Origin of the sequence: Sphingobium sp., assembly GCF_033795625.1 — a bacterium.
Taxonomy (GTDB): domain Bacteria; phylum Pseudomonadota; class Alphaproteobacteria; order Sphingomonadales; family Sphingomonadaceae; genus Sphingobium.
In genome coordinates this window covers 111519-163492 of record NZ_JARYGI010000003.1, presented here as the reverse complement: position 1 = coordinate 163492, position 51974 = coordinate 111519, and the positions used below count along the sequence as shown (strand labels likewise).

46 protein-coding genes, 1 tRNA gene and 1 pseudogene (1 of these 48 only partly in view) are annotated in these 51974 nt (G+C 62.4%); 18 read left to right on the top strand and 30 right to left on the bottom strand.

The genetic code is table 11. The annotated features are described in order from the left end of the window. Positions 1-298 precede the first annotated feature (298 nt). A complete protein-coding gene (locus tag QHC67_RS02910; protein WP_319290725.1) occupies positions 299-1366 on the top strand; it encodes a bile acid:sodium symporter family protein in 1068 nt (355 codons plus the stop codon). Between the two features lie 84 nt (positions 1367-1450). Here QHC67_RS02910 and QHC67_RS02905 read toward each other — a convergent pair whose 3' ends face one another. Continuing rightward, positions 1451-1627 (bottom strand): hypothetical protein, encoded by a 177-nt coding sequence (locus tag QHC67_RS02905; RefSeq protein WP_319290723.1) that lies wholly within the window; start codon positions 1625-1627, stop codon positions 1451-1453. Between the two features lie 268 nt (positions 1628-1895). On the opposite strand from QHC67_RS02905, the gene QHC67_RS02900 reads away from it, so the two are divergent. Then, entirely contained in the window at positions 1896-2462 is a 567-nt protein-coding gene (locus tag QHC67_RS02900) for a CC0125/CC1285 family lipoprotein (RefSeq protein WP_319290720.1), read from the top strand. A 229-nt stretch (positions 2463-2691) separates the two neighbouring features. Further along, complete coding sequence (locus QHC67_RS02895) at positions 2692-2913, top strand: hypothetical protein (protein ID WP_319290717.1); 222 nt, start codon at positions 2692-2694, stop codon at positions 2911-2913. A 189-nt stretch (positions 2914-3102) separates the two neighbouring features. On the opposite strand, the gene QHC67_RS02890 is transcribed toward QHC67_RS02895, so the two are convergent. Further along, a tRNA-Gln gene (locus QHC67_RS02890) sits at positions 3103-3176 on the bottom strand. Between the two features lie 240 nt (positions 3177-3416). Between QHC67_RS02890 and QHC67_RS02885 the strand changes: the two genes are divergently transcribed. Beyond that, the gene (locus tag QHC67_RS02885) at positions 3417-4550 is read left to right on the top strand and encodes a Ppx/GppA phosphatase family protein (RefSeq protein ID WP_319290715.1); all 1134 of its coding nucleotides are present in this window, start codon (positions 3417-3419) and stop codon (positions 4548-4550) included. Further along, positions 4547-5224 (top strand): RlmE family RNA methyltransferase, encoded by a 678-nt coding sequence (locus tag QHC67_RS02880; RefSeq protein WP_319290712.1) that lies wholly within the window; start codon positions 4547-4549, stop codon positions 5222-5224. The genes QHC67_RS02885 and QHC67_RS02880 overlap by 4 nt, the downstream gene beginning before the upstream one ends. Here the strand turns inward: QHC67_RS02880 and QHC67_RS02875 are convergent, their stop codons facing one another. The 4 genes from QHC67_RS02875 to QHC67_RS02860 all read right to left on the bottom strand — a co-directional run bounded on the left by QHC67_RS02875 (position 5225) and on the right by QHC67_RS02860 (position 11046). Beyond that, positions 5225-6019, bottom strand: coding sequence for a transporter (locus QHC67_RS02875; protein ID WP_319290710.1), 795 nt, complete (start codon positions 6017-6019; stop codon positions 5225-5227). A 4-nt stretch (positions 6020-6023) separates the two neighbouring features. Next, entirely contained in the window at positions 6024-6797 is a 774-nt protein-coding gene (locus tag QHC67_RS02870; RefSeq protein ID WP_319290708.1) for a DsbA family protein, read from the bottom strand. Beyond that, complete coding sequence (locus QHC67_RS02865; protein ID WP_319290705.1) at positions 6794-8167, bottom strand: M48 family metalloprotease; 1374 nt, start codon at positions 8165-8167, stop codon at positions 6794-6796. The genes QHC67_RS02870 and QHC67_RS02865 overlap by 4 nt, the downstream gene beginning before the upstream one ends. Positions 8168-8289: 122 nt before the next feature. Next, positions 8290-11046: an Rne/Rng family ribonuclease gene (locus tag QHC67_RS02860; RefSeq protein ID WP_319290703.1), complete on the bottom strand. Its 2757-nt coding sequence runs from the start codon at positions 11044-11046 to the stop codon at positions 8290-8292. Positions 11047-11491: 445 nt separating this feature from the next. Here QHC67_RS02860 and QHC67_RS02855 point away from each other — a divergent pair, with 445 nt between their 5' ends. Genes QHC67_RS02855 through QHC67_RS02830 form a run of 6 tightly spaced genes read left to right on the top strand, consistent with a single transcriptional unit; the run spans position 11492 to position 19039 of the window. Further along, positions 11492-12451, top strand: a complete 960-nt coding sequence (locus tag QHC67_RS02855; protein ID WP_413818476.1) for an N-acetylmuramoyl-L-alanine amidase family protein — start codon at positions 11492-11494, stop codon at positions 12449-12451. Positions 12452-12507: 56 nt separating this feature from the next. Beyond that, complete coding sequence (locus tag QHC67_RS02850; protein WP_319290701.1) at positions 12508-15057, top strand: penicillin-binding protein 1A; 2550 nt, start codon at positions 12508-12510, stop codon at positions 15055-15057. A 56-nt stretch (positions 15058-15113) separates the two neighbouring features. Then, on the top strand, positions 15114-16241 hold the full coding sequence (gene prfB / locus QHC67_RS02845) for a peptide chain release factor 2 (protein ID WP_319290699.1): 1128 nt from the start codon (positions 15114-15116) through the stop codon (positions 16239-16241). Continuing rightward, on the top strand, positions 16241-16951 hold the full coding sequence (locus QHC67_RS02840; protein WP_319290697.1) for a class I SAM-dependent methyltransferase: 711 nt from the start codon (positions 16241-16243) through the stop codon (positions 16949-16951). The genes prfB and QHC67_RS02840 overlap by 1 nt, the downstream gene beginning before the upstream one ends. A gap of 58 nt (positions 16952-17009) precedes the next feature. Beyond that, entirely contained in the window at positions 17010-18155 is a 1146-nt protein-coding gene (locus tag QHC67_RS02835) for a GNAT family N-acetyltransferase (protein ID WP_413818475.1), read from the top strand. Positions 18156-18160: 5 nt separating this feature from the next. Continuing rightward, positions 18161-19039, top strand: a complete 879-nt coding sequence (locus QHC67_RS02830) for a cupin-like domain-containing protein (RefSeq protein WP_319290695.1) — start codon at positions 18161-18163, stop codon at positions 19037-19039. On the opposite strand, the gene QHC67_RS02825 is transcribed toward QHC67_RS02830, so the two are convergent. After that, positions 19017-20090, bottom strand: a complete 1074-nt coding sequence (locus QHC67_RS02825) for a GNAT family N-acetyltransferase (protein WP_319290693.1) — start codon at positions 20088-20090, stop codon at positions 19017-19019. The two genes, QHC67_RS02830 and QHC67_RS02825, sit on opposite strands and share 23 nt — an antisense overlap. A gap of 114 nt (positions 20091-20204) precedes the next feature. Between QHC67_RS02825 and ung the strand changes: the two genes are divergently transcribed. Both ung and QHC67_RS02815 read left to right on the top strand, forming a co-directional pair. Continuing rightward, positions 20205-20927 carry a uracil-DNA glycosylase gene (gene ung, locus QHC67_RS02820; RefSeq protein WP_319290691.1) on the top strand — a complete coding sequence of 241 codons (723 nt, stop codon included), beginning with the start codon at positions 20205-20207 and terminating at the stop codon, positions 20925-20927. Positions 20928-21205: 278 nt separating this feature from the next. Further along, positions 21206-21754, top strand: coding sequence for an opacity protein (locus QHC67_RS02815; RefSeq protein ID WP_319290689.1), 549 nt, complete (start codon positions 21206-21208; stop codon positions 21752-21754). Between the two features lie 54 nt (positions 21755-21808). Here the strand turns inward: QHC67_RS02815 and QHC67_RS02810 are convergent, their stop codons facing one another. The 3 genes from QHC67_RS02810 to QHC67_RS02800 form a co-directional block, all read right to left on the bottom strand. Beyond that, positions 21809-21958: a hypothetical protein gene (locus QHC67_RS02810; protein ID WP_319290686.1), complete on the bottom strand. Its 150-nt coding sequence runs from the start codon at positions 21956-21958 to the stop codon at positions 21809-21811. A gap of 37 nt (positions 21959-21995) precedes the next feature. Continuing rightward, entirely contained in the window at positions 21996-22736 is a 741-nt protein-coding gene (locus QHC67_RS02805) for a hypothetical protein (RefSeq protein WP_319290684.1), read from the bottom strand. Positions 22737-22911: 175 nt separating this feature from the next. Beyond that, positions 22912-24120: a toxic anion resistance protein gene (locus QHC67_RS02800; protein ID WP_319290682.1), complete on the bottom strand. Its 1209-nt coding sequence runs from the start codon at positions 24118-24120 to the stop codon at positions 22912-22914. Positions 24121-24343: 223 nt separating this feature from the next. Here QHC67_RS02800 and typA point away from each other — a divergent pair, with 223 nt between their 5' ends. Then, positions 24344-26161 (top strand): translational GTPase TypA, encoded by a 1818-nt coding sequence (gene typA / locus QHC67_RS02795; RefSeq protein WP_319290681.1) that lies wholly within the window; start codon positions 24344-24346, stop codon positions 26159-26161. A gap of 191 nt (positions 26162-26352) precedes the next feature. Here the strand turns inward: typA and QHC67_RS02790 are convergent, their stop codons facing one another. The 6 genes from QHC67_RS02790 to QHC67_RS02765 all read right to left on the bottom strand — a co-directional run bounded on the left by QHC67_RS02790 (position 26353) and on the right by QHC67_RS02765 (position 31727). Then, positions 26353-27588, bottom strand: a complete 1236-nt coding sequence (locus QHC67_RS02790) for a cyclopropane-fatty-acyl-phospholipid synthase family protein (protein ID WP_319290679.1) — start codon at positions 27586-27588, stop codon at positions 26353-26355. Positions 27589-27619: 31 nt separating this feature from the next. Next, positions 27620-28381 carry a molybdopterin-binding protein gene (locus QHC67_RS02785; protein ID WP_319290677.1) on the bottom strand — a complete coding sequence of 254 codons (762 nt, stop codon included), beginning with the start codon at positions 28379-28381 and terminating at the stop codon, positions 27620-27622. Further along, positions 28378-29127 (bottom strand): cytochrome b/b6 domain-containing protein, encoded by a 750-nt coding sequence (locus tag QHC67_RS02780; RefSeq protein WP_319290675.1) that lies wholly within the window; start codon positions 29125-29127, stop codon positions 28378-28380. The genes QHC67_RS02785 and QHC67_RS02780 overlap by 4 nt, the downstream gene beginning before the upstream one ends. A gap of 387 nt (positions 29128-29514) precedes the next feature. Then, positions 29515-29955 (bottom strand): hypothetical protein, encoded by a 441-nt coding sequence (locus QHC67_RS02775; protein ID WP_413818474.1) that lies wholly within the window; start codon positions 29953-29955, stop codon positions 29515-29517. Beyond that, positions 29948-31198, bottom strand: a complete 1251-nt coding sequence (gene rlmN / locus QHC67_RS02770) for a 23S rRNA (adenine(2503)-C(2))-methyltransferase RlmN (RefSeq protein WP_319290673.1) — start codon at positions 31196-31198, stop codon at positions 29948-29950. Before rlmN ends, QHC67_RS02775 begins: the two co-directional genes overlap by 8 nt. A 37-nt stretch (positions 31199-31235) precedes the next feature. Next, a complete protein-coding gene (locus tag QHC67_RS02765; protein ID WP_319290754.1) occupies positions 31236-31727 on the bottom strand; it encodes an invasion associated locus B family protein in 492 nt (163 codons plus the stop codon). A gap of 161 nt (positions 31728-31888) precedes the next feature. Here QHC67_RS02765 and dnaN point away from each other — a divergent pair, with 161 nt between their 5' ends. Next, entirely contained in the window at positions 31889-33001 is a 1113-nt protein-coding gene (gene dnaN / locus QHC67_RS02760) for a DNA polymerase III subunit beta (protein ID WP_319290671.1), read from the top strand. 274 nt (positions 33002-33275) lie between these two features. Here dnaN and QHC67_RS02755 read toward each other — a convergent pair whose 3' ends face one another. The 9 genes from QHC67_RS02755 to QHC67_RS02715 all read right to left on the bottom strand — a co-directional run bounded on the left by QHC67_RS02755 (position 33276) and on the right by QHC67_RS02715 (position 43282). Next, a complete protein-coding gene (locus QHC67_RS02755; protein ID WP_319290669.1) occupies positions 33276-34607 on the bottom strand; it encodes a dicarboxylate/amino acid:cation symporter in 1332 nt (443 codons plus the stop codon). Positions 34608-35193: 586 nt separating this feature from the next. Further along, the gene (gene phoB, locus QHC67_RS02750; protein ID WP_319290667.1) at positions 35194-35892 is read right to left on the bottom strand and encodes a phosphate regulon transcriptional regulator PhoB; all 699 of its coding nucleotides are present in this window, start codon (positions 35890-35892) and stop codon (positions 35194-35196) included. A 12-nt stretch (positions 35893-35904) separates the two neighbouring features. Further along, the gene (gene phoU / locus QHC67_RS02745) at positions 35905-36603 is read right to left on the bottom strand and encodes a phosphate signaling complex protein PhoU (RefSeq protein ID WP_319290665.1); all 699 of its coding nucleotides are present in this window, start codon (positions 36601-36603) and stop codon (positions 35905-35907) included. A 17-nt stretch (positions 36604-36620) separates the two neighbouring features. Further along, positions 36621-37412 (bottom strand): phosphate ABC transporter ATP-binding protein PstB, encoded by a 792-nt coding sequence (pstB, locus tag QHC67_RS02740; protein ID WP_319290663.1) that lies wholly within the window; start codon positions 37410-37412, stop codon positions 36621-36623. A gap of 9 nt (positions 37413-37421) precedes the next feature. Further along, the gene (gene pstA / locus QHC67_RS02735; protein WP_319290751.1) at positions 37422-38624 is read right to left on the bottom strand and encodes a phosphate ABC transporter permease PstA; all 1203 of its coding nucleotides are present in this window, start codon (positions 38622-38624) and stop codon (positions 37422-37424) included. 160 nt (positions 38625-38784) lie between these two features. Continuing rightward, on the bottom strand, positions 38785-40179 hold the full coding sequence (gene pstC, locus QHC67_RS02730; RefSeq protein WP_319290661.1) for a phosphate ABC transporter permease subunit PstC: 1395 nt from the start codon (positions 40177-40179) through the stop codon (positions 38785-38787). Positions 40180-40183: 4 nt separating this feature from the next. After that, complete coding sequence (locus QHC67_RS02725; protein WP_413818478.1) at positions 40184-41230, bottom strand: substrate-binding domain-containing protein; 1047 nt, start codon at positions 41228-41230, stop codon at positions 40184-40186. A 183-nt stretch (positions 41231-41413) separates the two neighbouring features. Then, positions 41414-42151, bottom strand: a complete 738-nt coding sequence (locus tag QHC67_RS02720) for a LytTR family DNA-binding domain-containing protein (RefSeq protein ID WP_319290657.1) — start codon at positions 42149-42151, stop codon at positions 41414-41416. 18 nt (positions 42152-42169) lie between these two features. Continuing rightward, entirely contained in the window at positions 42170-43282 is a 1113-nt protein-coding gene (locus QHC67_RS02715) for a sensor histidine kinase (protein ID WP_319290655.1), read from the bottom strand. Between the two features lie 290 nt (positions 43283-43572). Here QHC67_RS02715 and QHC67_RS02710 point away from each other — a divergent pair, with 290 nt between their 5' ends. Beyond that, positions 43573-44124, top strand: coding sequence for a hypothetical protein (locus QHC67_RS02710; protein ID WP_319290653.1), 552 nt, complete (start codon positions 43573-43575; stop codon positions 44122-44124). A 56-nt stretch (positions 44125-44180) separates the two neighbouring features. Here QHC67_RS02710 and trmB read toward each other — a convergent pair whose 3' ends face one another. The 3 genes from trmB to lnt form a co-directional block, all read right to left on the bottom strand. Continuing rightward, positions 44181-44861 carry a tRNA (guanine(46)-N(7))-methyltransferase TrmB gene (trmB, locus tag QHC67_RS02705; RefSeq protein ID WP_319290651.1) on the bottom strand — a complete coding sequence of 227 codons (681 nt, stop codon included), beginning with the start codon at positions 44859-44861 and terminating at the stop codon, positions 44181-44183. A 126-nt stretch (positions 44862-44987) separates the two neighbouring features. Then, entirely contained in the window at positions 44988-46187 is a 1200-nt protein-coding gene (gene metK / locus QHC67_RS02700) for a methionine adenosyltransferase (protein ID WP_319290649.1), read from the bottom strand. Between the two features lie 44 nt (positions 46188-46231). Further along, a complete protein-coding gene (lnt, locus tag QHC67_RS02695; protein ID WP_319290748.1) occupies positions 46232-47857 on the bottom strand; it encodes an apolipoprotein N-acyltransferase in 1626 nt (541 codons plus the stop codon). 91 nt (positions 47858-47948) lie between these two features. Between lnt and QHC67_RS02690 the strand changes: the two genes are divergently transcribed. Next, positions 47949-48581, top strand: a complete 633-nt coding sequence (locus QHC67_RS02690) for a glutathione S-transferase family protein (protein WP_319290647.1) — start codon at positions 47949-47951, stop codon at positions 48579-48581. Between the two features lie 200 nt (positions 48582-48781). Further along, positions 48782-48970, top strand: a complete 189-nt coding sequence (locus QHC67_RS02685; protein WP_319290645.1) for a hypothetical protein — start codon at positions 48782-48784, stop codon at positions 48968-48970. Between the two features lie 13 nt (positions 48971-48983). Here QHC67_RS02685 and QHC67_RS02680 read toward each other — a convergent pair whose 3' ends face one another. Together QHC67_RS02680 and QHC67_RS02675 are read right to left on the bottom strand one after the other, a co-directional pair. Beyond that, positions 48984-49655, bottom strand: a complete 672-nt coding sequence (locus QHC67_RS02680) for a glutathione S-transferase family protein (RefSeq protein WP_319290643.1) — start codon at positions 49653-49655, stop codon at positions 48984-48986. 179 nt (positions 49656-49834) lie between these two features. Then, positions 49835-51974 (bottom strand): annotated as a pseudogene (locus tag QHC67_RS02675) (error-prone DNA polymerase) (it continues 1127 nt past the right edge of the window).

Sequence of the window (51974 nt, the reverse complement as noted above, 5' to 3'; positions counted from 1 at the left end):
CGCAATCCCCTCAAATCTCGCTTAGGGCATTGAATCATGCCAACACGGTCAGGTGAAGAGCCTTTTTCCGCGACCTGTTAAATCTTCCGCGGCGGATGCGCGATCCTTGTAACTGATCCACTCTCCTGCATTGTTCCCCATCCGACGAACGGATAGAGCTGCAAGAGTGCCACTCCATGCTTGTCGCTGCGAACTCGATCGGCGTATCGACCAGCTTGTCGGGCCTTACCGCACGATGGATATGCTGGCCAAGATGCCGCGTGACAACGCCAATCATTGCCTCGCTTAGACAGGAGTTTTGCTTGAAGGGAGCCATTTTGACAGAGATCGGCACAGGATGAGTCGAATGGCTAAACTGCTTGATCCCTATATTGGGCTGATGCTGGTCACGGTGGCAATTGCCGCGGTCGTGCCGGCGCAGGGCACGGCCGCCGTCTTCGTCAAATATGCATCAATGGCCAGCATCGTCTTTCTTTTCTTCCTTTACGGTACACGCCTTTCACCTCAGGCTGCAATCGATGGCCTGCTGCAGTGGAAACTTCACATCGTGGTGCTGCTGTGTACCTTCGCGATGTTCCCGCTGCTCGGTCTTGCCCTGAGACCACTTTTCCCCAGTGGGACGCCAGTCGCGCTGGTAACCGGCTTTCTCTTCCTGTGTGTGCTGCCATCCACTGTTCAATCCTCGATTGCATTCACCTCGATAGCACGCGGCAATGTTGCTGCGGCACTTTGTGCCGCCTCCGCGTCAAACCTCCTGGGTGTGTTCATCAGCCCGATCCTCGCCGGATGGCTGTTGCAGGCGCAAGGCGCGGCGCTGTCTTTCGCGGTGTTTCGCGATATCACCTTGCAACTGCTGCTGCCTTTCGTCGCTGGCCAGCTGGTGCGGCCAGTGATCGGCGGATGGGTTCAGCACAACAGGACGGTGCTAGGCTATGCAGACCGGGGATCGATTCTGCTGATCATATACATGGCGTTCTCACAAGGCATGATCGATGGGATCTGGACACAGATAAGGGCCAAGGATCTCGTGGTGCTCATTCTGCTCCTATGCGCGCTGTTGACGATTGCCCTGTTGGCGACCGCGTATATCGGCCGCCGCATTCTGCGCTTCTCCGTTGAAAATGAGATTGTTCTGCAATTCTGCGGGTCCAAGAAGTCGCTCGCCAGTGGGCTCCCCATGGCTACCGTGATGTTCGCCGGACCGACCGTGGGAATGATCATATTGCCGCTGATGATGTTCCATCAGATCCAGCTCATGGTGTGCGCGATCCTCGCACGCCAGTACGCCCATCGGGAGGATGGGGTCGATCACGATACAGGCAAGCCAGCGCTGCCGGCAGCTATAGGCCGTCGAGGCAGGAAATAAACACCTTCCAGAAGCGGAAGGGGATTGTCGCCAGACGGCTAGCCAAGCCGGGCTCGGGGCGTGCTCTAACGGTCGAGCCCGATCTTAGTCGCTACCGCCCTTGCTCCCGGCACCGCTGCGTTTCTTGTCCTTGGTCGCGGTCTTGTTTTCGCGGCTGCCAGTGTTCCCGCCACCGCGCCCGGTTCCAGTGCTGCCCTTGGCGCCGTCTCCGCCTTTCTTGGTTATCGCTCCGGGATTTCCACCTGCGCCTTTCTGAGCCATCGTCATCTCCATCATTGATAAAGGCGCAAACTCGCACCCGCGCCAGCCGTTCCTTGGTTAAGCCAGGTGCGACCTGCCGTATCACGCCACAGCATCACGATCTTTCACAAGGGTTGGCAGCCGCATCTGGCAACCTGTGCCGATGACGATACTATCCACCGCCCGACTTCGCCCTGTAGCCTAATCCAGTATAGCTACTGCCGAGGCAAGGGCCGAACCCATCGGCTGCCGTGCGAGTTCATCATCAGCAATCCCACTGGAGCACGTGATGCGCACTGCCTTCCCTGCCACTGCATTAGCGCTTGCCCTGGCCGTCACGCTAACCGCGTGTACGACAGCCACCCCTTACCAGCCACTCGATCCCAGGAGCGCGACAGCCGGCGGCTATAGCGACCTGCAGATCGAAGACAGCCGTTACCGCGTCAGCTTTGCCGGCAACAGCATGACCTCGCGCGAAACGGTCGAGACCTATCTGCTGTTTCGCGCTGCGGAACTTACGGTCAGCCGTGGATATGACTGGTTCGTCATGGCGGATCGTGACACGGAAAAACGCAGCCAGGTTTATGCAGACCGGCCCTTCGGCCCTGGACCCTACGGCTACTGGGGGCCGCGCTGGCACTACTGGGGGCGCGGGGGTCTGGGCTGGCGAAGCTGGGATCCCTTCTGGGGCGATCCTTTCTGGGACCGCTCGATAGATATCCGCACAGTCGACCGCTATGAGGCGACGGCAGAAATCGTGATGGGCAAGGGACCCAAACCCGCCGACAACGTCCGGGCATTCGATGCACGTTGGGTCATTTCCAATCTGCGAACGAGGATCGTGCAGCCAAAGTGAAGCATAGCTTGAAGCGCCACACGGATCTCCGCGCAGGCTGGCTGCACAGTCAGGAGATCAAAGCTGCGCCGCGCTAATACCTTGGCAGGCTGAATGCCCTCGACATCCCAAGAGAAGAGCCGCGCCACCTTGCGCCATGAAAGCTAAACCTTTGTATAACATGGCTTAATGCGGTCTGATTTAGTGGCCTGTAAGTGGATGGAGTTCGGCTGGCAAAGAAAGAGGAGCAATGGGCAAGAACGACACGACCTACTTCCTGCGCAGAGCGTCGGAAGAGCATCTGCGAGCGGCAGAAGCGGCATGTGCCGACGCTCGCAAAGCGCACAGCGATTTGGCGAAGGCTTATGAAGCGCGCCTTCTGGTTGGCACAAAGGGCTCCAAGCAGGTGGGTTCGCGGACACTCACGGGTTCTGCCGCCGACCAGAGCGGACTTCCCTTTGAGGACCGATGAACCCGGGTAAGTCAGGCCGAGGCGCAGCCGCATTGGCGAGCGCATGACCTTTGATGACGCGGTAGATACCTGAACCCGGCATTGCTCTGCTTGGGCACCGGATCGGCCCAGGCTTGTGCGCCGTGTGCGTACTGAAACGTCTTCGACGAAGAGACGCCAGCGCAATCCTTGATGGCAATCGAAGAAAATTGGATGCCCCGCGTGGATTCGAACCACGATTGGCGGAGTCAGAATCCGCTGTCTTACCATTAGACGACGGGGCATCAGCCCGGAGGCGCTTCGCTTTTCAGCTAGCCGCCGGAGAGGCGCAGATAAGCAGGGGGCTCCTGCCTGTCAATGCCATAGCAGGATGATGCAAGCCGATCGAGATGTACGTGCTCGTCGGCGCGCGGCAAGATAGCCGGTGCGCCTAACTTGCGCTTTTGCACATCTGACCCTACTCTCTTCTCCAAGTACCAACGCCTGACGCGGCGTATGGAAAATATAAAAGTGAGTTATCGGCCATGGTGCAGCGCAGCCGCCCGTTGCCGCAGCCTTCGCCAAACCCCGGCCAGAGGGGCAATGGCGCCCCTGCGGCTTCACTCCCAGCAGCCCCGCCGACGCCTTTGATGCGTGCAGCGGCAGATGCCCTGCGCTCGGCCACAGGGGGTCGCTGGCCAAGCCGGAAATCCTACGCCGCCATTGATCTGGGCACCAACAACTGCCGCCTGTTGATAGCAAAGCCATCGGCGGACGGATTTATCGTAGTGGACGCCTTTTCCCGGATAGTGCGCTTGGGTGAAGGTCTCGCCGCGAGCGGGCGCATCAGTGATGTGGCCATCGAGCGCGCCATCGCGGCACTCTCGATCTGTGCGGACAAGTTGCGTCGCCGCCATGTCACGCTCGCCCGATCCGTAGCCACCGAAGCCTGTCGGCGCGCCAGCAACGGGCCGGCCTTCATCGACCGCGTCTACCGAGAAACGGGCATAGCGCTGGACATCATCACGGCGGAAGAGGAAGCGCGGCTGGCCGTGCTCGGCTGTCATGCGTTGCTCGAGCCGGGTGAGGGCCCCGCTCTCATATTCGACATCGGTGGCGGATCGACCGAACTGGTGCTGGTGGATACGGAAGGACCGGCTCCGCGCATCCTGGACTGGCAGAGCGCGCCGTGGGGTGTGGTGTCGCTGACCGAATCCGAAGTCTTCGACCCCGAAGATTCGGAGGCACGCCTCGCCGCCTATGCGGGGATGCGCGCGCGCGTGACCGATGCGTTCCGCAGCTTTGCGGCGCGGCTGCCAAAGCCCGAGGGATCGGTCCGGTTGCTTGGGACATCCGGAACCGTCACAACATTGGCGAGCCTGCACCTTGAGTTGCCCCGCTACGATCGTGCCGCGATAGACGGACTGATCGTGCCATCGGCTTCCATGCGCGCCATATCCGGGCGGCTGGCGGCCATGGCTATTTCCGACCGGCGGCTGCTGCCGTGCATCGGGACGGAACGCGCCGATCTGGTGGTGGCGGGCTGTGCGATCCTGGAGAGCATCCTCGATATCTGGCCGGCCGAGCGGCTGGGCGTGGCCGATCGCGGCATACGCGAAGGCATATTGCGCGGGTTGATGGATCGCGACGGCGTACCGAGACACAGGGCTGCATCATGACCAGAGGAACCGGCGTCGGGCATATCCGGGTAAAGACCGCCAAGAAGCGCACGGCGCAGTCGACGCGTTGGCTGGAGCGGCAACTGAATGATCCCTATGTGCACATGGCGCGCGCGCAGGGGTGGCGCAGCCGCGCCGCTTTCAAGCTGATCGAGCTGGACGAGAAGTTCCACTTCGTGAAGCAGTCGCGGCACGTCATCGACCTTGGCGTCGCGCCCGGCGGCTGGGCACAGGTCGTGCGGAAATTGTCACCCAAGGCGCGGGTCGTCGGCATCGACCTGTTGCCCACTGACGCGATCGAAGGCGTCACACTGCTCCAGATGGACTTCATGGACGACAAGGCTCCGGAGGTTCTTACGGCTGAACTGGGCGATGCGCCGGACCTGGTAATGTCGGACATGGCCGCGAATACGGTCGGCCACACCCAGACCGACCATCTGCGCACCATGGGGCTGGTCGAGGCGGCTGCGCATTTCGCCATCGAGACATTGAAACCCGGCGGGGTTTTCGTCTCCAAGGTGTTCGCCGGGGGCACCGATCGCGAATTGCTGACGATCCTGAAAAAGCACTTCACGACGGTCAAACATGCCAAGCCACCTGCCAGCCGCAAGGGATCGAGCGAATGGTATGTCGTGGCGCAAGGGTTCAAGGGCCGCAGCCAAGCGGCGGGCTGATCAGAAGCGCCGCGCCAGGCCGAGGTAAAGGCGGGCGTCGGGGCTGCTCGCATTGATGCCGAAGGCGCTGCCGACATCCAGTTGCCACGCATCGCTGGGCTGCCAGCCAAGCGATGCGGCAAGCAGCACTTCTGTGCTGTGACCGGAAGGATCCTCGTCACGAAAGGCGGAGATTTCCAACGCCGCGTTGACGCTTTCCGACAGGTCCAGCCCTATGCCTGCGACAGTGCCGTAGGAGAGATGGCGGCCATGGCGATCTTCGTCGACGGCCGCATCCGCTTCGGGCGAAAATTGCAGCGATACACCTTTGGCAAGTTCCGCGCTGAATGGCACGATCAAGCCCGCCGACCAGTCGCCCGCGCCGATCGTATCGCCGCCAGTCGGTATGGTCGCAAAGGGCTGAACGGCAATGGAGAAGCCAGAACCGTCGGGCTGGGCGAGGCTGCGCTTGAAGGCGAGCGTGACATCGCCTGTGCCACCCGATTCCTCGACGTTGCCGGTCAGCCGATCCCTCTCACGTTGGTGCCCATAGGCGGTCCAGCCGAATTGCACTTCACTCTGCGCGTCGATCCCGTATCGCAAAAGCAAATCACCCGCGCTCAGCGTATCGGATCGCGTTGCATCGTCCTGATCGCGGGTCCAGTCGGCGAGCGCGGCTTCAGCGAGAACATGGCCCTTGTCGACGATGCAGGGGGGCGTTCCGAGACCCGGTCGGGTGGGGCAAAGATCGCGTAAATCCTGCGCGGCGGCAGGGGTGGCGGCCGCCAGCAGGCATATCAGGAGCGATCGCCGCACCGGCTCATTTGCCTCGCGCCGCCGCAACGGCAGCCTTGAGGGCATCGAAGCCAACCGCACCGTTCAGAACCTGATTGCCGACGACGAACGTAGGCGTGCCGGTCGCCTGCAAGGTTTGGGCAATCCGGATATTGGACTCCACTTCGGCATTATATTTGGACGAAACTATCGCCGCCTCTGCAGCCTTGCGGTCGATGCCGACCTTGGCTGCGGCCGCGAAGATCGTATCCCGCGAAACTTGGCCAGCGCCATAGAGCGCCTTGTGGAACGGCATGTACTGGCCCTTTTCGGCAGCAAGAAGCGAGACTTTGGCTGCGTCGGCGCTCTGTTCCGAAAGGATCGGCAACTCGCGATAGACGACCTTCAAATTCTTGTCCTGTGCCACCAGCTTGGCGATTTCCGGGAGAGTTGCGCGGCAGTAGCCGCAGGCATAATCGAAATATTCGACGAGGGTCACGTCGCCCTTTTCCGCGCCTTCCCACGCGCCGGCAAAAGGCGTTTCGATGGCTGCGCGGTTCTGGTCGATGACCGCTCCCGTGCGCTTCGACGCCAGGCGCTCCATGGCTTGCGGCAGTATCTCCGGATGCTCCAATATATAGTCGCGCACGATCGCTTCGATCGCGGCCCGATCCGTCTTGTCCACTTGAGCGGCGGGAGCCGCGCTTTGCATGAAGAAGGCCACAACCGCAGCCGCCGCGACAAAAGCCGATCCGCCCAACATCATCTGTATCTTTCCATTTTTCAGGGCCGCGCGCAGGCTTGCCGGAGTTTCGTTCATCGTTTCTTCCTGCCCTGCGCCTCGATGGCGGCGCGCGAGACCATCGAAATGTCCTGAGCGCGCAGCCAATCGGTCGTGCCTTCCTTCAGGCCCTGCATGGCCGCATCGGCACTGCGCAGGGCAAGCGCATCCTGCCCCTGCATCGAATAACGCTCAGCGGTCGCCAGCGCCGCATGAGGAATGTCGCCGCGTTGCTCATAGACGACGCCCAGTTGATACCAGGCGAAGGGGTTTTCCCGGTCACGCGCCACGGCATTGCGGAGGACGCGTTCCGCCTCGGCAAAATTCGCGCTGTCCTCGGTCGCGATCAGCGCATGGCCAAGCAGGACCGCGATCAGCGGCTGATTGTTCGAACCCGTAACGGCCTGCCGAAGCGGGGCAACGGCTTCGCCAGGGCGTCCGCTTTCCAGCAGGACCTGTCCTTTGAGTTCCAGAAAATAGGGGTCGTTCGGCTCCGCCGCCAGCAGGGCGGCGACTTCCGACAAAGCTTTCTCCGGATACGCGCTTTTATGCCAGGCATAGGCGCGTGCGTAATGCGCGGGGAGCGACTGGTCCTTTTCGGGATAAGTACGCAGGGTCTGCGCGGGGTCAGATACGAAGCCGATGAGTTTCGCCTTCACGCGCTCGAATTTACGTTCGAGTACCGGATCGACGGGCTTTTGCCACGCCGGGTCCTTCTCATACACGTCGGTGAGCACGGCGATGCGTTCGCCGGAAAGAGGATGGGTACGCCCATAGCTATCGTCCTGCGGTATCGCCAGCCGATATTCCTGGTTCTGCAGCTTCTTGAAGAACTGGAGGCTGCCTTGTCCGCTTACGCCAGCACCGCTCAGATAGCGTGCGCCCGCAAGATCGGCGGAGCTTTCCTGCGTCCGGGAGAAGGCGAGATATTTACCCATCGCGGCCTGCTGCCCGGCCGCCATGATGCCCATGCCGGCTTCACCACCGCCAGCCGCCATCGCCGCGGCGCCCAGGACGAGGCTGAGCAACGTGATGTTGGTCGCGGCTCTCGCGCCTTCCGATGAATTTATCACATGCCCGCCGTCGATATGGCCAAGCTCATGGGCAACGACGCCCTGTACCTGATTGACGTTGTCGGCCGCGGCGATCAGGCCACTATGAATCCAGATATATTGCCCGCCCGCGACGAAGGCGTTGATTTCCTTGTCGTTGATCAGGAGCACCTGAACATTGCGCGGCTCCATCTTGGCGGCGCGCACGAGCGGGCCGGAAATCGCATCGAGAAGTGCCTCGGTTTCTGCGTCGCGCAAGACCTGTTGCGCAGCGGCTGGGCGGACCAGCAACGCGAAAGACAGCAAGAGTGCGGCAAAGAGGCGTAGCATCAAGCGGACTGCGGGGGCGAAAGCCATGGCGCAGCTATGGGCGAAGTCGCTGCCGGGTTCAATGGCTGGGCGATCAACGGCGTGCCAGTGACATGAAAAAAGGGCCCTGTCCGGCTGGACAAGGCCCTTTGATCAAGTCAGGCGAGGGGTCAGGCTCCGAAGGTGCGCTGCCACCAGCCGCGACGCGGCGAGCCGTCGCTTTCTTCGCCTTCTGCATCATCGGCCGCCGCGGAAGCGGTTTCCGGGGCAGGCGCAGGCGGCGTATCGACTACCGGCGCCGCTTCCGGCGCCGGGTCAGATGATGCCGCCTCTGCTGGCGAAGATTCGACAGTCGGCTCGGCAGCAGGAGCGGCCACGGCCTTGCGGCGCGTACGCTTCGGCTTTTCCGCTACTGGCGCTTCAACAGCAGGTTCAGCCACTGCTTCGGCTTCAGGTGCGGCGTCGGCCTTCTTCTTGCGGGTCCGCTTGGGCTTTGGTGCTTCTTCGGGCGCAGCAGGCTCAGCGGCATCAACCTCGGCAACGTCTGCGACGGGCTCCGCGGCAGGTGCTTCTGCAACCTCCGCTTCTACCGATGCCTTGCGGGCGCGGGGACGACGGCGCGTCTTGGGTGCTTCTGCCACGACCTCAGCAGGTCCAGCTTCGGCAGCAGCCGCTTCTTCGCCTGTTGCCTCCACTTCACCTTCCGCTGCCACAGGGCTTTCCTCGCCATCAGCTGCCTGCGCTTCGCCTTCGCCATTCTCGCCACGGCGGCGGCGACCGCCACGACGACCGCGACGTCCACGGCGGCGGGCTTCGGCCTGCTCATCGCTGACGATCAGCGACGCGTTTTCGCCACCATCTGTGAGTTCAGCCTGATCGGCATCCTCTGTCTGATCACCGGCCTCCGTGCCGCTTTCGGTGCTTTCGGCGCCTTCGGACTGATCGGCAGCGATCTCATTGCCTTCTTCGTCACGACGACCGCCACGACGGCGACGGCGACGGCGACGGCGACGGCCGCCTTCGCCTTCCTCGCCGTTACGCTCGGCACGTTCGCGATTGTCGCTGCGGCCTTCGCGGGGGCCACGTTCCTCGGCTTCTTCGAGTTCGGCTTCTTCTTCGAACTCTTCCTCTTCCTCGGGAAGATCATCGTCATCATCCTCGACGATGGGCGAGAAAGTGACGACATGCGTCGGCTTCGGCCCACTGGCCTCCACCGACATGCGTGCGCCTTCCACTTCGCCGTCCGGAAGAATGCAGATCGTCACGCCATAACGGGTCTCGATCTCGTCCAGCTCGCGGCGCTTGTTGTTGAGCACGTAGAAAGCTGCTTCCTGGCTGGCGCGAAGCGTAATGAGCGTGCCGCGACCCTGCGCCGCTTCCTCTTCCAGCATACGTAGCGCCGAGAGACCCGCAGACGACGCCGTACGGACGAGGCCAGTGCCTTCGCAATGCGGACATTCGCGCGTCGATGCTTCGAGCACGCCCGTGCGCAAGCGCTGACGGCTCATCTCCATCAGGCCGAAGCCGGAGATGCGGCCGACCTGTATGCGGGCGCGGTCGTCCCTCAATGCGTCCTTCATGGCCTTCTCGACCTTGCGAACATTGCTGTTCACTTCCATGTCGATGAAGTCGATGACGACTAGCCCGGCCATATCGCGCAGGCGCAGCTGTCGCGCGATTTCGCGGGCAGCCTCAAGATTGGTGGCGACGGCGGTCTGCTCGATGCCATGTTCGCGCGTCGAACGGCCCGAGTTGATGTCGATCGACACAAGCGCTTCGGTCGGGTTGATGACCAGATAGCCGCCCGACTTCAACTGCACGACCGGATTGTACATCGCTGCCAGCTGGTCCTCGACGCCGAAGCGCTGGAACAGCGACACCGTGTCGGCATAGGACTTCACGCGCCGCGCATGGCTCGGCATCAGCAGCTTCATGAAGTCCTTCGCTGCGCGATAGCCTTCCTCGCCCTCGACGATCACTTCCTCGATATCCTTGTTGTAGATATCGCGGATCGCCCGCTTGATGAGGTCGCTGTCGTTGTGGATCAGCTCGGGCGCGGACGCCTTCAGGGTTTTCTCCCGGATCTCGTCCCAGAGGCGGGCGAGATAGTCGAAGTCGCGGCGAATTTCCGGCTTGGTGCGGGCAAGACCCGCCGTGCGGACGATGCAGCCCATGGTCGATGGCAGGCGCATTTCGGCGATGATAGATTTCAAACGCTTGCGGTCGGCCGCATTGCTGATCTTCCGGCTGATGCCGCCGCCATGCGACGTGTTGGGCATCAGGACGCAATAGCGGCCCGCTAGCGAGAGATAGGTGGTGAGCGCCGCGCCCTTGTTGCCGCGTTCTTCCTTGACGACCTGCACCAGCAGCACCTGACGGCGGCGGATGACGTCCTGGATCTTGTAGCGACGGCGGAGCGCCATGCGCTTGCGGCGCAGGTCTTCGGCCGCGTCATCGCCGCCCTTGCGACGATTGTTCGCGCGCGGCTGTTCGCCGCCTTCGGCGCTTTCGCCTTCCACTTCATCGTCGTGATGCGCGTCATCATGGTCGTGCTCGGAAGGGGCGTCCAGTTCCTCGACATCCCCACTTAGTGCAGCTTCGTCGTCTTCCTCGGCGCGCAATGCCGCTTCTTCGGCCGCATGTTCGCGTTCCTCGCGGAGCAGCGCTTCGCGATCTTCCTTCGGAATCTGGTAATAATCGGGGTGGATTTCGGCAAAAGCCAGGAAGCCGTGCCGATTGCCGCCGTAATCGACGAACGCCGCCTGCAGCGACGGCTCGACTCGTGTTACCTTGGCGAGATAGATATTGCCCTTGAGCTGCTTGTGCTCGGCGGACTCGAAATCAAATTCCTCGATCCGGTTTCCCTTGACGATGGCGACACGGGTTTCTTCCCGGTGGCGCGCATCGATCATCATACGCAGTGTCATTCATTATACTCCGGGCGTGGCGGCTGGCGGGTAAGGACCTGGCGACCACGCTAAAGGTGAGGGACGGCCGGAGCCTGCGCGCCATGATTGGCGCGAGCTGGATCATCGTCCGGGGTTTATCGATGGTAAGCGTGTCTGCTGCAGCGGCAGGGCCGGGAATATTTCCGGGCCGGGCAAGAGCCGTCCACGCCCCAAGACCCCTTTCGGGCCTGTTCGGGAACGTGGAAAAATGCCTCATGCAGCGTCAACCTGTTGGATCGCCTTCACGATTGGCGGCGATTCGTAAGCATCTCGTGCGTATGCCGCAGATGTGCGGACTTCACGGGATACGTGAGGGGTAGCAGTCAAGAAACGATGGGGCAACGGCGACCCAGAACTTTTTGTTACAAACGCTTCTCAAGTCCGCTTTGCAGCAACATGGTAAACAGATGGTTAATGTCCCGGCATGAGCCATCACCCCGCCTGCGATCATTTCGTCTGGACTGCGACGCGAAGAAATGGGCAGAAGCAGGCGATGTTCGCCTCTCTTGCCCTCAATATTGCGCTAAGCATCGCGATGCCCGCTTCGGCTGGTTTGCCCGCTGCCCGCTTGGATTTGGCAAAGACGGCCTTCAACGCACGACCGCCGCGCAAGATGCACAGCATCACCGTTCCCATACCTCCAGCCGCGCGCGGCATAAAGCTGCCTGCGGTAGAAGGGCCGCGAGACGCCACTCGCCCGCTGGTCGTCATCGATGCAGGGCATGGCGGCCATGATCCCGGCGCCATCAATGCGCAGGCCAATGTGCGGGAGAAAGACCTCACTTTAGCCGTGGCGCAGGCGATCCGCGACCGTTTGTTGGCGACGGGAAAAGTGCGCGTAGCGCTGACACGCGATGACGATCGCTTTCTTGTTCTGCAGGAACGGTACGGCATAGCGCGGCGGCTGAGTGCCGACCTCTTCATTTCCATCCATGCCGATGCGGCTGAGAACATTCAAGCGCGGGGCGCTACCGTCTATACGCTTTCAGAAACGGCGTCCGATCAGGAAGCGGCACGATTGGCGGCACGGGAAAACAAGGCCGATATCATCAACGGCGTCGATCTCGGCGCGCAGGACGCAGGCGTTTCGTCCATTCTCATCGACCTGACGCAAAGGGAGACGATGGCGCAGTCGACCAGTTTCGCACGATTGTTGCAGCGGGAGGCAGCGCCGATGGTGCCCTTCCGCAGCACGGCGCATCGCTTTGCCTCGCTGATTGTGTTGAAGGCGCCTGATACGCCCTCGGTATTGTTCGAGACCGGATATATCAGCAACACCATCGACGCAGCCTTCCTGACCTCTCCGGCCGGGCAGCGGCGAATCGCCGACGGCGTAGGAAAAGCGATCGAGATCTATTTCGCTCGCCGCGCCGCAACGCCGTGACACTGAGCGCGCATGCCCTTGTCCTGTAAGGGATAGCGCCCTAAAGCCTCTTCCCGATGGATGAGGCTGCTCCTACCCCCCCGGACAATGATGACTACAGTTATCGCGCACGTCGCGATGCAGGCGGCGCTCGTGCGCGCCTGAAGCAGCAGTTCGGCGAACGCTGGGCGCAGCGCTGGTTCCGCTTTGTCAGCTATGGTCTGCTGGGTATCTTTATCGCCATGGGATTGTTCTGGCTGATCTTTGCCCGCGGCTTGCCTGACGCGGCCACGCTGCTGGAATATGAGCCGCCGCTCCCCACGATCGTGCGCGACGTGAATGGACAACCTGTCCACAGCTATGCTCGCGAGCGGCGCGTGCAATTGCAATATGCCGATTATCCCCCGCTCCTGATCAAGGCCTATCTGGCGGCGGAGGACAAGACCTTCTTCTCCCACCACGGTGTCGACTTTCCCGGATTTGCGGGAGCCGTGTTCGATTACGTCAGCAAGCTCGGATCAGGACAGCGTGCGCGCGGAGGATCGACCATAACGCAGCAAGTCGCCAAGAATTTGCTGATTGGCGACGAATATTCGCCCACGCGCAAAGTGAAGGAGATGATCCTCGCCTGGCGTATCGAAAATGTGCTGACCAAGCAGCAGATCCTCGAACTGTATCTCAACCAGATATTTCTCGGGCGGAACGCTTATGGCGTGCAGGCCGCGTCGCGGGCCTATTTCGAAAAAGATGTAGCGGACCTGAAACTGCCTGAAATGGCCTATCTTGCCATCCTGCCAAAGGGGCCCGCAAACTACCGCCCGGAAAGCGAGACCGGATTGGCGCGGGCGCTGGAACGCCGCAACTGGGCGCTCGGCGAGATGCGCAGCAACGGCTTCATCAACGACGCGCAGTTCAACGAGGCCGTGGCGCAGCCGCTCGGCACAGTCGCCCCGCACGGTTCGCCTTATGGCAACGCGGGCGGCTATTATATCGAGGAAGTGCGACGCCGCCTTATCCAGCTTTTCGGCGAAAAGGCGCAGGATGGTCCGAACAGCGTCTATTCCGGGGGCCTGTGGGTCCGCACGCCGATGGACACCGAAATGCAGGACCTGGCGACGGCTGCGTTGCGCACCGGGTTGCAGCGTTATGCGGCGGGGAAGGGCTGGTCCGGACCGGTCGGCAAGATCAACCCGGACAATGGCTGGCAGCGTGAGATGGCTGCAAGCGCCGTGGGCATAGATTACGAAGGCTGGCGGATCGCAGCCGTGCTGTCCAGGGATGGCAGCAGCGCGCAGATCGGCCTCAGCGGTGGTGAAACCGGAACACTGCCCGAAGGTGCAGCGCAGATTCTTTACCGCAGGACTGGCCGGCCGGCCTTCGAGGCGCTGAAGCCGGGCGACTTGATTGCAGTCGTGCGCAATGGCTCAACTTGGGCCTTGCGCAACGTGCCTGAAGTGTCCGGTGGAATGGTGATCGAGGAAACGCGGAGCGGCCGTATCCACGCGATGCAGGGCGGGTTCGATGCGCGACTGTCCGCATATAACCGCGCTACTCAGGCGTTGCGGCAGCCTGGCTCCACGATCAAACCGTTCGTTTATGCCTCCGCACTGGACAGCGGCATGACCCCGGCATCGATCATCGTCGATGGGCCGTTCTGCGTCTATCAGGGCGGCAATCTGGGGCAGAAATGCTTCAAGAACTTCTCCGGAAAGAATGCTGGGCCGCAGACGATGCGGTGGGGCGTAGAGCAATCGCGCAACCTGATGACCGTTCGCGCAGCGTCGCAGACGGGCATGGAGCGTGTGGTCCGGACCATCAAGACGATGGGCATCGGCGACTATCAGCCCTATCTCTCGTTCGCTTTGGGCGCAGGCGAGACGACTGTGGAGAAGCTCACCAATGCCTATGCAATGCTGGTCAACCACGGCCGGTCCCTGACGCCAAAAGTCATGGATTATGTTCAGGACCGGCGCGGGAAGGTCATCTGGCCAACCCGGTGGCGGGCCTGCCAGGGCTGCAACATGCCGAATTGGGATGGCAAGGCTATGCCGCGCTTCACGCCCGAGGGGCGGCAGTTGATGAATCCGATGACAGCCTTCCAGGTGGTCCATATCACCGAAGGCGTGATCCAGCGTGGTACGGCAACGGTATTGCGCGACCTCGAAAGGCCGCTGTTCGGAAAGACCGGCACTACCAATGGACCGACCAACGTGTGGTTCGTCGGCGGCTCACCCGATCTGGTTGCAGGCGTCTATCTGGGCTATGACCAGCCGCGCAGCCTTGGCGGGTACGCGCAGGGCGGCCGGATCGCCGCGCCGATCTGGAAACAAGCGATGGCGCCTATCCTGACCAAGACGCCGAAAACGCCGTTCGTTGCGCCGGCGGGCATTCGCATGGTGAGGATCGATCGCCGCTCGGGCAAGCGCGTCTATGGTGCGTGGCCGACCGATGACCCCAAGGCAGCGGTGATATGGGAAGCGTTCAAGCCCGAATCGGAACCGCGCCGCAGCATCCGCAAGGATGAAGTGGAAGCGCAGGAGAAGGTCGCCGCAGCACGTGCCGCCCGTGCGGCATCGCGGCCCAGCACCGACAGTGACTTTATGCAGCAGCAAGGCGGCATATATTGAATTTGCCCGCTATGCGCTGAGAGCGAACGAGCGGACATACATATTGGAGACCTGACATGCGCGCCGAAGCGCAGCAACATATCGATCGTATCGACGCCGCCCTCGACCTTTTGCGGCGATTCCTCGACTGGGATCGTGCCCTGCGCCGGCTCGATGAGCTTAACGCGCGCGTCGAGGACCCGACGCTGTGGGACGACCCCAAAAAAGCGCAGGAGGTCATGCGCGAACGCACGCGCCTGGACAGTGCGCTCAACGCCACGCGTGCGATCGACAGCGAGAAGAACGATACGGCTGAGCTCATCGAAATGGCGGAAGCCGAGGGCGACGAGGCAATGGTCACGGAGGCGATCCAGTCGCTCAAGGACCTCGCCGAGCGCGCCGATCAGGACAAGGTGAAGGCGCTGCTCGCCGGAGAAGCCGATGCGAACGACACCTATCTGGAAATCCATGCGGGCGCAGGCGGCACCGAAAGCCAGGACTGGGCCGAGATGCTGCAGCGCATGTACGTGCGCTGGGCCGAGCGGCGCGGATACAAGGTCGAGATCGTCGATTATCATGGCGGCGAACAGGCGGGCATCAAGTCCGCTACCCTACTGATCAAGGGCGAGAACGCCTATGGCTACGCCAAGACCGAAAGCGGCGTGCATCGGCTGGTCCGCATCAGCCCCTATGACAGCTCCGCCCGGCGGCACACCAGCTTCTCGTCGGTATGGGTCTATCCGGTGATCGACGACAATATCGATATAGAGGTCAACGAAGGCGATCTGAAGATCGACACCTATCGCGCATCGGGCGCCGGCGGACAGCACATCAACACCACAGACTCCGCCGTCCGAATCACGCACATTCCGACCGGCATCATCGTCGCGTGCCAGAACCAGCGCAGCCAGCACAAGAACAAGGCGGAAGCCATGAACATGCTGAAAGCGCGAATGTACGAGGCGGAACTCCAGCGGCGCGAAGCGGCCGCGAGCGCGGAACATGCGTCGAAGTCCGATATCGGCTGGGGCCATCAGATCCGATCCTATGTACTGCAGCCATACCAGATGGTGAAGGACCTGCGCACCGGGGTCGTATCGACTGCGCCGGATGATGTGCTGGACGGCGCGCTCGACCCCTATATGGCCGCGGCGCTGTCGCAGAAAGTGACGGGCGAGAAGGTCGTTGTCGAGGATGTGGACTGATGACGCGCTCCGGCCTGCTCGCCTTGATGGTGCTGCTGGCCGGGTGCGGCACTTCGGGCGATCCCCATCGTCCCGCTTCGGCGCAGGCCTTTCCGAAGGCCGACCGCCCCGTCGCCCCGATCGTGTCGACGCGCTGGTCGACCGAGGAAGCGCGTGACCGCCTGAACGAAGCGGATGACATCATGAATCTGGCCGGCATCCGCCGTGGCATGACGGTCGCGGATATTGGCGCGGGCGAAGGATATTACACTGTCCGGCTGGCGAAGCGGGTAGGGCCAAGGGGTCGCGTGCTGGCGGAGGACGTTCTGCCCGAAGTCATCGACGCGCTCGGCCAGCGAGTAACCCGCGAGGACTGGAAGAATGTCAGCGTGAAACTTGGCACGGCTGACGATCCCAAATTGCCTGCCGACAGCTTCGATCGCGTGCTGATGGTTCATATGTACCATGAAATTACGGAGCCCTATGCCTTCCTGTGGAACCTTCATCCTGCGTTGAAGAAGGATGGTGAAGTCATTGTCGTGGATGCCAATCGTCCGACCCAGCAGCATGGGACGCCGCCGCGCCTGCTCGCATGTGAATTCGCCGCGGTCGGATACCGGCTGGAGCAGGTCATCGCCCGGCCCGATGCGGGCGGTTATCTCGCGCGGTTCCGCAAAGCCGTCGCCCGGCCGAAACCTGAAAGCATCGTTGCATGCGCTTTGCGAGGATGAGGCTCCGGATCCGGCTGCCTTAGTCATTCCCTAATCATTCTCCGATAGAGGCGGCAGGATGGACATGGCGCCCGATCCTGCCCTTAAGCCCGGTTTGGGCCTACCCGTGCACACCCGGCCGGGTGAGGCACAGGATGCGCGCTGGGCAGCGTTGGCCGAAGATGCAGCAGAGGCGAACGTCTTCTATGCCCCCGACATGCTCCGCCCGGCGCTCGATCACCTGCGCGGCGAGCGGAATGTGCGTCTGATCGAAGTGTTCGACGGCCCGCTGCTGATCGGCCTCATGCCTGTCACAGTCGAGCCGCGCCATGGACGCCTGCCTGTCTCGAACGTCGCCAACTGGATGCACGACCACTGTTTCTACGGCGCGCCGCTTATCCGGCAGGGCGCGGAAGAAGTTGCATGGGCTGGTATTCTCGCGCAACTGGACGCAGCAGACTGGGCGCCCAATTTCCTGCACCTCCGCAGTATCGACGCAGCGGGCGCCAATGCCGCCGCCTTGGAAGCCGTCTGCACTGCGCAGGCGCGGCCTTTTTCCGAACTCGGGCGCCATGATCGGGCGTTGCTTCGCTCTCACCTGTCGGCGGAGGAGTACTGGGACGCGAATGTCAGGCCCAAGAAACGCAAGGAAATCCGTCGCCTGCAAAAGCGGCTAGGGGAGGTCGGCACCGTCGAAAGCCGAAGCTTGGGCGATGACGCCGACCTGCCACGCTGGTGCAGTGACTTCCTGGCACTCGAAGCATCGGGCTGGAAGGGCGATCAAGGCACCGCGCTTTCCTGCTCGCCGCAGGACTCGGCGTTCTTCCGCGCCGCGACCGCCGCAGCGCAGGCGCGGGGCCATTTGAGTTTTCTCCGTCTCGATCTGGATGGACGCCCGATCGCCATGCTTGTCGGCTTCCGCCATGGCCGTGGCGCCTTCTCCTTCAAGATCGCGATCGATGAGACACTGGGCCGCTTTTCGCCAGGCGTGCTGATCGAGATCGATAATCTGCATGCGGTGCAGGGCGACGCTGCTGTGGACTGGGTGGACAGTTGCGCTGCGGCCGATCATCCCATGATTGACAGCCTTTGGGGTGAGCGGCGGAGCATTGCGCAGTACCGGGTGGCGCTGCGTGGCCATGGAGCGACGCGTGTTCGACGCGCCTGCGCCTATGCCCTTGCCGGTGGTGCCGAACGCGCGGCTGCCTTCCTGAAGGGACGATGACAAGCATGACCATCCAACGCCGCATCGACCCTTCCTCGGCCGCGATCCAGAGCGCTTTTGGAGAAGCGGCGCGCGTTGCGTTTGCCATGGCTTATCCGGATCAGTCTACGAAGCTCGACCATCAGCTTGCCGGGCATCGGCTATTTTCGCGGGAGGCGCTCGCGCAATTGGCGGAACGGATGCCAGAAGAGCAAGTGGAGTATAATCTTGGCAAGCTCCCACTGGGGGTCCGACCCGAAGATACGCCTGCCAATGGACTGAGCCTCAGCGAGACTATCCGCACCATCGACAGCAACGGCAGTTGGGTTGTGATCAAGAATGTGGAGTGCGATCTGGAGTACGGGGCGATGCTCGATGCGGCGCTTGCCGAACTTGCGCCGATGGTCGAGCGTAAGACCGGACCGATGCTGCATCGCGAAGTCTTCATCTTCCTGTCCTCGCCGGAGAGCGTAACGCCTTTCCACATGGACCCGGAGCACAACATCCTCCTCCAGATCGAAGGCGAGAAGACCATGACGGTTTTCCCGGCAGGCGACACGGCCCTGGTGCCGCCACAGCAGAGCGAAGGCTTTCATGGCGGTGCGCATCGCAACCTGCATTGGGACGAACAGTTCCTGGCCAAGGGAACGGCCGTGAAACTGCTCGCGGGCGATGGAATAGTCGTGCCAGTGAAGGCTCCGCATTTCGTTCGCAACGGGCCCGCGGTCTCGGTCAGCTTCTCCATCACTTGGCGGTCGCGCCGGAGCATTGCGGAGGGCGAGTTGCACAGCCTGAACGCGCGCCTACGCCGCCGCGGTTTGCCCACTGTAAGCGTGAGCGCCGCACCTGAAGCGCAGAGCTTTCATCGCCTGCTTTATCGGCTCATGCGGAAGCTGGGCGCCTGAGGATCTTTCGCAGGAAAGCTTCGGCTTCAAGCCGGAGCGAGAAGCGTTCGAGCGTCCACCATTCCAGTTCTTCCTGCCCGGTGGCGAGGCTTTGCTTGTAACGGTCCTTGCCGGCGAGGAGAGAGTAGAGCATCAGGCCAGCATCTGCATAGCGCCCGACCGCTGCCGCATGGCACATGAGGCCGGGCTTCGCTTTGCCCGAGATCGGTGCCGTGAAAGCCGACTGATAGTTCATGGCGTGTCCGCCGTAGATGAAATTCAACAAGTAGCCGAGCAGATGATCGCCCGCCGTTACGCGAAGCAATTCGACTTCCCCCGTTTCCAGGCCTCGCAAAGTCAGGGCGCGCGCAAAGGCGCGAAATCCCGCATCGTCCCAGGCATTGTCGGCATGGCGACCGGCGTTCAACTCCTGCATCTCGGCAAGCCATGCCTCCGCTGCTTCCACCGTCGATGCGATACAGATGGCAACTGCTGCTCCATGATCCTTGATGGAGCGCTTGATCTGGCTACGGCTGTTGGCGCTGAGCAGGGAAAGATAGTCGCCCGAGGCGGCCCGCACGGCTGCAAGATCGACGAAGTAAGCTGGCGAGACATCCGCCCGTATGCGCCTGCGAAATCTGCCATATCCGGCCAGTTGCGAGCCAGATGAAACCCCTGCAAGTTGAAGCGCGCGCCAGTCGTTTCGACCCTCGAGCGCCGTCATTGCCGTTGCCTCTACGCCGTCCGGTGCATCAGCCGCCTTGAGCAGGCCATTATATTCGATGAAGCCGCGATCATGCGCGGCAATGCCGGACTGGTTCAGCGCCAGCGTCGCAACCGGGCCCAACCGGCGCGGCACCATTGCTCGCCCAATCAGTGCGAGAGCGACGTCGATCCCATGCGATTGCACGGTCAGCAATTCCGGGGCCGCGCCGCTTGTCGAAAGCCAGCTTTCGATCCAGGTCCAGCCGAGGAAAAAGCTGCTTCGATCGGAGCGTGCTTCCAGCGCCTGCCATCGCGGTGCCAGCGCGCCAAGCTCTGGCAGAGGCGCAAAGGCGACGGTGAGTGTCATGAGCTAGGCTTCTACATAGACGTGATGATGATCAAGTTAATGGCCGCCGCGAGGCAAGCCCTCCTTGTACGCTGCGGCTGACTCGTGCTTTGAAGTATCCTCAACAGGTGAGCCATGACCGACAACATCAAACTGCACGAAAGCTGGAAGGCACCTCTCAAGGGCGAGTTCGCGGAACCCTATATGGAGGCGCTCCGATCGTTCCTGCTGGAGCAGAAAGCCGCTGGAAAACGGATTTTCCCGCGGGGCAGCGAATATTTTCGCGCCCTCGATCTGACGCCGCTCGAGGCCGTACGCGTGGTGATCCTGGGGCAAGATCCCTATCACGGGCCGGGACAGGCGCATGGCCTCGCCTTCAGCGTACAGCCCGGCGTCCGTACTCCGCCGTCCTTGGTCAACATCTACAAGGAGCTTCAAAGCGACCTCGGCATCGCGCCGCCGCGGCATGGCTTTCTTGAACATTGGGCACGGCAGGGCGTGTTATTGCTCAACAACGTGTTGAGCGTCGAGATGGCGCAAGCTGCTTCCCACAAGGGCCAGGGATGGGAACGGTTCACTGACGCCGTCATCCGACTGGTGAACCAGAAGCCGGAGCCTGTCGTATTCATCTTATGGGGTGCCCACGCCCAGCGAAAAGCGGCCTTCGTCGACAGCATCGACAAAGGCGGGCGGCATCTGGCCCTGAAGTCCGTGCACCCCTCGCCACTTTCGGCGCATAATGGTTTCTTCGGCAGTCGGCCTTTCTCTCGAACCAATGAATTTCTGAAGTCGCAAGGGTCAAAACCGATCGATTGGGCGCTGCCTCCTCTTGGGGAGTCACAACGCGAAAGCGGTTAACCGACGCCGTTGCGGCCCTCCGGTGCTGCGCTGCACCATGGCAATTGGGCACGTCGTCATGCAGCTACGAAGGCCGGGGACCAGTTCCTCAGCAAAGATCAGCTTCTACATCTATGACAATGGCTGATAAATAGAAGCGGCGCATCTGCAGGCGCTTCCCGAGTGATGCCCGATTGCAACAGTTCCGTAATATCTCCGCTGCGGTGCAACGCTAATCGCCGACAGCAGTTTAGTCGGCGACCGCACAACAAAGCGCGTTGCAAGTCTGGAGTTAGTACATGAAGAAGTATCTGTTGGCCGCTGCGGCCCTCGCAATTCTGCCCACCGCCGCTATGGCGCAGGAAACCGCACCCGACGGCACTCCCGCTTTCGGGATCGAGCCTTATGCAGGCGTCCTTGGCGGATATCACACGTTCGATCGCGACAGCGAGTTTGGTTCGCCCCGTGGCGGCCGCTTGAATGGTGCGCTGGTCAGCGGTGTCGCCGGTGTGAACATCCCACTTGGGCCAGTGTTCGTCGGTGCCGAAGGTAACGCGACCAAGGGCTTCAATGACATCGACTGGGAATATGGCGTTCGTGGCCGCGTCGGTGCCCGCGCTGGCGACAGCGGCATGATCTTCGTGTCGGCTGGCTATCAGTGGGTCAATGGCCGTCGCGCCTATAGCGACCAGAAGGACTGGATCTATGGCGTTGGCGTCGAAGTCGGCCCGAAGGACATCGGTCTTGGTGGTCTGACCGGCAACAGCGGCGTGCGTCTGCGCCTGCAGGCCGAGACCTACGACCTCGACAGCATCCGTCCGATGGCCGGTGTGATCTTCCACTTCTGATCTTTATCTGGGAGGGGCGGGCCATGGCTTGCCCCTTTTCCCTGAGCTATCTTTTCAGCTTCTGCGGCGTCGGAATACGGCCGCTGCTGCCCATCCAAGGCCCAATATCCCCGTGATCGCGCTGCCGACGATCAGCAGTGCCCAGCCGCCGGCCTCGATCAGCCCTGTAAACAGGTCGACCAGTATCAACGTCAGGTGGATCATGTTTCAGCCCTGACGTGGGCCAGCAAATGCAAGCGTCCTACTGCCTCGACCCCGTTTGGTCAGGCTCCGGCGCGCCAAGTTGCTTGGCTTCCTGATATTTGAGTTCCAGAAAGCGGCTGTGCGTCGCCAGGCTATCGAGATTTCCCGCTGCTAGCTGCTCCGTCACGCGATCGATTTCACTGTCGATCACGCTTAGTCCCTCTATCAGCTGCTTTTCCGGAACACGTCCGTTGCGCTCCTGCCGTCGCATGGGTTCGGGAATGCTTTGATAGCCGGTGACGAGTTCGGGCAGATGATCCGACAACAGCCGCCGCACTTCCAACGCCGCAGGTTCCTGCGGATTGAGCGTCGCCAGCTGGGGCGCCAGCGTTTCGAGCCGCACGCCGATGCTGTCGATCAACTGCACGGCGGGCGCGGGCAGAGCCTTGCGCTGTTTGTCCAGCCAGATCTCTGTCTGCAGGGGCAGGGCCTTCAAGTCGGTTTCCGCGAGCTTCTCCGGCTTTATTTGCCGTTCAGTCGGGATCATCCCAAACAACAGGATGGCGGCAAGGATCAGCGCGAAGACGATCATGACGCCGCTGGCGCCCAGAGGCACGAACCAGCCCACCACGGCCGCGCCGATGACGATGGCCAGCACAGCGGCGATGATCTGCTTGAACTTGCGGATAGCCGCCGCGTTGCGCCGCTGCCGTGCGCGCGTGGAAAGGCTGCGATAGCGGACGCTGGTGCGGTTCAGCACGGCTTCGGCATCGGCGATTATGTCGTCGGAGCGTCTCATAAGAACGGCATCCTCCTTCCGTTCGCCCTGAGCTTGTCGAACCCCGTCCTGAGCGCCTGCCGCAGGCGTGCAGTCGAAGGGACGCCAGCCGAGCCGCAGGCGAAGCCTACTTCGCAGTGCTCAGTAGAAGGCTTCGACAAGCTCAGGCCGAACGGGGGTAGGGGTGACATAATGGCTAAGCCTCGATCGCACTCAACAACGGGTTCGCCGCGCCACCACTGGCCTGCGCCTGTGCCTGTCCCTCGGCCCGTGCGATATAGCCTTTCGACTTCTCCACTTCGTTCGACAGCGTGTTGACGGTCGTCTTCATCGACTCCAGCGCCTTGGCCTTGAAGGTGTCGATGCTGTCCATCGTATCGTAGATATTCTGGAACGCGCGTTGCAGCGTCTCGATGGGAATCGTGCTGGACGCCGCCTGCTCATGAATCGCGGCGGTCTGGGTCTTCAGCAGATTGCCGGTGGAATCGATCATGTTGGCGGTCGTGGTGTTGAGCGCGGTGATCTGCTCCAGCACCAGCCTTTGCCCGACCAGCGCCTGCGCCACCGTCACCGCCGTGCGCAAAGCCGCAACCGTGGTCGTGCTGGCGCGATCCACGCCCTTCACCAGTTCGACATTGTTCTTCTTGACGAGATCCAGCGCCAGATAGCCCTGCACCGTAACTGCCATTTGCGTGAGCAGGTCCTGGGTCCGCTGGCGGACATAGAACAACGCCGTGTCGCGGATCGCCTTGGCCTTGGCCGGGTCGGTGGCGTCCAGTTCCAGCGCTCTTGATTCCAGCCGCGCATCCATGGTCTTGCTGATGTGGATCATCTGCTCCAGCTTGCCCATGGTCGCCCACATGTTCTGGCGCTCGACGTCGATCGCGGCATTGTCCTTGATCAGCGTGTCCTTGCCGCTGGCGAGGCTGCCGAGAATGCCATTGATATGACTCTGCGCGCTTTTGTAGCTGTCGAAATAGTTGCGCATCTTGTTGCCAAACGGGATGATGCCGAACAGCTTGCGCGGTGCGGTGAGGTTCCCGCGCTTGCCAGGGTCGAGATCCTCGACTGTGCGGCGCAATTGAGCGAGGTCCGCGCCGACCTGATTATCGGAATCCATAGCTCGAACTGGACGGTCGAGGAAGCGGTTGCTGTGGCCGGCGGCCTCTGCGATTTCCTTGCGGCCCATGTTCGTAAGCTGATCGACACGCATTCCGAACTCAGGACTGTTCGCGTCCTGCGCCACTAAGTCGTCGACGAATGCGTCTACCTTCTCCTCCAGCTTCGACTTCTTCTCTTCGTCGATAGGTACCAGCCCCACGGCCTTTTCCGGCGCGACGGCGGGCACCGGCTCGGGCGGGGTAAGCGTCAGCGGATCGGCAGTGGTGGTCGCAGTGGAAGCCATGTCATCTCCTTTGGTGTCATATTAGAATAAAACACCTGCGCCGCAAGAGCGGTCGTTCAGAGTATAGGGTCCAACAGCGCCAAAGCCAGTCGAAGATGCGTTCGATGCTCCACTTCACGCTCCGAATTGCCGCAACGGTTGCGGGATTGGCAAGTTTCCGTTATGGGGCCGCGAACCCGAAACGGCTTCATGCCGGCGGAACCCTAAATCCCAAAGGCATCTCATGTCCCTGCGTAATATCGCCATCATCGCGCACGTCGATCATGGCAAGACCACTCTCGTTGACCAGTTGTTCCGTCAGTCGGGCACTTTCCGCGACAATCAGCGCGTCGAAGAGCGCGCCATGGACAGCAACGACCTGGAAAAAGAACGCGGGATCACCATCCTTGCCAAGCCGACTTCGATCGAGTGGGAAGGCACGCGCATCAACATCGTCGATACGCCGGGCCACGCCGACTTCGGCGGCGAAGTGGAGCGTATCCTTTCGATGGTGGACGGCGTCATCCTGCTGGTCGACTCCTCGGAAGGCGCGATGCCGCAGACGAAGTTCGTGACCGGCAAGGCGCTGGCGCTGGGCCTGCGCCCGATCGTCGTCGTCAACAAGGTCGACCGTCCCGACGAGCGTATCCAGGAAGTGCTTGACGAAGTGTTCGACCTCTTCGTCAGCCTGGAAGCCAGCGACGAGCAACTCGATTTCCCGGTGCTCTACGCTTCGGGCCGCAATGGTTATGCCAGCGAAGATCCGCAGGCCCGCTCCGGCACGCTGACCCCGATGTTCCAGAAGATCGTCGATCACGTTCCGGCCCCCTCGGCAGATCCCGATGGTCCGTTCAAGTTCCTGGTGACGCTCCTCGACCGCGACAATTTTCTTGGTCGCGTGCTGACTGGTCTGGTCTTCTCCGGGTCGGTAAAGACCAATCAGGCTATCCACGCGCTCGACAATGATGGCAAGATCATCGAAACGGGCCGAGCGTCGAAGATCATGTCGTTCCGCGGCCTTGAGCGCGTACCCGTCGATGAAGCCAAGGCTGGCGACATCATCTCGCTGGCTGGCCTCACCGTCGCCACTGTGTCGAACACGATCTGCGATCCGCAGGTGACCGAGCCGCTGCACGCGCAGCCGATCGATCCGCCAACGCTTTCGATGCGCTTTGCCGTTAACGATTCGCCGATGGCGGGCCGCGAAGGCACCAAGGTGACGAGCCGCATGATCCGCGACCGTCTGGCCCGCGAAGCCGAATCCAACGTCGCGATCAAGGTCACGGAAAGCGCCGACAAGGACAGCTTCGAAGTGGCCGGTCGTGGCGAATTGCAGCTTGGCGTGCTTATCGAGACGATGCGCCGCGAAGGCTTCGAACTCGGCATCAGCCGTCCGCGTGTGCTGTTCCGCGATGGGCCCGATGGCCTGGAAGAACCTTATGAAACCGTCGTGATCGACGTGGACGAGGAATATTCCGGCACCGTTGTCGACAAGATGGCGATCCGCAAGGCGGAGCTGACGGACATGCGTCCCTCGGGCGGCGGCAAGACCCGCATCACCTTCTCGGCACCGTCGCGCGGCCTGATCGGCTACCATGGCGAATTCCTGTCCGACACCCGCGGCACCGGCATCATGAACCGCCTGTTCGAAAAATATGGCCCGCATAAGGGCAAGATCGAAGGCCGCAAGAACGGTGTGCTGATCTCCAACGGCGCGGGCGAAGCGAATGCCTATGCTCTGGGTCCGCTCGAAGAACGCGGCATCCTGATGGTCGGCGTGGGGGAAGCGCTCTACGAAGGCATGATCATCGGCGAGAATGCGAAGCCCGACGATCTCGAAGTCAATCCGATGAAGAGCAAGGCGCTCACCAACTTCCGCGCCAGCGGCAAGGACGACGCCGTTCGCCTGACGCCGCCGAAGAAGCTGACGTTGGAGCAGGCGATTGCCTACATCGACGACGATGAAATGGTCGAGGTCACGCCCAAGTCGATCCGCTTGCGCAAGCGCTGGCTCGATCCCAACGAGCGCAAGAGGCAGTCGCGCTCGAAGGCTGCGGCATAAGATTTCAGAAGGCCCGGAGAGTAGTCGCCGGGCCTTTTTTTGTTTGGGGTGTCGCTCATGAAGAACCGTTCGGGCTGAGCGAAGCCGAAACCTTCAGCCGAGCTTGGCGAGGCCAGTGGCTTCGCTGCGCTCAGGCGAACCCTTCGACAAGCTCAGGGCGAACGGGAATTGGTGTTGCGTTCCCAACACGCTCACCCCTTCGCTCGCAACGCCTTTTCCGCATCCGCAATATAGTCTCGCGTAATCGGCAAAGTGCGCCGATCCCGGCAGTATTGCAGCTGGAAATTCACCATCCCGCCGCTCTCGAACGCCGCCGTCGCCCCCGCCAGATAAAAACTCCACATACGGAAGAACCGCGCATCGTACAGCGCCTCGATCTCGGCGCGTTTGTCCTGCACTCGCTTGTACCATTCGCGCAGCGTATAGGCGTAGTGCAGCCGCAGCACTTCGACGTCGGTGATCATCAGCTTGTTGCGCTCGCTCGCCCTCATCACTTCGCTAAGCGATGGGCTGTAGCCGCCTGGGAAGATATATTTACGGGTCCATGCATCGGTCGTCCCCGGCTTGTTGATCCGGCCGATCGTGTGGAGCAGCATCACGCCCTGCGGTGTCAGGCGATTATGGCAAGTGCGGAAGAACTCGCGATAATGCGCCGGTCCGACATGCTCGAACATGCCGACCGAGACGATCCGGTCGAACTGCCCCTGCACATCGCGATAGTCGAGAAGATCGAACTTCACGCGATCCGACACGCCTGCTGCCGCCGCTCGCTCGCGCGCGACTTTCAACTGCTCTTCGGACAGCGTGATGCCCAGCACATCGACGTCGCATGTGCGGTTGAGATAGAGCGCCATGCCGCCCCAGCCGCAGCCGATGTCGAGCACTTTCTGCCCTGGCGACAGATGCAGCTTCGCGGCGATGTGCGCCAGCTTCTCGGTTTGCGCCTGCTCCAGAGTGTTGGAAAGGTCGCTCCAATAAGCGCAGCTATATTGCCGGTCGCGGTCCAGGAACAGGTCGTACAACCGGTCCGACAAATCGTAATGGTGTGAAACGTTGGCCTTCGACGTCCGGCGTTGGTTGATGCGATTGACGCGCCCGACGATCGCGGCGCCCGCGCGCGCCGGAATGCCTTTCCGCGCGAGGTCCGAATCTCCGCGCTCCCATGGCTTGTTCGCGCGCACGAAGGTTACGAAATCCAGAATGTCGCCGCCTTCTATCGTATAGCGACCATCCATATAGGCTTCTCCCGCGCCCAGCCGGGGATCGCGAACGATGTCGCGCGCGACCTTCGCATCATGCAGACGCATCGTAAGGTCGGGCCACGCGGCGTCACCATCGCCATAAGTGAAGGACTGGCCATCATGCGTGATGACGGTGAGACGGCCCTTGCGTATCAGCCTGGGAAGCAGGCGCTTGAACAACCACATGGCACCGATCTAGGGCGCGTGTCGGGTGAGGTCAAATACCTGCATACCATTCGTAGCCCGCTACATCTTCCCAATAGCCGCCTTTGCCGCCATGGATCGACTTGAGGCTGTCCACTGCCTCAATCCCCATCAGATATTTTGCATGCTTGTATCCAAGATGCCTCTCGACGCGCAGGCGGAGGGGCGCTCCGTTCGCGACCATCAGAGGTTTGTCGTTCAGCGCGTAAGCGAGGATCGTCTGGGGATGAAAGGCGTCGATCAGGTCAATGCTTTCGTAGTAGGGACGCGCTCCACCATTGGTATCGGCGCAATGGAAGACCAGATATTTGGCGTTGGTCTTCAGATCCGCGGCGTTCAAAATCGTTCGCAAAGGCACGCCGCGCCACTTGCCGATCGCGCTCCATCCCTCGACGCAGTCATGCCGGGTGATCTGATCCCGGTGGGGCAGGCTATGGATCTGCGGCAGGGAAAAAGACAGCGGACGGTTGACGAGGCCAGTGATCTTCAGCCGCCAATCGGCAAAGTTGTTCGCCGATATCGTGGCATATTGCGCCGTTCCCGGATTACGCGTTCCGTTAGGGCGGAAGTAGGGCGACATCTGGTCCGGGGAAAACTCCTGCGCCAGCGCATTGCGATCCGTCAGCGCTCTTTGGGTCCAGCGATGCACATTCTCGGCGCTGAACAGCACATCGCGGAAGCTCTCGTTCTTTGCTAGGCGGTCGCATCCAGTGAGCATAGCCCCCGCACTCAAAGCCAGGCCCGAGATCAGCGAACGGCGTGTCATCAGGGTCATCGGCCCGTCTCCTCCACGTTTCGGTCGCGTGGCAGGCGATACCAGCCGGTGACCATGGAGCGGACTTCGTTAAATGGTCCGGCCAGTAGCACCATAAGGACATGCACCAGAAAGAAGGCGACGATAGCGAACGCAAGGAGGAAGTGGATCGACCGCGCCGACTGCCGCCCGCCGAACAACTCGACGAGCCAGGGCCATGCGGCATTCATGCCCGGCGACATGGTGAGGCCCGTAAGGATCAGGCCGGGAATCAGGACGAAGATCACTCCGACATAGCTTGCCTTTTGCAGGACGCTGTACCGCAAAGCCGCTACTCCAGTGGGGAAGCGCAGCCGGGCGTGATCCTTCACATCCTGCCAGACATGGCTGGGGGACAGCTCCTCGCGCCGGAAAGCCAGATCGCGGCTGATGTGGCGGTTGATCAGGCTCCAGATCATGTAGAACAGCAGCGCGAAGGCGAAGATCAGCGCGAAGGCCAGATGCCATTGCCGTGACATGGCAAGGCTGTAGCTGCCGGGCAGGGTGATCCATCCGGGGAAGCGATCAAGCTCCAGCCATGGCTTATCGAAGTTCGCGCCATATTGCCCCCAATAGAGCCGCGGATGTGCGTTGAAGATGCCGAGGCCGCTCATGAACAGGGTGGCGACGGCTATGGCGTTTACCCAATGCCAAAGCCGCGTTGAAAAACGATGCCGCTTGACGAGAGTGCCCGGCGCTGGATCGGGCTCTGCCACTGCCGTTGTCATAATGGGTGCCCCGCTCACGCGATCCTCAAGGAGGGTGATCCTACTCCACCTCAGCTACGAAGAAAATGCGCACTAAGTTGCAGCGGATGACGCAAGAAAGGATGGGGGAGAGCCTTAGCCCTACTAGCTCGATCCCCCATGCCACAGCCTCGCCCTGCCGGTCTTACCGGCGGCACCGCTCCAAATTATGTTATTCGGCGCGACAGCAGCGGCGTAGTCTTAGATGAAGATGAAGCGAAAAAAAAGGGCTGATCCGAAGACCAGCCCGAAAAGTTTTAGGAGAGGATGCCTGAAAGGCGAGTTCCTTATGAGAGACTTTGTTTTTTGCTGCAAGTGCGAACGGCGGTAACACGATTGCAAAGATTGCAACAACCCATGTTACGGCCGTTAAAAAGGCAAGGGCGCCCGATCAGGATCGACCCATTCCCTTCGCGCAGGCCTGCTCATCAGATTTGCCCGCGACCAGTAGTCGAGTAGCCAGTCCTTCCGACCGCACGGCCCTTTCATCAGCCCCGCATGGATTTGCTGGAGCGTCATTGGCTGCGGCGCGCTTGTAAGATGCGCTCGCGTCGCCCGGATCGAGGCTTGCGTAATCGTCTCGTGATAACCGGCATCATCGCTGTTCACGCCGCCGGTCGCTTCATTGTAGCGGCGGATCATGCCCGGCATGTCGCGTTCCGCATGCAGGTCCGTGCGGCAGTGCAGCAACCAGATGCAGGCGGCAAAATGCGCGGCATGCGTCCACTCCGCTTTTGGCAGGCTGAGGTCGGCAAACCGCTCGCCGATGCTGATGATCGCGGCGTCGTCAGCATAGATCGGCTCAGCCAAGCGCCGCCTGCTTTTCCTCCGCCAGCCGATCCAGTTCGGCGCGGCTCTTCTTTTCCGAAGCCGATTTCAACTGGCCGCAAGCCGCCATGATATCGCGCCCCCGCGGCGTGCGAATCGGTGCCGAGATACCGGCGGCGAACACCAGATTACTGAACGCGCGAATCCGCTCCGGCGTGGAGCATTCGTAAGCCGCGCCTGGCCAGGGATTGAACGGGATGAGGTTGACCTTCGCCGGCAGCTTGTAATGCTTGATCAGGCGGACCAGCTCGCGGGCGTCGTCGTCGCTGTCGTTCTTGTCCTTCAGCATCACATATTCGAACGTGATGCGGCGGGCATTGTTCGCCTTGGGATAGTCGGCGCAGGCCTGAAGCAACTCTTCGATGCCGTATTTACGGTTGATCGGCACGATCTCGTCGCGCACTTCTTTGGTGACGGCATGCAGCGATACGGCGAGGTTCACGCCGATCTCCTCCGCCGCCCGCGCCATCAGAGGGACCACGCCGCTGGTGGAGAGCGTGATCCGGCGCTTCGACAGGGCCAGGCCATCGCCGTCCATCACGACTTTCAGGGCGTCGCGGACATTCTCGAAATTGTAGAGGGGTTCGCCCATGCCCATCATCACGATGTTCGTCAGCATCCGCCCATCGGTCGTGTAGAGCGGCGCGTCGTCGTCCTCGTCCTCGTCGTCGACTGCCGCCGCCATATTGCCTTTCGGCCATTCACCGAGCGAGTCGCGCGCCAGCATGACCTGTCCCACGATTTCGCCGGGCGTCAGGTTGCGCACCAGCCGCATCGTGCCGGTGTAGCAGAAGCGGCAGTTCAGAGTGCAGCCGACTTGGCTGGAAATGCAGAGCGTGCCGCGGTCCGCATCCGGGATGAACACCATCTCATAATCCTGCCCATCGTCGGATCGCAGGAGCCACTTGCGCGTGCCATCGCTGGACACTTGCGCCTCCACGACTTCGGGGCGGCCGATGATGAACCGCTCCGCCATCCACAGCCGCATCGGCTTGGCGAGGTCGGTCATCACGTCGAAGTCCGTTTCGCCGCGGTGATAGAGCCAGTGGAACAATTGCTTCGCGCGCAGCTTCGCCTGCTTCAGGTCGAGGCCCGCTTCCTGCAAGGCGCCTTGGATCTGCGCCTTGTTCAGGCCCAAAAGATCCACGCGCCCATCGGCACGGGGAGTCACGGTGCGCGGAACCGGCACCGGATCGATATGTCCGGGAATTTGCATGGACGCCATATAGGGCGAAAGGCCCCGAAATGCCAGCGTTGCGAGGCTATAGCCGCGAGCAGCCCAGCGCCGCCGCGTCGATGGCAGTGGCCGCTCCGCGCAAGGCGTAGACATCGGCAAAGGCGCGGCCGTTGGCGCTGACCGTCTCGACGCTCATGCTGGTGCCCGACCGCATCGTCGCAACGATGGCGGCGTCGGTCTGCTTGTCGGGCGCCCAGGCGTCGGCATTGCCCGCTACCAGCGCGAAGCGGCGGCCGCCGATGCTGAGCGTGACGCGGCTGCCGACGCGGCGCGGCTGGCTGAGGCGGATGTGAAGCTGGCCGCGCACAGCTTGTCGCGGCCAGGTGGCGATGGAGGCGAATGGCTTCCAGCCAGCCTTGCGTCCGCGGCGGACGGGCTCGCTGATGGCGTAGCAGCGCGGCACCGCAGGATCGCGAAATGCGCCCCAACTCTCGAACACGCCGAGCGAATCCTTCGCCTCCGCTGTATGGGGCAGCGCGATGGCCGATGCTGCCGCCAGTGCGCAGAGGAAGATCATGCGGTTCATTACCTATGGGCAAAGCGTAACCCACAGCTTTTTGCAAGCGCGAGCGCTTGCCCCCCGTTGCATTGTTGTTAATGAAGGAGGGGCATCTTGCCCGTCCGGCCGGACTCGGGCGGGCATCCGTACAGGCAAGCAGAACAGAGCGGGACCAGGGAATGAAGGCCACTATCGAACGTGCAACGCTGCTCAAGAGCCTGGGCCATGTCCAGTCTGTCGTCGAGCGGCGCAATACCATTCCCATCTTGTCCAACGTGCTGATCGAAGCGACGTCCGATGGCGCGATCAAGCTGATGGCCACCGACCTCGATCTCCAGATCGTCGAGAGCGTGCAGGCGCAGGTCGAGACGGCAGGCGCGACGACGATATCGGCGCACACGCTGTTCGACATCGCCCGCAAGCTGCCCGAGGGGAGCCAGGTTTCGCTGCACGCCTCGGAAGGCAAGATGCTGATCCAGGCGGGGCGGGCGAAGTTCAACCTGTCGACACTGCCGCGCGACGACTTCCCGATCATCGCCGAGGGCGAACTGCCGACCAGCTTCGAGCTGCCCGCCGCGACGCTGATCCAGATCATCGACAAGACGCGCTTTGCGATCTCCACGGAAGAGACGCGTTATTACCTCAATGGCATTTTCCTGCATGTGTCGGACGATCCGCAGCCAGTGCTGAAGGCGGCGGCGACCGACGGGCACCGGCTGGCGCGCGTCACCGTGGCGCGGCCCGATGGCGCGGAGGGGATGCCCGACATCATCGTGCCGCGCAAGTGCATCGCGGAGTTGCGCAAGCTGCTCGACGAGGTGGATGGCAGCGTGTCTGTGTCGCTCTCGGCGGGCAAGATCCGCTTCGGCATCGGCAGCGCGATCCTGACGAGCAAGCTGATCGACGGGACCTTCCCCGACTATAGCCGCGTCATTCCGACCGGGAACGACAAGCTGCTGCGGATCGATCCGCGCGGGTTCGAGGAAGGGGTGGACCGCGTCGCGACCATTGCGACCGAGAAGACGCGGGCCGTGAAGATGGCGCTCGACAAGGACAAGATCACCCTGTCGGTGACGAGCCCCGAGAATGGCACGGCGGCGGAAGAAGTGTCGGGCGATTATGCCGGGGACAACTTCGAGATCGGGTTTAATGCGCGCTATTTGCTCGATATTCTGGGGCAGGTCGATGGCGATGTGGTTGAACTGCATCTGGCCGATGCGGCGGCGCCTACGTTGATCCGCGAGAACGACAAGAGTGCGGCCCTGTACGTGCTTATGCCGATGCGGGTCTGAGGCGCGTCCTTTATAACACCGTTCGTCCTGAGCTTGTCGAAGGGCTAGCCTGAACGAAGTGAAGGTGCTTCGCCTGCGGCTCAGCGGAACCCTTCGACAAGCTCAGGGCGAGCGGGTGGTATGTTAGTTTGCTCATCTCCGTTCGTCCTGAGTAGCTGCTGAGCGCAGTCGAAGCGGCGTATCGAAGGACCTGCGCGGGATGCTTCGATATGGGCCTTCGACAAGCTCAGTCCTTACTCAGCATGAACGGTTGGTGGGTGATGAAGGGTTCTCCTCACCCCTTCCGTTCATCCCTCAGCATATCGGGCGCGAGGTCCAGTCCCGCCGCCCCCGCCGCGGCCGTGTGCGAGGGGGCGTGAGGGGGTTCGATATATTCGGGTTCCTCGACTTCCAGCATCCCCTCCCACTTCGTCACCACGGAGGTCGCGATGGCGTTGCCGACGACGTTGGTGGCGGTGCGGCCCATGTCGAGGAACTGGTCGATGGCGAGGATGAAGGCCACGCCCTCGACCGGCAGATTGAACTGCGCCAGCGTCGCCGCGACCACCACCAGTGACGCGCGGGGGACTGCGGCGATGCCCTTGCTGGTGATCATCAGCACCAGCAGGATCGTGATCTGCGTCGCCAGCGGCAAGTGGATGCCGTAAGCCTGCGCGATGAAGATCGTCGCGAAGGACGCGTACATCATCGAACCGTCCAGATTGAAGCTGTAGCCCAAAGGCAGCACGAAGCTGGAGATGCGGCGGGGGACGCCGAAGCGGTCGAGCTGTTCCAGCAGCTTGGGGTAGGCAGCCTCCGATGATGCCGTGGAATAGGCGATCAGCAGCGGTTCGCGGACATAGCGGGCGAGGGTGAAGACGCGGCTGCCGAGGACGAGGAAACCCGCAAAGCCGAGGATGATCCAGAGGGTCAGCAGCGCCAGGTAGAACTCGCCGATCAGCTGCCCGAAGGTAATGAGCACGCTAAGGCCCTGCACCGTCACGACCGATGCAATGGCGCCGAAGACCGCGAGCGGGGCGACCTTCATCACATAGCTTGTGACTTGCAGCATCAGGTCGACCAGGGCTTCGACCACGTGGAGGATCGGCTTGCCGCGCTCGCCTATGGCGGTCAGCGCGATGCCGATGAAGAGCGAGAAGACGACGATCTGGAGGATGGCGTTGGTCGCCATCGCGTCCACCATCGACGTCGGGAAGACGTGCAGCACGAAGTCGCGGAAATTGAGCGCCTTGGTATCGACGCCGGCATCCGCGCCGCTCTGGACGAGGTTGAGGCCGACGCCGGGCTCGAAGAAATTGACGAAGACGAGGCCGAGGCTGAGCGAGATCAGGCTGGCGGTGATGAACCACAACAGCGCCCGCCCGCCGATCCGCCCCAGCGCGGCGCTGTCGCCCATGTTGGCGATGCCGGACACCAGCGTGGCGAACACAAGGGGCGCGATGATCATCTTTATGAGGTGCAGGAAGATGTCGGCGAGCAAGTGAAAATAGCCCGCGACGTCCTTCGCCTGATCCTTGTCCGCGCCGATCCACTGGTTCGTGATGAAGCCGACGATCACGCCCAGAACCATGGCGATCAGGATGATGGAAGTAAGGCGCTTGGCCATGCGGTCCCCCGGAAGATATGTTCGAGGGATCGACCCCGATGCTGTTGAATGTGCCTATCAAGGCAGAACGGTTGCCGCAACGCAAGCCGCCAGTGCCGTGCGGTGGGTCGAGCAAGAGGCGCGTGTTGGGCCGGAAGGTGACAAAGGTGGCACTACGTCACCCCCCGGTTGGCCCTCCCCGGTTCCCACCCACAGCGTTGGTTGCCAATGCGTCGAGGGCGTCATGTGCCGTTCGGCTGGTCGCCCGGGTGAGGATCGGAAGGGTTGCGGCGTTCACGTGCTTGCAGGGCTCGGGCTCGGGTTTGGGGTAGGAGCAGAGCGTAGCGGAGGACGGGAGGTGTAGGACAGGGAATTACGTCCGACGGCAATGGCGGGGAAGGCGTGCGCTCCCTATTGCGCGGGCCGATCGGTCCCTGCCCGACAGCCTCAGTTCGACCGGCCCGCGCGACGCACTTCGAAGGCGACGGCATCCGCGTCGTGATCCAGACGATAGATCGCCTGCGCGCAGTCCTGTCCTTCGAAACGCCGCGACTGGTGGCCGCGCACGTAAAAGACGCGCGAACCGCTGCTTCGTTCCGCTCGCGGATCAATAGGCTCCGTCGGTATCCAGCGCGTAGCCCGCCGACCGAACCGTGCGGATGATGTCGCGATGGCTCTCGCCGTTGATCGCCTTGCGCAGCCGCCGGATGTGCACGTCGACGGTGCGAAGCTCGATGTCGCTGTCCTGCCCCCACACGCTGTCGAGCAGCCGTTCGCGCGAGAAGACCCAGCCGGGATGCTCCAGAAAGTGCTTGAGCAGCCGGAATTCCGTGGGTCCGAGCGATACCGTCTGTCCGGCGCGACGGACCTTGTGCCCGACCGTGTCCATCTCGATGTCCGCGAAGGAGAGCGTTTCGCCCGCCAGCGCAGGCCGCACCCGGCGCAGCACCGCACCCACGCGCGCCACCAGTTCGCGAGGCGAAAAGGGCTTGGTCACATAATCGTCCGCGCCAGTCTCAAGGCCGCGTACCCGATCCTCTTCCTCGCCGCGCGCGGTCAGCATGATGATCGGCACGTTGGCGGTGCCGGTCATCCGGCGCAGGCGGCGGCATACTTCGATGCCGGACAGGCTCTCCACCATCCAGTCGAGCAGCACGATGTCCGGCGCGTCTTCCTGCGCCAGGATCAGCGCTTCCTCGCCGTCGACGGTATGCGCGACTTCGAAATCCTCGCGCTTGAAATGCCAGATCAGAAGCTCGGCCAGCGCCGCATCGTCTTCCACCAGCAACATCTTGGCTCGCGCCATCGCCTGTCGTCCTTATTTGCCGGAGATATCCTCGGGCGTTTCACCGCGTTCGCGATCGGGGAGATATTGGCCAGTGGCCGCGTAGAACACCATCTCGGCAACGTTGGTCGCATGGTCGCCGATCCGCTCGATATTCTTGGCGACGAACAGCAGGTGCGCGCTTTCCGAGATCATCTTCGGATTTTCGGCCATGTAGGTCAGCAGCGTGCGGAAGATGCTGTTGTAGAAATCGTCGACTACCTTGTCGCGCTCGATCACGGCGACCGCCAGATCGGCGTCGCGCGCCGCGAAGGCGTTGAGCGCATCGTGCACCATCTCGCCCGCGATCTGCCCCATGGAGGGGAGCAGCGACATGAGTTCAAGCTGCCGGTTCGCGACGATCAGCGGCACGCGCTTGGCGATGTTCTTGCCGTAATCGCCGATCCGCTCGACCACACCAGCAATCTTCAACGCCGCGACGACTTCGCGCAGGTCGTTCGCCATCGGCGCACGCAGGGCGATGGTCTGCACCACCAGCCGCTCGACCTGTTCTTCCAGCGCGTCGATCTTCGGATCGTCGGCCACGACCTGCCGCGCTAAATCGCGATCGCGGCGGATCAGCGCCATCATCGCGTTTTCGAGGCTTGCTTCGGCGCGTCCGCCCATCTCCGCAATCAACCCGCGTAGCGCGTTGATGTCCTGATCGAAGGCCTTGACCGTATGTTCAACCATGTCTGTCTCTCCCCCGGTCAGCCGTAGCGGCCGGTGATGTAGTCCCGCGTGCGATCCGCCTTCGGGTTGGTGAAGATATCGGACGTGACGCCATATTCTACCAGCGTGCCGAGATGGAAGAAGGCCGTCCGCTGCGACACGCGCGCCGCCTGCTGCATGTTGTGCGTGACGATCACGATCGCGTAGCGCCCGCGCAGTTCGTGGATCAGCTCCTCGATCTTGGCGGTCGCGATGGGGTCGAGCGCCGAGCAGGGCTCGTCCATCAGGATGACTTCGGGCTCCACGGCGATGGCGCGGCCGATGCAGAGGCGCTGCTGCTGTCCGCCTGAAAGCGCGGTGCCGCTGTCGTGCAAGCGGTCCTTCACTTCTTCCCAGAGACCCGCGCGCCGCAGCGACTTCTCGACGATCACGTCCATGTCGGCCTTTGCGCTGGCAAGGCCGTGAATGCGCGGGCCGTAGGCGATGTTCTCGTAGATCGACTTGGGGAAGGGATTGGGCTTCTGGAACACCATGCCGACGCGCGCGCGAAGCTGCACCACGTCCATCGACGGGGCGTAGATATTCTCGCCGTCCAGCGTGATCTCGCCCTCGACCCGCGCGCTTGCGACGGTGTCGTTCATGCGGTTCATCGTGCGCAGGAATGTGGACTTGCCGCAGCCCGAGGGGCCGATGAACGCAGTCACATTATCCATGTCGACATCGATCGACACGTTGTTGATGGCCTGCTTCGTCCCGTAGAAGACGTTGACGTCGCGCGCCGTCATCTTCGGGTTGTTGGGCTTGAGCGCCTGTTGTTCTTCAGTCAGCATATCTGTGGATCACCAGCGCTTTTCGAATTTGTTGCGAAGATAGATGGCAAGGCCGTTCATCGCCAGCAGGAAGGCCAGCAGCACGATGATCGCGGCGGACGTCTTTTCGATGAATCCCCTGCTGACTTCATCGGACCACAGGAAGATCTGCACGGGCAGCACGGTCGCGGGATCGGTGATCCCGCCCGGTGGCGTCGCGATGAAGGCGCGCATGCCGATCATTAGCAGCGGCGCGGTCTCGCCCAATGCGCGCGCCATGCCGATGATCGTGCCGGTCAGGATGCCGGGCAGAGCGAGCGGCAGAACATGGTGGAACACGACCTGCACCGGCGACGCGCCGACGCCGAGCGCCGCGTCGCGGATGGAGGGCGGCACGGACTTGATGGCGTTGCGCCCGGCGATCACGATGACCGGCATCGTCATCAGCGCCAGCGTCATGCCGCCGACCAGTGCCGCCGAACGCGGAAAGTCGAGGAGGTTGAGGAATATCGCCAGTCCCAGCAGCCCGAAGATGATCGAGGGGACAGCAGCAAGATTGTTGATCGACACTTCGATGATGTCGGTCCACCACGCCTTGGGCGCATATTCCTCGAGGTAGAGCGCCGTCGCGACGCCGACCGGGAAGCTCAGCAGCAGCGTCACCAGCATCGTCAGCAGCGATCCCTTGAACGCGCCCCAGATTCCGACCTGCGTCGGATCGGTCGCGTCGCTCGCGGTCAGGAAGGAGCTGTTGAAGCCGGTCGATACCACGCCCGCCTTTTGCAGCCGGGCATAAGCGGCTTCATCCGCGGGGCCGGCGTCGCTCTTGGCGGCGAGGTCGATGCCGGTGGAGGCGGGGAGCGAGAGCGTGATTTTCTGCGTCAGGATCCTGGGGTCATCCAGGATCGCGTCGCGCACCGTCAGCCAGGCGTTGGGCGAGAGCATCGCGTCGCCGCCCTTGCCCAGCGCCGTCTCTGCCGCCTGCGCGGTCACGCCCTGAAGATTGGCGCCGGACAGCGCCTGCGCGTTGACGGTTGCGGGGTCGATGACGAGAGGGGCCGAGCGGAAGTCGATCGGCACGGCGATTTCGGTGCGAGTGAAGCCGCCTGCGCCATCGCCCACCATCTTGAACAGCAGGAAGGCGAGGAACCCGGCGGACAGCAGCACGGCGGCCATGCCGAGGAACTTGAAGCGCCGCTCCGAGGCATAGCGCGCGGCGATGCGCTTCTGCATCACGTCGCCCTTCCAGTCGGTCGGGTTGCGGGTGGGGGAGTTATTGCTCACGAGATTCTTCCCCGTTTGCCCTTAGCCAAGGCGAAGCACACTTCACTGCGTTCAGTGGAAGGCTTCGACAAGCTCAGCCCGAACGGTGATGGGTGGGTGGGATGGCGCATCACTCGTAAGCCTCCCGGTATTTCTTCACGACACGCAGCGCGACGATGTTGAGCAGCAGCGTCACCACGAACAGCACCAGCCCCAGCGCGAACGCCGCCAGCGTCTTGGCGCTGTCGAATTCCTGGTCGCCGGTCAGCAACTGGACGATCTGCGTCGTCACCGTGGTCACGCTGGCAGAGGGATTGAGCGTCAGGTTGGCGGCGAGTCCAGCGGCCATCACCACGATCATCGTCTCGCCGATGGCGCGGCTGACGGCGAGCAGCACGCCGCCGACGACGCCGGGGAGAGCGGCCGGGATCAGCACGCGCTTGATCGTCTCGCTCGTGGTCGCGCCCATCGCCAGGCTGCCGTCGCGCATCGCTTGCGGCACGGCGGCGATGCTGTCGTCCGCCATCGAGGAGACGAAGGGAATGATCATCACGCCCATGACGAGGCCCGCCGCCAGAGCGCTTTCCGAAGATGCGCCGTGAATGCCGATCGCGACTGCAAAGTCACGCAGGGCCGGGGCGATCGTCAGCGCAGCGAAATAGCCGTAGACCACGGTGGGAACGCCCGCGAGCACTTCGAGGATCGGCTTCATCCACTTGCGCGTCGAGGGCTTGGCATATTGCGTCAGATAGACGGCGCTCATCAGGCCGAGCGGGATCGCGACGATCATCGCGATGATCGCGCCGATGAAGATCGTGCCCCAGAACAAGGGCACCGCGCCGAATGCGCCTTCATTGCCATAGCCCATGGCCGCGGACTGCGGCGACCATTTGGTGCCGAACAGGAACTCGAAGGGATTGACCATGGAGAAGAAGCGGAGCGATTCCCACAGCAGCGACGCCACGATCCCGACCGTCGTGATGATCGCGATCAGGGAGGCAATCAGGAGCAGCGCCATGACAAGCCGCTCGACGCGGGTCCGCGCCCGGAAATCCGGCTTGATCCGGGTGAAGGCATAAGCGCCGCCCGCGAAGGCGAGCACCAGCGCCAGCACGACGCCTGCCGTGCCGTAGCGGCTGGTCGCGGCGCGATAGGGTTCGACCAGCGGCCGCGCGGCTGGATTGAAGGCCGCGGCCTGATTGCCGCTGGCGATGTTGCGCGCTTCGCTCAGGATCGCGCCACGCCCGAAACCATCGGGCGGGAGTGTCTGCGCGGCGGGATCGGCCAGCACCGCATCGGTGACGAGCGCGGGCATGACGTTGCTCCACACCGCCAGGAAGATGAGGCCGGGGATCAACGTCCAGAGCGCGACGTACCAGCCGTGATAGCTCGGCAGGCTGTGCATCGCGCCGCGCACCGGCCCGGCGTTGGCGCTGGTCTGCAGCCGCGTGGCGCGTGCGCGCGCGCTGACCCAGGCGGCGACGCCCAGGCCGAGCAGCAGCAGTAAAATGGCTGGACCTGTCACGTTCTTATTTCAGGTCCGCACCGTTCAACACGGTGAGCGACTTCACGACTTCCGCATTGGCTGTCCGCACGGCTTCGGTCGCCGCGACCATGCCGCGCTTGGCCAGCATGCCACCTGGCGCCCAGGCGCCTGCGAAGGTCTCGAGGAAGGCTTTCAGGCCGGGTATCGCCTGAATATGCGCTTTCTTCACGTAGATGTAGAGCGGGCGCGCACCGGGATATTTGCCGGTCGCGACATTGTCGTAAGTGGCTTCCACGCCATTCAGAGGGATGTCGTTCAGCGAGTCGCGGTTCTCTTCCAGGAAGCTGTAGCCGAAGATGCCGACTGCGTTGGGGTTCGCGGCCAGCTTCTGAACGATCAGGTTGTCGTTCTCGCCCGAGTCCACATATTTGCCATCCTCGCGCACCTTGGTGCAGGCGGCTTTGTACTGGTCCTCGTTGCTGTCCTTCAGTGCCTTCATCGCCGGATCGCTCTGGCAGCCCTTTTCGAGGATCAGCTCGGCAAGCGAGTCGCGCGTGCCGCTGGTCGAGGGCGGGCCGAAGACGGAGATGGGGATGGCGGGCAGGCTGGCGTCGACATCCTTCCACGTCTGCGCCGTGTTCGCGCCCTTGCCGAACGGGTTCGCGGCCAGCGCCTTGTAGACGATCTCAGGCGTCAGCTTCATGCCGGGGCCCTTCTTGGACTCGGCAAAGGCGAGGCCGTCGACGCCGATCTGGATCTCGATGATTTCCTTGACGCCATTCTTGGCGCAATCGTCGAATTCGGACTTCTTGATCCGGCGCGAGGCGTTCTCGATGTCGGGGAACTGCGCGCCGACGCCTGCGCAGAACAGCTTCATGCCGCCGCCGGTGCCGGTCGATTCGATGATGGGGGACTTCATGCCGGGATTGGCGTTGACGAACTGCTCGGCCACGGCCGTCGCGAAGGGATATACGGTCGAGGAGCCCACGGTGCGGATCTGATCGCGGCCAGCCGCTTCGCCACCGGCCTTGTCCTGGCAGGCCGACAGAGTAGCCGACAGCGCAATCGCTGAAACGGCAAGACGAACGATATGCTTCACCTGGAGCCTCCCGATAATGATGCCGCGAATCCCCGGCGCGACATGTCGTGCCAGCGCCGTAGCCGCAGTTCATCGCGCCAATGTGACAGTTCGGTTGCAGTTTGATGACAATGGCCTGTGACGAGACCTTAATTGTCGTTTTTGAATCGAAACGACCCGGCTTCGGGCGGTGCGTTAACGAGCGATAGCTTTCGCGTTGGCAAGGTAGGTGCGCCCGATGCGGATATCGTCGCCCTTCGCCAGACAGGCGAACCACACGCCGCTTCCGTCGTGCCGCAGCCGCTGGATATGGTCGCGGCGGACGATGTGGGACCGATGGAGCCGGATGAACTGCGCCGGGTCCAGCCTTTGTTCCAACGCGCTGATCGTCTGGTGCAGCAGATAGCTGTGATCGCCGACATGCAGGCGCATATAATCGCGCTCCGCCTCGATCCGGTCGATCTGGTCCGTGCCGACGCGAATCAGCTCCGAACGGTGCGGCACCCAGAACTCCTCGGCCCATTCGGGTGCGGAAGCCGGTGAGGGGGAGGGGCTGGCCTGCACATGCGCCAGTGCTGTCTCTACACGATCGATCGCGCGGACAAGCCGCTCATGCGCGACGGGCTTCAGCAGATAATCGATCGCGGCCAGATCGAACGCCTCCACGGCGAAGCCTTCGAAGGCCGTCACGAAGATCACGGCCGGCCGGATACCCAGCAAGCCCACGGCGCGCGCGACGCCGATGCCGTCCAGCAGCGGCATTGCGATGTCGAGCATCAGCAGGTCCGGGTCCAGCCCCTCGACCATGCGCAGCGCGGCCTCGCCATCGCTCGCGGTGCCGACCAGAGAGATGCGCGGCTCGCGGGCGCACAGCATCTGCAGGCGCTCGATCGCGAGCGGCTCGTCATCGACGATCATCGTCCGGATGGTCATCAGTCCTCCCCTTCTGCTTCAGCACCCCCGCCGCACGATAGGCAGCGTCAGCTCGACGATGAAGCCTCCGCCGTCCAGCGGCCGCGCATTGATCCGCCCGTTCGCACCGAAGCGCGCCGCCAGCCGGTCGCGCACATTGGCTAGGCCGATGCCGCTGCCCCGATCATGGTCCTGTGGCAGCACGTCGCCATCGTTGCGGACGCTGACCATCAGCATATCGTCTTCCTCCCGCGCGAAGATTGCAATCGTTACCGGACGCGGCGTTCGCGATACGCCATATTTGATCGCGTTCTCCACCAGCGGTTGCAGGATCAGGCCGGGTACGCAGCAATTCATCACGTGCGCGGGGATGTCGATCAGCGTGCGCAGCCGGTCGGGGAACCGCACTGCCTCGATATCGAGATACAGCTTCTGGAGATGCACTTCCTCCGAGAGGGGCACGTCCTCCAGCGGATCGCCGGTCAGGCTGGCGCGATAGAAGTTGGACAGCGACATGATCATCTGTTCGGCTTCGTCGCGGCGGTCCACCATCACCAGGCTGGAGAGCGAGTTGAGCGTGTTGAACAGGAAATGCGGGTTCACCTGATAGCGGAGCGATCGCAGCTCCGCCTGCTGCGCCGTCTTTTCCAGCTGCGCGGCGCGACGCTCCACGCGCCGGACTTCGGCGGCATAGGAGAAGGCGAGGTACAGCGCCGCCCATGCGGACAGGAAGAAGTAGCGCCCGATCGCGAACTCGGCGATTTCCTTGAGGGCATAGCCTTGCTCGGCGACCAGCTTCTCTTTTGGCAGGTCGGGGAAGATGCCTGCGGGATCGTAGAAATAGAAGACATAGTAATTGGCCAGCGCAATCAGGATGGCGCAGGGGATCGCGGCGGTGAAGGCGACGAGTGTCCGCTTGGTCAGGCTCGCCCGGTCGAAATGGCGGATGATCAGATATAGCCCCCATGTCACCACTATGCCGATGATGGTGACGATGGTGCGGCGGATCGCCATCGGCGCCTGCGCGTCGAAGCCCATGACGTAGGAGCGCAGCGTGACCAGCGCCATGTAGAAAAGCCAGAACCCCAGGATCGAATAGAGCGCGACAATGGGGGCAATGCCCCGTTCCTCGTCATCGAAATCCGTTGTCATTTGGGGGATCATAAGGAGACGGCTCCCGCTTGTCGCCTGCGGGATGGTGCGCTGGTCGAAAAGAGCCGGGAGTTGGTCGATGTGCTGCAAGAATGCGGCGGATCGAAAAGGGATGCTGCACTGCAACATTTTTTTGTTGCACGCGGATTCAAAATCTGATCCCTTGCACTTATTCCGGCCACAAAGCCGTGATGAATATGTGTGTAGATGGAGCGTGCGGTTAATCCTTTGATAACCAAGAAAGGCGCATGATCCATTTGTCTGAGGCCTGATGGTTGGAGGCATGTAGAATGGGTACGAACGCGAAACCCGCTGACGGGCAACTGGCCCTCGCCGAAATGCGGGAGTTTGCAAGCTTCCCGTCATCCACGCAGCGCTACATCCGGCGCTCGCTCGACATCGGCCTGCACCGCCGCGATGCCCTGCAACTCTGGTCGCGCGATCTGGTGGAAGCCGCCAGCATCCGGGCGCAGTCGCGGATCTACGACCGCATCGACACGATCAAATCCATGGTGCCCGATGACAGCGGCCTCGATCAGGTGGAGCCATTCATGGCACCTCTGGTCATAGTGTCAGCCTTCGATCTCGGGCAGGACCGGCTCACCAGCTTCTCGGCCTATCGTTTCCTGTACGAGCGGCTGATCGGGGCAGGTGCCCGGCCGTGGTTGCCCGGTGCGTTCTGCGCTGCCGCCAGCCTGCCGCACCTCCACCCGGAAAAGCGCCGTGTTCTGTTGCAGTCGATCAGCGAAGCGGCTGCCACCGCGGCGGGCTGGTCGAACCGGGAGCCGAGCTTCTACCCCGAGTGGGTCGAGAAGGTGGATACCAGCAAAGCGCCTAACTGAGGCGCCTCTTCGACGTCGAACGGTCTGGCCGGCGATGGCGGGCCGGCCATCACGTCTCACAGTTTCCGGTAGCGGAAGTACCAGACCTCGTGCGCTTTTCTCCGCGCCTTGGCTTCGTAGCGGGTTTCCGGCCAGCCGCCGGGGCGAGTTAGGAAATCTTTCGGCTCATGGGCGAGCCATTCGAAATCGCTACGGTCCTTCATCACCATCAGGGCCCAGCGCAGATATACCGGATGGTCGGTGCCGAACCGGAATTCGCCGCCCGGCTTCAGTTTGGCCGAGATCACGTCCACCGGACCCTTGTTCATCATCCGGCGCTTGGCGTGGCGAAGCTTCGGCCAAGGGTCCGGATGGAGCAGATAGACGAAGCTGAGGCTGCCGTCAGGGATCCTGGCCAGCACTTCCAGGGCGTTGCCCATATGCAGGCGAATGTTCGCGAGCCTTTGGTCCCGCACGTGACCGAGAGCACCGACGACGCCGTTCAGAAACGGCTCGCAACCGATGAACCCGTGATCCGGTAGCATGTCGGCGCGATAGGCGAGATGTTCGCCCGAGCCGAAGCCGATCTCGAAATGGAGCGGACGATCGTAACCGAACAGGCTTTCGGCCGTGACTGGCCCTTGTTCGGGCACGCTGATCGCGGGGAGCAACTGCTCCACCAGTTCGGCTTGTCCGGCGCGTAGTTTGTGGCCGGAACGGCGACCGTAGAGGCGGTTGAGAGTAGTGGGGTCCTTCATCCCGCGCGGCCTAGCGGCGTGCGGGATGAAAGCCAAGAGATGCTCGCCATTTGCAGCCGAGGAAAGGCGTCCTTCGGGCTGTGCGATCGCGTGGTGGCGGTCACACAGCCTGGAGGCGCTACACGCTCAGGCGAGCGCGGCTTTCAGCTTGTCGACGAGATCGGTCTTTTCCCATGGGAAGAACTCGCCTTCCGGGGTGCGGCCGAAGTGCCCGTAAGCGGCGGTCTTCAAGTAGATCGGCTTGTTGAGGCCAAGATGCGTGCGGATGCCGCGCGGCGTCAGCGTCAGCAGCTTGGGCAGGACGGCCTCGATCTTCGCTTCCTCGACCGTGCCGGTGCCATGGGTATCGACATAGAGCGACAGCGGCTCGGCGACGCCGATGGCGTAGCTCAGCTGAATCGTGCAGCGACGGGCGAGGCCGGCGGCGACGATGTTCTTCGCCATGTAGCGGCTGATGTAGGCGGCCGAACGGTCGACCTTCGTCGGGTCCTTGCCGCTGAATGCGCCGCCGCCATGGGGGGATGCGCCGCCATAGGTGTCGACGATGATCTTGCGGCCGGTGAGGCCCGCGTCGCCATCGGGGCCGCCGATCTCGAAGCAGCCGGTCGGGTTGACGTAGATGTCCTTGTCTTCGGGCAACCAGCCTTCGGGCAAGATGTCCGCGACCGCAGCCTTTACATAGTCGCGCAGTTTCGCGCGGCCCGCGTCATTGTCCATGCCCGTGGCGTGCTGGGTGGAAACGACGACGGCGGTGGCGCGCACCGGCACTTCGTTTTCGTAGGCGAGCGTGACCTGGCTCTTGGCATCGGGCTCGAGGAAATCGACGACCTTGTTGTGGCGGTCGGCGGCGAGGCGCTCCAGGATCTTGTGCGAATAATAGAGCGTGGCGGGCATCAGGTCGGGCGTCTCGTCGGTCGCATAACCGAACATGATGCCCTGATCGCCTGCGCCCTCATCCTTGTTGCCCGAGGCATCGACGCCCTGTGCGATGTGGGCGGACTGGCCGTGGAGATTGTTGTGGAAGGTGAAGCTTTCCCAGTGGAAGCCGTCCTGCTCATAGCCGATCTTCTTGACGGTGTTGCGCACGGTGCTTTCGATTTCTTCCAGAGCGCCCGGAGCCCACTCGCCATTCTCGTAAACGCCCTTGCAGCGGATTTCACCGGCAAGGACGACAAGCTGCGTCGTGGTCAGCGTTTCGCAGGCGATGCGCGCTTCGGGGTCCTTCGACAGGAAGAGATCGACGATGGAATCGCTGATCTGGTCGGCAACCTTGTCCGGATGGCCTTCGCTGACGCTTTCGGACGTGAAGAGGAAGTGGTTACGCATGATGCTCCCGTCACAAGAATATAAACAAAACTTTATATAGCCCCTTAGTGACTGGCGCGACGCCTGGCAACTGCCAAGGCGACGAGCGCCAGGGCAAGCAGGAGCGCCGCCCAGTTGCCGATGTGCGAGAATAGCGTCGGTCCGCCGGACGGGGGAAGCAGCGCGTCGATGTAGCCCGCTGTGCCAAGGGGCAGGCTATCGAGGATCCGCCCCTCCGCATCGATCACCGCAGAGATGCCAGTCGGGGTGGAGCGCAGGATGGGCAGCGCTTCCTCTATCGCGCGGAGCCGTGCCTGCGCCAGATGTTGCGGCGGACCCCAGCTGCCGAACCAGGCGTCGTTGGAGGGGTTGAAGACGAAGTCGGGGCGGTTGGCCTGATCCACGACATGCCCGGCAAAGATGATCTCGTAGCAGATCTGCACACCCATTTTGAGCGGCGGGCGCCCGGTTCCAGCGGGAAGCGGCAAGCTCCGCGCGCCCGGCCCCGGCCAGAAATCCGCGTCGCCTGGAACCAGCCGTGACAGGCCGATGGGCTCCAGTATCTCGCGCATCGGCAGATATTCGCCATAGGGCACCAGATGCGCTTTGTCATAGCGGCCCAGCAGCCGCGATTTCGGATCGAGCACCCACAGGCTGTTGCGCGCGCCCGCCAGCACACGGCTGACATAGCCGTCCTTCTGCTGCTGCTTGAAATAGACCTTCTCGCCGCCCGTCAGCAGCAGGTCCTGCGGCCCCAGCAGCGAGGCCAGCCGGTCGCGCCATTCGGGCTCCATGTCGAGGAAGGCCGGGATCGCCGCCTCGGGCCAGAACACGAGCCGCCCGCGCGTGCCGGGCCGACCGGAGAGGTTGGCGAGCTTTGCGAAGTTCGCCAGCTCGAACTCGGGGCTATATTTGACATCCTGCCCGATATTGGGCTGGACGATGCGGATTTCCGGCCCCTGTTTTGCGGCGTTGGCCGAAGTTGAATACAGGCTCCAGACCAGGCCCAGAGCCGCGAGCGCTGCCAGGGGCGCTCCCATTGCAAGCGCCGGACGGATGCGGCGGCTGAACGCCAGTTGCACCGCCCCGGCCGCCACTATGGCTAAGCCGGACAGCCCGTAAGTGCCCACGATCGTCGCGGCGTGCGCGAGCGATGTCGGCACCCAGATCACGCCCAGCGGGTTCCAGGCGAAACCCGTGAACAGCGTCGCGCGAAGATATTCGGTGCCGATCCAGCTTGCCGCCAGCAACAGCGAGAGGGCCGCGGTCGCTCCCACAGCCTTGCCTTTCAGGCCTTTTTGCGGGGGGAGCCGACGTACTGCCACCCATGCGATCAGCGTCGCCAGCGCGGGGTAAATGGCGAGATACAGCGACAGCAACAGCACCGCGCCATAGCCGAACCAGTGCGGCATCGCGTCCTGAAAGGAGAACGCATGCGCGATCCAGTTCAGCCCTGCCGCGAAATGGCCGACACCGAACAGCCAGCCGCGCAGGAAAGCCGCGCGGTGATCCGGCGCCGTCTGCACCAGCAGGATCAGCAGTGCGAAACACAGGATCGTCACTGGCCACAAGGACAGCGGCGCGAACCCCGTGGCGGAGATCAGCCCGGCGGCGAACGCCAGAGCTTTGGGACGGGCGAGCAGAGGATGACGATGCGGCACGAATGCTGCTATTGCGCGCTTTGGTGACAGTTTCAATCACGGCCCCCGTGGAAACGCGCTGGAGTTCAAGAGTTTCGCTGATGACGCGATGATCTTCGCGCGGTAGTTCGAGGAGACGGCGGTGCAACTCTACGGCGTGCGCGGTTGGGGTTCCGGCATTGCGGAGGCCATGCTGTGCCTCGGTGAGCAGAGTTACGACTTTATCGACGTCGAAGGCTTCGACCAGCCCGGCGCTGCAAGGGATCGGCTGGCAGCCGTGAACCCGCTGATTCAGGTGCCTGCCCTGGTGTTGGCGGACGGAACGGTGATGACGGAAACGGCCGCCATTGCCCTGTGGCTCATCGATCTTGGCGCGCCACTTGCGCCGCCGCCGAATAGCTCCGACCGTGCGCTGTTCTACCGGCTGCTGGTCTGGCTGGTCGCCAACGTCTATCCGACGTTCACTTATGGTGACTATCCTGAGCGTTGGGCGCCTTCCGCGCCGAATGAGTTGGTGAACGCGACCGATCGCCATCGCGAATCGCTCTACCGCTGGCTGGAGGATCAAGTGCGCGAGCCGTTCGTACTTGGCGGGAGCGTGTCGGCATTGGACATCTATGTGACTGCAATGACCAGCTGGCGTCCGCGGGAAGCGTGGTTCCGGGAGAATACGCCCAAGCTGGCGCGCACCGCCGACCGGACGCGGGCGCTTCCGGTGCTGGCTGAAGTCATGCGGCTGAACGGATGGGATGGGGCTACAGTCGGAGCGCCATGAACACCGTTCCGGGCGGCATGGGCTCATAAGAGGACCCTGACCGCGAAAACCCGACTGCTGGGAGTCGTCGTCTCCACGGGTTGGGCCAAGTTCCTCAAGTGCCCCTCCGATTTTCATGGCAAGGATGCGGAAGCCCACTTGTGTTACTTCCCCGTTCGGTTTTAAGAGCAGATGAAGCCGGGTACTAAGGAGTTGCCCTTATGGAAATCAGTACCCTGTCGCGCAAAGCAACGCATGCCGTGAAAACGGGAGTAGGCATTTGTCTCACGCCGATTGCGGTGCTGGGCGTGACTTCGGTGGCTTTTGCTGTCTTCGTCCTGGATCGGCTCGACCGCAGGGAGCGAAGGACTGCATCGGGCCAACTCGGCCTCAAAGCCGAAGCAAACTAGAGCATCCGCGCTTCTAGAAGTCGGGCTTCTCGTAATGCGAGGGCGGCACCACGATCTCCATCCGCTCTGACAGCAACGGCCGGAAGGATGGCCGGGATTTGAAGCCTGCGTACCAGCGCTTGACGGGTTCATGGCCCGTCCAGTCGATCCCGCCGAGATAATCCGCGACGGACAGATGCGCGGCCGCCGCGACATCGGCAAGGCTCATCGTGCCGCCGCCCATCCAGCTGCGATGGTCGAGCAGGTAGTCCATATAATCCATATGCGTGTTGGCGCGCTTCATCGCCTCGCGCAGCACGCCGCCGTCCGGCGACAGGCGGTGTACGATGCGCTTCTTCATCCTCTCGTGGAGCAAAGGCGCGACGACATCGCCATAGAAATTCTGGTCGAACCACGTCACCAGCCGCCGCACTTCGGCGCGGCCCGCAGCGGTGCCGGAGATCAGCGGGAACTTGTCGACCGTCTCCTCGAAATATTCGCAGATCGCCTGACTGTCGATCAGCGTCACACCCTTGTCCAGATCGACCATGACCGGAGTCGTGCCTGCCGGATTGAGGTCGAGGAACTCGTCCCGCATCGTCCAGGGCGATTCACGAACCAGATCATAGCCGATGCCCTTCTCGCCCAAGAGCAGGCGGACCTTGCGGGAGAAGGGGCACAGAGGGAATTGATAGAGTTGCCACATACACCCCTGTTAGGCCGGGCAGGCCCATCGGGAAAGGCGCAATCCTTACAATGCTACGTGTTTTTACATGGGCGGCCGTGGCGCGATCCGGACCGTGAAGTTGAGGACCGGAAGGGCATGTCGCTTCGGCCCAGAAGCCGTTGCGATCATCCACTTCCTGTTCCGGATGACCGGCGGCCCTAATGAAAGTCGCGGGATTTCGGCACGATGCGGACGTTGCGCGGGTGCCCATGATTACGGGGCGCTTGCGGGTGCTTCCCCTCATCCGCGCGGCAGAGCGTGATGGGCGTCCGATTATTATCATCCAGCTGGTCGAGCAGGGCAGTACGGTCGATGATGTTCGCGGCCATCAGGTGGGAGACCCCTTCGGGGCTGCGTTGCACTTCGCCTTCGACCAGCATCAGCCGGGACGCCATCACCGCGCGGCGGAAATGTTCGAACAGGCGCGCCCACATGATGACATTGGTGATGCCGCTTTCATCCTCCAGCGTGACGAAGATCGCGTTGCCTTTGCCGGGGCGCTGGCGGACGAGCACGATGCCTGCGGTGCGGACCCTGGTCCCCGCTTTCGAGGCGGCGGTCTCCGCGCAGCTCATCACGCCTTCCTGAGCCAGGATCGGGCGCAGGAAGGTCATCGGGTGATCCTTCAGCGAAAGCCGCGATGTCTGGTAATCGATCGCGACATGCTGGGCGAGAGACATGGTGGGCAACATGGCATTGGGTTCTTCCCCCAACTCGCGCGCCTTCGCGGCGGCAAAGAGGGGAAGCTCCCCATTCGGCGTGCGGCGCACGTCCCAGAGCGCCTGCCGCCGGTCGAGCCCGATGGAACGGAACGCGTCGGCATCCGCAAGCAGACGCAGCGCGCGCTGCGGCAGGGCGGCGCGGCGGGCCAGGGCCTCCACGCTGTCGAACGGGCCATCGGCGCGCGCTTTCACGAGTGCCTCCACCCATGTGTCGCGCAGGCCATCCATCTGCCGGAAGCCGAGCCGTAGCGCGAGAGTGCCGTCGGCGCGGCGCTCCAGCATGTTATCCTCCTCGCTGGCGTTGATGTCGATCGGGCGGATCTCGACGCCATGTTCGCGCGCATCGCGAACGATCTGGGCGGGGGCATAGAAGCCCATCGGCTGGGAATTGAGCAGAGCGCAGGCAAAGACCGCAGGCTGATGGCACTTGATCCATGCGGACACATAGACGAGCCGCGCGAAGGAAAGAGCATGGCTTTCGGGGAAGCCATAGCTGCCGAACCCCTCAACCTGCTTGAAACAGCGTTCGGCAAAGTCGCGCTGGTAGCCGCGTCGCACCATCCCCTCGATCATCTTATCACCAAGTTGATCAATGGTGCCAGCGTTGCGGAAGGTAGCCATTGACTTGCGCAGCTGGTTTGCTTCGGAGGGCGTGAAACCCGCTGCTACAATTGCCAGTTTCATGACCTGTTCCTGGAACAGGGGAACGCCCTTTGTCTCGCCTAACAAAGACTCCAGTTCCTTGGGATCATGTGGTGGGGCAGGAGAAGGATATTCAACCGCTTCCTGCCCGGATCGCCGTCGCAGATAAGGGTGCACCATGCCTCCTTCGATTGGACCGGGGCGGACAATCGCGACTTGGATGGTCAGATCGTAGAGCGATTCCGGCTTCAAGCGTGGCAGCATGTTTATCTGCGCACGGCTTTCCACTTGAAACACCCCGATGCTGTCGCCCCTCTACAGCATTTCATAAACTGCCTTGTCCTTGGAAGAGAGGCTGATTTCGAGGTCGTTGTCGCCCAATCCATGATCACGCATCAGGTCGAACGCCTTGCGGATGCAGGTCAGCATGCCGAGCGCCAGCACATCGACTTTCATCAGCTTGAGCGCGTCGATGTCGTCCTTGTCCCACTCGATGAAGGTGCGGTCTTTCATTGCGCCATTGTGGATCGGGACTGTCTCATCCAGTCGATCCTGCGTCAGCACGAAGCCGCCGACATGCTGCGACAGGTGGCGCGGGAACTTCAGGATCTGGCCGACGAGATCCTTCAGCCGGGCAATGGCAGGATTGGCCGGGTCCAGACCGGCCTCGGTGTATCGCTTTTCTTCCATGTCGCTGGAAAAGCTGCCCCAAACGGTGCTGCCCAGCCGAGCGGTTATATCCTCGGAAAGGCCGAGCACCTTGCCGACTTCCCGCACGGCACTGCGAGGGCGGTAGTGGATGACGGTCGCAGCGATTCCAGCACGATGACGGCCATAGCGATGATAGATATGCTGCATCACCTCCTCGCGACGTTCATGCTCGAAGTCGATATCGATATCTGGAGGCTCCTTCCGCTCCTCCGATACGAAGCGG

Bases quoted from the DNA above. Each gene is read 5' to 3' on its own strand.
- QHC67_RS02905 (WP_319290723.1), bottom strand. From the start codon at position 1,627: ATGGCTCAGAAAGGCGCAGGTGGAAATCCCGGAGCGATAACCAAGAAA.
- QHC67_RS02900 (WP_319290720.1), top strand. From the start codon at position 1,896: ATGCGCACTGCCTTCCCTGCCACTGCATTAGCGCTTGCCCTGGCCGTC.
- QHC67_RS02895 (WP_319290717.1), top strand. From the start codon at position 2,692: ATGGGCAAGAACGACACGACCTACTTCCTGCGCAGAGCGTCGGAAGAG.
- QHC67_RS02885 (WP_319290715.1), top strand. From the start codon at position 3,417: ATGGTGCAGCGCAGCCGCCCGTTGCCGCAGCCTTCGCCAAACCCCGGC.
- QHC67_RS02880 (WP_319290712.1), top strand. From the start codon at position 4,547: ATGACCAGAGGAACCGGCGTCGGGCATATCCGGGTAAAGACCGCCAAG.
- QHC67_RS02870 (WP_319290708.1), bottom strand. From the start codon at position 6,797: ATGAACGAAACTCCGGCAAGCCTGCGCGCGGCCCTGAAAAATGGAAAG.
- QHC67_RS02865 (WP_319290705.1), bottom strand. From the start codon at position 8,167: ATGGCTTTCGCCCCCGCAGTCCGCTTGATGCTACGCCTCTTTGCCGCA.
- QHC67_RS02860 (WP_319290703.1), bottom strand. From the start codon at position 11,046: ATGACACTGCGTATGATGATCGATGCGCGCCACCGGGAAGAAACCCGT.
- QHC67_RS02855 (WP_413818476.1), top strand. From the start codon at position 11,492: ATGAGCCATCACCCCGCCTGCGATCATTTCGTCTGGACTGCGACGCGA.
- QHC67_RS02850 (WP_319290701.1), top strand. From the start codon at position 12,508: ATGGATGAGGCTGCTCCTACCCCCCCGGACAATGATGACTACAGTTAT.
- prfB (WP_319290699.1), top strand. From the start codon at position 15,114: ATGCGCGCCGAAGCGCAGCAACATATCGATCGTATCGACGCCGCCCTC.
- QHC67_RS02840 (WP_319290697.1), top strand. From the start codon at position 16,241: ATGACGCGCTCCGGCCTGCTCGCCTTGATGGTGCTGCTGGCCGGGTGC.
- QHC67_RS02835 (WP_413818475.1), top strand. From the start codon at position 17,010: ATGGACATGGCGCCCGATCCTGCCCTTAAGCCCGGTTTGGGCCTACCC.
- QHC67_RS02830 (WP_319290695.1), top strand. From the start codon at position 18,161: ATGACCATCCAACGCCGCATCGACCCTTCCTCGGCCGCGATCCAGAGC.
- QHC67_RS02825 (WP_319290693.1), bottom strand. From the start codon at position 20,090: ATGACACTCACCGTCGCCTTTGCGCCTCTGCCAGAGCTTGGCGCGCTG.
- ung (WP_319290691.1), top strand. From the start codon at position 20,205: ATGACCGACAACATCAAACTGCACGAAAGCTGGAAGGCACCTCTCAAG.
- QHC67_RS02815 (WP_319290689.1), top strand. From the start codon at position 21,206: ATGAAGAAGTATCTGTTGGCCGCTGCGGCCCTCGCAATTCTGCCCACC.
- QHC67_RS02810 (WP_319290686.1), bottom strand. From the start codon at position 21,958: ATGATCCACCTGACGTTGATACTGGTCGACCTGTTTACAGGGCTGATC.
- QHC67_RS02805 (WP_319290684.1), bottom strand. From the start codon at position 22,736: ATGAGACGCTCCGACGACATAATCGCCGATGCCGAAGCCGTGCTGAAC.
- QHC67_RS02800 (WP_319290682.1), bottom strand. From the start codon at position 24,120: ATGGCTTCCACTGCGACCACCACTGCCGATCCGCTGACGCTTACCCCG.
- typA (WP_319290681.1), top strand. From the start codon at position 24,344: ATGTCCCTGCGTAATATCGCCATCATCGCGCACGTCGATCATGGCAAG.
- QHC67_RS02790 (WP_319290679.1), bottom strand. From the start codon at position 27,588: ATGTGGTTGTTCAAGCGCCTGCTTCCCAGGCTGATACGCAAGGGCCGT.
- QHC67_RS02785 (WP_319290677.1), bottom strand. From the start codon at position 28,381: ATGACCCTGATGACACGCCGTTCGCTGATCTCGGGCCTGGCTTTGAGT.
- QHC67_RS02780 (WP_319290675.1), bottom strand. From the start codon at position 29,127: ATGACAACGGCAGTGGCAGAGCCCGATCCAGCGCCGGGCACTCTCGTC.
- rlmN (WP_319290673.1), bottom strand. From the start codon at position 31,198: ATGGCGTCCATGCAAATTCCCGGACATATCGATCCGGTGCCGGTTCCG.
- QHC67_RS02765 (WP_319290754.1), bottom strand. From the start codon at position 31,727: ATGATCTTCCTCTGCGCACTGGCGGCAGCATCGGCCATCGCGCTGCCC.
- dnaN (WP_319290671.1), top strand. From the start codon at position 31,889: ATGAAGGCCACTATCGAACGTGCAACGCTGCTCAAGAGCCTGGGCCAT.
- QHC67_RS02755 (WP_319290669.1), bottom strand. From the start codon at position 34,607: ATGGCCAAGCGCCTTACTTCCATCATCCTGATCGCCATGGTTCTGGGC.
- phoB (WP_319290667.1), bottom strand. From the start codon at position 35,892: ATGGCGCGAGCCAAGATGTTGCTGGTGGAAGACGATGCGGCGCTGGCC.
- phoU (WP_319290665.1), bottom strand. From the start codon at position 36,603: ATGGTTGAACATACGGTCAAGGCCTTCGATCAGGACATCAACGCGCTA.
- pstB (WP_319290663.1), bottom strand. From the start codon at position 37,412: ATGCTGACTGAAGAACAACAGGCGCTCAAGCCCAACAACCCGAAGATG.
- pstA (WP_319290751.1), bottom strand. From the start codon at position 38,624: ATGCAGAAGCGCATCGCCGCGCGCTATGCCTCGGAGCGGCGCTTCAAG.
- QHC67_RS02720 (WP_319290657.1), bottom strand. From the start codon at position 42,151: ATGACCATCCGGACGATGATCGTCGATGACGAGCCGCTCGCGATCGAG.
- QHC67_RS02715 (WP_319290655.1), bottom strand. From the start codon at position 43,282: ATGACAACGGATTTCGATGACGAGGAACGGGGCATTGCCCCCATTGTC.
- QHC67_RS02710 (WP_319290653.1), top strand. From the start codon at position 43,573: ATGGGTACGAACGCGAAACCCGCTGACGGGCAACTGGCCCTCGCCGAA.
- trmB (WP_319290651.1), bottom strand. From the start codon at position 44,861: ATGAAGGACCCCACTACTCTCAACCGCCTCTACGGTCGCCGTTCCGGC.
- metK (WP_319290649.1), bottom strand. From the start codon at position 46,187: ATGCGTAACCACTTCCTCTTCACGTCCGAAAGCGTCAGCGAAGGCCAT.
- QHC67_RS02685 (WP_319290645.1), top strand. From the start codon at position 48,782: ATGGAAATCAGTACCCTGTCGCGCAAAGCAACGCATGCCGTGAAAACG.
- QHC67_RS02680 (WP_319290643.1), bottom strand. From the start codon at position 49,655: ATGTGGCAACTCTATCAATTCCCTCTGTGCCCCTTCTCCCGCAAGGTC.